48 protein-coding genes (1 of these 48 cut by a window edge) are annotated in these 56,896 nt (G+C 64.0%); 29 read left to right on the top strand and 19 right to left on the bottom strand.

Translation table 11 applies throughout. From position 1 onward, the window contains the following. The 8 genes from ftsZ to NKI69_RS21230 all read left to right on the top strand — a co-directional run. Positions 1-1,561: the 3' portion of a cell division protein FtsZ gene (gene ftsZ, locus NKI69_RS21265; RefSeq protein WP_023813135.1), read on the top strand. Its footprint begins 119 nt before the window's first position; only the last 1,561 of its 1,680 coding nucleotides appear in the window; its start codon lies beyond the left edge, outside the window; the stop codon is at positions 1,559-1,561. A gap of 281 nt (positions 1,562-1,842) precedes the next feature. Next, positions 1,843-2,793 carry a UDP-3-O-acyl-N-acetylglucosamine deacetylase gene (gene lpxC / locus NKI69_RS21260; RefSeq protein WP_023813134.1) on the top strand — a complete coding sequence of 317 codons (951 nt, stop codon included), beginning with the start codon at positions 1,843-1,845 and terminating at the stop codon, positions 2,791-2,793. 263 nt (positions 2,794-3,056) lie between these two features. After that, positions 3,057-3,926: an outer membrane protein assembly factor BamD gene (locus NKI69_RS21255; protein ID WP_023813133.1), complete on the top strand. Its 870-nt coding sequence runs from the start codon at positions 3,057-3,059 to the stop codon at positions 3,924-3,926. A gap of 218 nt (positions 3,927-4,144) precedes the next feature. Beyond that, complete coding sequence (recN, locus tag NKI69_RS21250) at positions 4,145-5,818, top strand: DNA repair protein RecN (RefSeq protein ID WP_352722487.1); 1,674 nt, start codon at positions 4,145-4,147, stop codon at positions 5,816-5,818. Positions 5,819-5,987: 169 nt separating this feature from the next. Next, the gene (gene ligA, locus NKI69_RS21245; protein WP_352722486.1) at positions 5,988-8,192 is read left to right on the top strand and encodes an NAD-dependent DNA ligase LigA; all 2,205 of its coding nucleotides are present in this window, start codon (positions 5,988-5,990) and stop codon (positions 8,190-8,192) included. Further along, positions 8,192-8,884 (top strand): DUF2461 domain-containing protein, encoded by a 693-nt coding sequence (locus NKI69_RS21240; protein WP_352722525.1) that lies wholly within the window; start codon positions 8,192-8,194, stop codon positions 8,882-8,884. The genes ligA and NKI69_RS21240 overlap by 1 nt, the downstream gene beginning before the upstream one ends. Before the next feature lie 267 nt (positions 8,885-9,151). Then, positions 9,152-9,880, top strand: coding sequence for an AzlC family ABC transporter permease (locus tag NKI69_RS21235; protein WP_128303502.1), 729 nt, complete (start codon positions 9,152-9,154; stop codon positions 9,878-9,880). Next, the gene (locus NKI69_RS21230; protein WP_352442244.1) at positions 9,877-10,173 is read left to right on the top strand and encodes an AzlD family protein; all 297 of its coding nucleotides are present in this window, start codon (positions 9,877-9,879) and stop codon (positions 10,171-10,173) included. The genes NKI69_RS21235 and NKI69_RS21230 overlap by 4 nt, the downstream gene beginning before the upstream one ends. Positions 10,174-10,331: 158 nt before the next feature. Here NKI69_RS21230 and NKI69_RS21225 read toward each other — a convergent pair whose 3' ends face one another. The 3 genes from NKI69_RS21225 to NKI69_RS21215 form a co-directional block, all read right to left on the bottom strand. Next, a complete protein-coding gene (locus NKI69_RS21225) occupies positions 10,332-12,176 on the bottom strand; it encodes an aminopeptidase P family protein (protein ID WP_352630873.1) in 1,845 nt (614 codons plus the stop codon). Between the two features lie 139 nt (positions 12,177-12,315). Beyond that, positions 12,316-13,188, bottom strand: coding sequence for a 50S ribosomal protein L11 methyltransferase (locus NKI69_RS21220; RefSeq protein ID WP_352551809.1), 873 nt, complete (start codon positions 13,186-13,188; stop codon positions 12,316-12,318). Between the two features lie 10 nt (positions 13,189-13,198). Further along, a complete protein-coding gene (locus NKI69_RS21215) occupies positions 13,199-13,777 on the bottom strand; it encodes an SCO family protein (RefSeq protein ID WP_128303538.1) in 579 nt (192 codons plus the stop codon). 228 nt (positions 13,778-14,005) lie between these two features. Here NKI69_RS21215 and NKI69_RS21210 point away from each other — a divergent pair, with 228 nt between their 5' ends. The 3 genes from NKI69_RS21210 to NKI69_RS21200 all read left to right on the top strand — a co-directional run bounded on the left by NKI69_RS21210 (position 14,006) and on the right by NKI69_RS21200 (position 15,936). Then, positions 14,006-14,497, top strand: coding sequence for a CreA family protein (locus NKI69_RS21210; protein ID WP_352551976.1), 492 nt, complete (start codon positions 14,006-14,008; stop codon positions 14,495-14,497). A 68-nt stretch (positions 14,498-14,565) separates the two neighbouring features. Next, positions 14,566-15,207, top strand: a complete 642-nt coding sequence (locus NKI69_RS21205) for a DapH/DapD/GlmU-related protein (protein WP_128303506.1) — start codon at positions 14,566-14,568, stop codon at positions 15,205-15,207. Positions 15,208-15,510: 303 nt separating this feature from the next. Continuing rightward, positions 15,511-15,936, top strand: a complete 426-nt coding sequence (locus tag NKI69_RS21200) for a low affinity iron permease family protein (RefSeq protein ID WP_352722485.1) — start codon at positions 15,511-15,513, stop codon at positions 15,934-15,936. A 3-nt stretch (positions 15,937-15,939) separates the two neighbouring features. On the opposite strand, the gene NKI69_RS21195 is transcribed toward NKI69_RS21200, so the two are convergent. Continuing rightward, positions 15,940-16,806 carry an SDR family NAD(P)-dependent oxidoreductase gene (locus NKI69_RS21195; protein ID WP_352722484.1) on the bottom strand — a complete coding sequence of 289 codons (867 nt, stop codon included), beginning with the start codon at positions 16,804-16,806 and terminating at the stop codon, positions 15,940-15,942. 163 nt (positions 16,807-16,969) lie between these two features. Between NKI69_RS21195 and NKI69_RS21190 the strand changes: the two genes are divergently transcribed. Then, positions 16,970-17,251: a hypothetical protein gene (locus NKI69_RS21190; RefSeq protein WP_023813121.1), complete on the top strand. Its 282-nt coding sequence runs from the start codon at positions 16,970-16,972 to the stop codon at positions 17,249-17,251. Positions 17,252-17,304: 53 nt separating this feature from the next. On the opposite strand, the gene NKI69_RS21185 is transcribed toward NKI69_RS21190, so the two are convergent. Next, positions 17,305-17,880 carry a TMEM175 family protein gene (locus tag NKI69_RS21185; RefSeq protein WP_128303509.1) on the bottom strand — a complete coding sequence of 192 codons (576 nt, stop codon included), beginning with the start codon at positions 17,878-17,880 and terminating at the stop codon, positions 17,305-17,307. Positions 17,881-18,120: 240 nt separating this feature from the next. Between NKI69_RS21185 and NKI69_RS21180 the strand changes: the two genes are divergently transcribed. Continuing rightward, positions 18,121-18,522: an SH3 domain-containing protein gene (locus NKI69_RS21180; protein ID WP_023813119.1), complete on the top strand. Its 402-nt coding sequence runs from the start codon at positions 18,121-18,123 to the stop codon at positions 18,520-18,522. A gap of 184 nt (positions 18,523-18,706) precedes the next feature. Further along, a complete protein-coding gene (locus tag NKI69_RS21175; protein ID WP_128303510.1) occupies positions 18,707-19,918 on the top strand; it encodes an MFS transporter in 1,212 nt (403 codons plus the stop codon). Between the two features lie 33 nt (positions 19,919-19,951). On the opposite strand, the gene NKI69_RS21170 is transcribed toward NKI69_RS21175, so the two are convergent. Both NKI69_RS21170 and NKI69_RS21165 read right to left on the bottom strand, forming a co-directional pair. Then, the gene (locus NKI69_RS21170; protein WP_502900186.1) at positions 19,952-21,424 is read right to left on the bottom strand and encodes an MATE family efflux transporter; all 1,473 of its coding nucleotides are present in this window, start codon (positions 21,422-21,424) and stop codon (positions 19,952-19,954) included. A 170-nt stretch (positions 21,425-21,594) separates the two neighbouring features. Beyond that, entirely contained in the window at positions 21,595-23,079 is a 1,485-nt protein-coding gene (locus NKI69_RS21165) for an esterase-like activity of phytase family protein (protein WP_352722482.1), read from the bottom strand. A gap of 243 nt (positions 23,080-23,322) precedes the next feature. Here NKI69_RS21165 and NKI69_RS21160 point away from each other — a divergent pair, with 243 nt between their 5' ends. Beyond that, positions 23,323-25,734, top strand: coding sequence for a GcvT family protein (locus tag NKI69_RS21160; RefSeq protein ID WP_352722481.1), 2,412 nt, complete (start codon positions 23,323-23,325; stop codon positions 25,732-25,734). Positions 25,735-25,746: 12 nt separating this feature from the next. Then, positions 25,747-27,300, top strand: a complete 1,554-nt coding sequence (locus NKI69_RS21155; RefSeq protein ID WP_352722480.1) for a trimethylamine methyltransferase family protein — start codon at positions 25,747-25,749, stop codon at positions 27,298-27,300. Between the two features lie 142 nt (positions 27,301-27,442). Here NKI69_RS21155 and NKI69_RS21150 read toward each other — a convergent pair whose 3' ends face one another. Continuing rightward, a complete protein-coding gene (locus tag NKI69_RS21150) occupies positions 27,443-28,468 on the bottom strand; it encodes a LacI family DNA-binding transcriptional regulator (RefSeq protein WP_352722479.1) in 1,026 nt (341 codons plus the stop codon). A 197-nt stretch (positions 28,469-28,665) separates the two neighbouring features. Between NKI69_RS21150 and NKI69_RS21145 the strand changes: the two genes are divergently transcribed. From NKI69_RS21145 to NKI69_RS21125, 5 genes are all read left to right on the top strand, one after another. Beyond that, entirely contained in the window at positions 28,666-29,697 is a 1,032-nt protein-coding gene (locus tag NKI69_RS21145) for a Gfo/Idh/MocA family protein (protein ID WP_352722478.1), read from the top strand. Further along, positions 29,694-30,602 carry a sugar phosphate isomerase/epimerase family protein gene (locus tag NKI69_RS21140; RefSeq protein ID WP_352722477.1) on the top strand — a complete coding sequence of 303 codons (909 nt, stop codon included), beginning with the start codon at positions 29,694-29,696 and terminating at the stop codon, positions 30,600-30,602. The genes NKI69_RS21145 and NKI69_RS21140 overlap by 4 nt, the downstream gene beginning before the upstream one ends. Before the next feature lie 103 nt (positions 30,603-30,705). Continuing rightward, positions 30,706-31,719: a substrate-binding domain-containing protein gene (locus NKI69_RS21135; protein ID WP_023813111.1), complete on the top strand. Its 1,014-nt coding sequence runs from the start codon at positions 30,706-30,708 to the stop codon at positions 31,717-31,719. 89 nt (positions 31,720-31,808) lie between these two features. Next, positions 31,809-32,606, top strand: coding sequence for an ATP-binding cassette domain-containing protein (locus NKI69_RS21130; protein ID WP_023813110.1), 798 nt, complete (start codon positions 31,809-31,811; stop codon positions 32,604-32,606). Continuing rightward, a complete protein-coding gene (locus NKI69_RS21125; RefSeq protein ID WP_023813109.1) occupies positions 32,603-33,652 on the top strand; it encodes an ABC transporter permease in 1,050 nt (349 codons plus the stop codon). The genes NKI69_RS21130 and NKI69_RS21125 overlap by 4 nt, the downstream gene beginning before the upstream one ends. Before the next feature lie 283 nt (positions 33,653-33,935). Here NKI69_RS21125 and NKI69_RS21120 read toward each other — a convergent pair whose 3' ends face one another. After that, the gene (locus NKI69_RS21120; RefSeq protein ID WP_023813108.1) at positions 33,936-36,605 is read right to left on the bottom strand and encodes an ATP-dependent helicase; all 2,670 of its coding nucleotides are present in this window, start codon (positions 36,603-36,605) and stop codon (positions 33,936-33,938) included. A 252-nt stretch (positions 36,606-36,857) separates the two neighbouring features. On the opposite strand from NKI69_RS21120, the gene NKI69_RS21115 reads away from it, so the two are divergent. Continuing rightward, positions 36,858-39,173, top strand: coding sequence for a glucose/quinate/shikimate family membrane-bound PQQ-dependent dehydrogenase (locus NKI69_RS21115; protein ID WP_023813107.1), 2,316 nt, complete (start codon positions 36,858-36,860; stop codon positions 39,171-39,173). A 137-nt stretch (positions 39,174-39,310) separates the two neighbouring features. Here the strand turns inward: NKI69_RS21115 and NKI69_RS21110 are convergent, their stop codons facing one another. Beyond that, positions 39,311-39,745: a hypothetical protein gene (locus NKI69_RS21110; protein ID WP_023813106.1), complete on the bottom strand. Its 435-nt coding sequence runs from the start codon at positions 39,743-39,745 to the stop codon at positions 39,311-39,313. A gap of 434 nt (positions 39,746-40,179) precedes the next feature. Here NKI69_RS21110 and NKI69_RS21105 point away from each other — a divergent pair, with 434 nt between their 5' ends. Continuing rightward, the gene (locus NKI69_RS21105; protein ID WP_023813104.1) at positions 40,180-41,067 is read left to right on the top strand and encodes a dienelactone hydrolase family protein; all 888 of its coding nucleotides are present in this window, start codon (positions 40,180-40,182) and stop codon (positions 41,065-41,067) included. 10 nt (positions 41,068-41,077) lie between these two features. Here NKI69_RS21105 and NKI69_RS21100 read toward each other — a convergent pair whose 3' ends face one another. Continuing rightward, positions 41,078-41,986: an EamA family transporter gene (locus NKI69_RS21100; RefSeq protein ID WP_023813103.1), complete on the bottom strand. Its 909-nt coding sequence runs from the start codon at positions 41,984-41,986 to the stop codon at positions 41,078-41,080. Between the two features lie 89 nt (positions 41,987-42,075). Here NKI69_RS21100 and NKI69_RS21095 point away from each other — a divergent pair, with 89 nt between their 5' ends. Beyond that, positions 42,076-42,555 carry an Lrp/AsnC family transcriptional regulator gene (locus NKI69_RS21095; RefSeq protein ID WP_023813102.1) on the top strand — a complete coding sequence of 160 codons (480 nt, stop codon included), beginning with the start codon at positions 42,076-42,078 and terminating at the stop codon, positions 42,553-42,555. 16 nt (positions 42,556-42,571) lie between these two features. Here the strand turns inward: NKI69_RS21095 and NKI69_RS21090 are convergent, their stop codons facing one another. Further along, on the bottom strand, positions 42,572-42,769 hold the full coding sequence (locus tag NKI69_RS21090; RefSeq protein ID WP_013531006.1) for a hypothetical protein: 198 nt from the start codon (positions 42,767-42,769) through the stop codon (positions 42,572-42,574). 235 nt (positions 42,770-43,004) lie between these two features. Further along, positions 43,005-43,484, bottom strand: a complete 480-nt coding sequence (locus NKI69_RS21085; protein ID WP_023813101.1) for a thioesterase family protein — start codon at positions 43,482-43,484, stop codon at positions 43,005-43,007. Positions 43,485-43,586: 102 nt separating this feature from the next. Here NKI69_RS21085 and NKI69_RS21080 point away from each other — a divergent pair, with 102 nt between their 5' ends. Further along, positions 43,587-45,005 carry an FAD-binding oxidoreductase gene (locus tag NKI69_RS21080; RefSeq protein ID WP_023813100.1) on the top strand — a complete coding sequence of 473 codons (1,419 nt, stop codon included), beginning with the start codon at positions 43,587-43,589 and terminating at the stop codon, positions 45,003-45,005. Positions 45,006-45,160: 155 nt separating this feature from the next. Continuing rightward, complete coding sequence (locus NKI69_RS21075) at positions 45,161-46,096, top strand: hypothetical protein (protein ID WP_023813099.1); 936 nt, start codon at positions 45,161-45,163, stop codon at positions 46,094-46,096. 70 nt (positions 46,097-46,166) lie between these two features. Here NKI69_RS21075 and NKI69_RS21070 read toward each other — a convergent pair whose 3' ends face one another. Continuing rightward, positions 46,167-47,150: a Dyp-type peroxidase gene (locus NKI69_RS21070; protein ID WP_023813098.1), complete on the bottom strand. Its 984-nt coding sequence runs from the start codon at positions 47,148-47,150 to the stop codon at positions 46,167-46,169. A 153-nt stretch (positions 47,151-47,303) separates the two neighbouring features. Here NKI69_RS21070 and NKI69_RS21065 point away from each other — a divergent pair, with 153 nt between their 5' ends. Further along, complete coding sequence (locus NKI69_RS21065) at positions 47,304-51,203, top strand: AsmA family protein (RefSeq protein WP_023813097.1); 3,900 nt, start codon at positions 47,304-47,306, stop codon at positions 51,201-51,203. 13 nt (positions 51,204-51,216) lie between these two features. Here NKI69_RS21065 and NKI69_RS21060 read toward each other — a convergent pair whose 3' ends face one another. Then, positions 51,217-51,654 carry a MarR family winged helix-turn-helix transcriptional regulator gene (locus NKI69_RS21060; RefSeq protein ID WP_023813096.1) on the bottom strand — a complete coding sequence of 146 codons (438 nt, stop codon included), beginning with the start codon at positions 51,652-51,654 and terminating at the stop codon, positions 51,217-51,219. A gap of 156 nt (positions 51,655-51,810) precedes the next feature. Between NKI69_RS21060 and NKI69_RS21055 the strand changes: the two genes are divergently transcribed. Continuing rightward, positions 51,811-53,613, top strand: coding sequence for a chloride channel protein (locus tag NKI69_RS21055; protein ID WP_023813095.1), 1,803 nt, complete (start codon positions 51,811-51,813; stop codon positions 53,611-53,613). On the opposite strand, the gene NKI69_RS21050 is transcribed toward NKI69_RS21055, so the two are convergent. The 4 genes from NKI69_RS21050 to NKI69_RS21035 all read right to left on the bottom strand — a co-directional run bounded on the left by NKI69_RS21050 (position 53,610) and on the right by NKI69_RS21035 (position 55,382). After that, a complete protein-coding gene (locus tag NKI69_RS21050) occupies positions 53,610-53,834 on the bottom strand; it encodes a ribbon-helix-helix domain-containing protein (protein WP_023813094.1) in 225 nt (74 codons plus the stop codon). The two genes, NKI69_RS21055 and NKI69_RS21050, sit on opposite strands and share 4 nt — an antisense overlap. Next, on the bottom strand, positions 53,831-54,028 hold the full coding sequence (locus NKI69_RS21045) for a DUF4169 family protein (protein ID WP_023813093.1): 198 nt from the start codon (positions 54,026-54,028) through the stop codon (positions 53,831-53,833). The genes NKI69_RS21050 and NKI69_RS21045 overlap by 4 nt, the downstream gene beginning before the upstream one ends. Positions 54,029-54,037: 9 nt before the next feature. Then, on the bottom strand, positions 54,038-54,574 hold the full coding sequence (locus NKI69_RS21040; RefSeq protein ID WP_023813092.1) for an SspB family protein: 537 nt from the start codon (positions 54,572-54,574) through the stop codon (positions 54,038-54,040). 118 nt (positions 54,575-54,692) lie between these two features. Then, positions 54,693-55,382 (bottom strand): TetR/AcrR family transcriptional regulator, encoded by a 690-nt coding sequence (locus tag NKI69_RS21035; RefSeq protein WP_023813091.1) that lies wholly within the window; start codon positions 55,380-55,382, stop codon positions 54,693-54,695. Positions 55,383-55,570: 188 nt separating this feature from the next. Here NKI69_RS21035 and NKI69_RS21030 point away from each other — a divergent pair, with 188 nt between their 5' ends. After that, positions 55,571-56,776, top strand: a complete 1,206-nt coding sequence (locus NKI69_RS21030) for a multidrug effflux MFS transporter (protein ID WP_023813090.1) — start codon at positions 55,571-55,573, stop codon at positions 56,774-56,776. The last annotated feature ends 120 nt before the right edge of the window (positions 56,777-56,896 follow it).

Here is a 56,896-nt window from a genome sequence, read left to right as displayed (position 1 = left end):
TGTCGAGTTCGTGGTGGCCAACACCGACGCGCAGGCGCTGACCATGTCGAAGGCGGGCCGCCTGATCCAGCTCGGCGCGCATGTCACCGAAGGCCTTGGCGCCGGCTCGCAGCCGGAAGTCGGCCGTGCGGCGGCGGAAGAGTGCATCGATGAAATCCTCGATCACCTGACCAACACCCATATGTGCTTCGTCACCGCCGGCATGGGCGGCGGCACCGGCACCGGTGCTGCTCCCGTCGTTGCCCGCGCGGCGCGCGAAAAGGGCATCCTCACCGTCGGCGTCGTCACCAAGCCGTTCCACTTCGAAGGCCAGCGCCGCATGAAGACCGCGGATTTCGGCATCGAGGAATTGCAGAAATGCGTCGATACGCTGATCGTCATCCCCAACCAGAACCTGTTCCGGCTGGCCAATGACAAGACCACCTTCGCCGATGCCTTCGCCATGGCCGACCAGGTGCTCTATTCCGGTGTCGCCTGCATCACCGACCTGATGGTCAAGGAAGGCCTGATCAATCTCGACTTCGCCGACGTCCGTTCCGTCATGCGCGAGATGGGCAAAGCGATGATGGGCACCGGCGAGGCTTCCGGCGAGGGCCGCGCGATGGCCGCCGCCGAAGCGGCGATCGCCAACCCGCTGCTCGACGAGACCTCGATGAAGGGGGCCAAGGGCCTGCTGATCTCGATCACCGGCGGCCGCGACCTGACGCTGTTCGAAGTCGACGAAGCCGCGACCCGTATCCGCGAGGAAGTCGACCAGGACGCCAACATCATCCTGGGCGCCACCTTCGACGAGGAACTCGAAGGCGTCATTCGCGTCTCGGTAGTTGCCACCGGCATCGACAAGTCGGCGGCTGAAATCGCCGCCGCGCCGATCTCGATCCGCACGGCGCCTCCGAAGCCGGCCAACCGCCCGGCGGCTCAGATCGCGGAGGTTCGTCCGGCGCCTGTCCAGCAGGCGGCATACGAGCCACGCGCTGTCGACCCGGTCGCGGAAGCCATCCATCTGGCCGAAGCTAATGCCGCGGCCATGGCGCAGGCGCGCCCAGCCCCGGTCGCCCACGCTGAAGATTTCCGCCCGCAGAGCAAGATCTTCCAGGCACCGCCCGCCCAGCCGATGCCGCAGCCGGTGGTCCAGCAGATGCAGCCGGCCCCGCAGCCGCGCGAGATGCTGCGCGAAGCCCCGCAGCCGGTTGCGATGGCGCCGCAGCGTATGCCGCGCGTCGAGGACTTTCCGCCGGTCGTCAAGGCCGAGGTGGATGCCAAGAGCCGCCCGGTCGATCACGAGAACAACAGCGGACCGATGGGCCTGCTGAAGCGCCTGACCAATGGCCTGACCCGCCGCGAGGAGGAACCCGCAAGGCTGCAGCCGGCGCAGCCGCGCGAGCCCAAGCTGCGCCAGGCAGCGCCCGAAGTACGCCGTCTCGCCAGTCAGGATGCGCAGCTGTATGCGCCGCGCCGTGGCCAGCTCGATGATCAGGGCCGCCTGACGCCGCAGGTGAGGACGACTCAGGAAGAAGATCAGCTGGAGATTCCGGCGTTCCTGCGCCGCCAGGCCAACTGATTGGTAAACGGACTGTAACATTTGTTAACAGGCAAGCGAGGAATCGCTTGCCTGTTAACGTTTTAAATGATGGGATTTCAACGACTTACCAATTCGTACTCATTCCATTTCGCGGTTACACAGAGTAAGAAACCGTGATTTGGAGTCTCCCTGACGGGACATTATCTTCGCTGCCTACCATCATCGGTTTGCCGGGATTTCGGGGGAAGTCGCCCTGCCAGCCGATTCACACAAGAGCCGCGCCCTCGGGCTGGAGAAGCGGACCTAGGCATTACGGGCTTATGGGGATTGTCTTGCACGACTATCAGACGACATTGAAGACGCGCGCGTCGCTTACCGGCACCGGCGTCCACAGCGGCAAGGAAGTGTCCATCAGCTTCGTGCCCGCGGATGCCGACACCGGCATCGTTTTCCAGCTTTTCAACGGTGCGGAGCAGGGCCGCGAGTTTCGTGCCCTGGTTTCGGAAGTCGGCGCTACCGACCTGTGCACCATGCTTGGTGATCCCGCCGGCGAGCATATCGCCACGGTCGAGCACATCATGGCGGCGCTGTTTGGGCTCGGCATCGATAATGTCGCTGTCGAGATCGATGGTTCCGAGGTTCCTATCTTCGATGGCAGCGCCATGGCGTTCGTCGAAGCCATCGACCAGGCGGGTATCGAGACGCTCTCGGTCAAGCGGCGCTATATCAGGGTCATCAAGCCCGTCCGCATCGAGAACGGCGCCTCGTGGGCGGAGTTTCGCCCCTATGACGGGACCCGTTTCGAGATCGAGATCGACTTCGAAAGTCCGGCGATCGGTCGTCAGCTGTTCGCCTCCGACCTCAATGCCGATATTTTCCGTCGCGACATCGCGCGCGCCCGCACCTTCGGCTTCATGAAGGATGTCGAGCGGCTGTGGGCTGCAGGCTATGCGCTCGGCTCCTCGCTGGAGAACTCGCTGGTCATCGGCGACGACAACCGCGTCATCAATATGGGCGGCCTGCGCTATCCCAACGAATTCGTGCGCCATAAAACGCTGGACGCCATGGGCGACCTGGCGCTGGCCGGTGCCCGCTTCATCGGCTGCTTCCGCTCCTATCGCGGCGGTCACAGGATGAATGCCGCGGCCCTGCGCCGTCTGCTCTCGGACCGCACGGCATTCGAAATCGTCGAGACGACACGCCGCGAGCGTGGCCGCAGCGCCGAGATGAACGCCGTCAATGCGCCACTCTACGCGCCCTGGATGATCTGATTTCCCGGGGTTTTTCGGGTTCCATGGGCGGTATCGCGTGTGGCAGGAATGCACCACTCGCCAGTGAAATTGCATTGACGTCCAAGCTGCGTCCGGCCGCCACAAAAATGTGCGATTGGCCGGAGATAGCGTTGTCGGGCAAGGCGGTTATGGTTTATGGCTGCTGCCGTCGATTAATGCATGTCGTTCAAAAGTGGGGACCAGTTTTGAAACAATGGCATGCAACTGGCATTGAAATAGCGCCGAAAGGGCGAGATCCAATCATGTTCTTCAAGCGAGTTGGTCAATTGAAAGCACCGCAGAGGGCTGTTTTCCTGGCGCTTTCAGTAGTTGTTCCATCGCTCTTTCTGTCGGCCTGCATGTCGTCGGAGAAAGATATCGACCTGTCGACCTATGTCGACCAGACCGAGCCGGCCGATGTTCTCTACAATCAGGGCCTTGCCAATCTCAATGCCGGGCGCCTGCAGGAGGCGAGCAAGAAGTTCGACGCCGTCGACCGCCAGCATCCCTATTCAGAATGGGCCCGCAAATCGATGGTGATGGGCGCTTTCGCCGACTATCGCCAGGGCAATTACGATGAGGCGATCGGCTCGGCCAAGCGCTATCTCACGCTTTACCCGTCGACCGATGACGCCGCCTATGCGCAGTACATCATCGGCTTGAGCTACTACCGTCAGATCAAGGACGTGACGCAGGACCAGAAGGAAGCGCGTCAGACCGTCCAGACGATGCAGGATCTGGTCACGCGCTGGCCGACATCGGAATATGTCGACGACGCCAAGGAAAAGATCCGCTTCGCCAACGATCAGCTGGCCGGCAAGGAAATGCAGATCGGCCGCTACTATCTCGAGCGGCGTGAATACATCGCCGCCGTCAAGCGCTTCCGCACCGTGGTCGAGAACTATTCTAACACCCGCCATGTCGAGGAGGCGCTCGCCCGCCTGACCGAAAGCTATTACGCGATGGGTCTGACCTCGGAGGCGCAGACCGCCGCCGCCGTGCTCGGCACCAATTACCCTGACAGTTCATGGTACAAGGATTCATACAAGCTCTTGCAGAGCAATGGGCTTGCACCGCGCGAAAATGCCGGGTCGTGGATATCCAAGGCCGGAAAGATGATCACCGGCGCCTGATCCCAAGCAGACGTTGCAGGCTTCACCAACGCGCCGTCTGCCTGGTTTTGTTGCTTGTCGCGGGTTTAGCCGCAAAACCGCACGACACTTTTGCGGAACCTGCCTGGAGCACTCGGATCGAAGCGTGCGCTTTTTCGGATTGATCCGGTGCTCAAACAAAAAGATAGTGCGGCGCTGCGACTCCAAACCGTCGCGTGCCGTTCTAGATTTGGGTTCTGATGCTTTCCAGACTGTCGATCCGCGATATCGTCCTGATCGAGAAGCTGGATATCGACTTCCAGCCGGGTCTTTCGGTGCTGACCGGCGAAACCGGTGCCGGAAAATCCATCCTGCTCGATGCCTTGTCGCTGGCGCTCGGAGCGCGCGGCGATGCTTCGCTGGTGCGCCATGGCGCGGCGCAGGGGCAGGTCATCGCCGTCTTCGACGTGCCGCGTAACCATCCGGCGCGTACGCTGCTTGCCGACAATGCGATCGAGGATGACGGCGACATCATCCTGCGCCGCCTGCAGACGGCGGACGGCCGCACCCGCGTCTTCGTCAACGATCAGCCTTCAAGCGTCACCCTGATGCGCGATGTCGGGCGCGCGCTGGTCGAGATCCACGGCCAGCATGACGAGCGCGCGCTGGTCGATCCCGGAGCGCACCGCGAGGTGCTCGACGCTTTCGGTGGCCATCTCGGCGCCGTCCGCTCGACCGGCGAGGCATGGCGGCACTGGCGCGCCTGCGAGCAGGAGCTGTCGCGACACCGCGCCAAGGTGGCGGCGGCGGCGCGCGAGGCTGATTATTTGCGCGCGGCGGTGGCGGAACTGACGAAGCTCGATCCGCAGCCGGGTGAGGAGACTGATCTCGCCGAACTGCGGGCGTCGATGATGCGAGCGGAGAAGATCGCTTCCGAAATCCATGATGCGCAGGATGTGCTGTCCGGCCCGTCCTCGCCCTTGCCGCAACTGGCCAGCCTGCTGCGGCGGCTGCAGCGCAAGGTGACGGAGGCGCCCGGCCTGCTCGACGATGTCGTCAAATCGCTCGATGAGGCGATGCTGTCGCTCGACGCGGCGCAATCGGGCGTCGAGGCAGCATTGCGCGCCACCGAATATGATCCGCAGCGGCTGGAGAAAGCGGAGGAGCGGCTGTTTTCGCTGCGCGCGGCCTCGCGCAAGCACAGCATCGCCGTCGACGATTTGGCGCAGCTGCGCGACACGATGTCGGCCGATCTCGCCGATCTCGATGCCGGCGAGGAGCGCCTGCACGGGTTGGAAAAGCAGGCCACCGCCGCGCGCGAGACCTATGACATTGCCGCCGCGCAGCTGTCCTCGCTTCGCCATGCGGCGGCGGTCGGCCTGACCAAGGCGGTGATGGCGGAATTGCCGGCTCTGAAGCTCGAACGCGCCGCCTTTATCGTGGAAATGAAGAGCGAGGTCGAAAGCCGCATGGAAGAGGGGATCGATCAGATCGAATTCTGGGTGCGGACCAATCCAGGCACGCGGCCCGGGCCGATGATGAAAGTGGCCTCCGGCGGGGAGCTTTCGCGCTTCCTTCTGGCGCTGAAGGTGGCGCTGGCTGATCGCGGCTCGGCGCCGACGCTGGTGTTCGACGAAATCGACACCGGTGTGGGCGGCGCTGTCGCCGACGCTATCGGCCAGCGGCTGGCGCGGCTGTCGAAGCGGGTCCAGGTGCTGTCGGTGACGCATGCGCCACAGGTGGCGGCGCGCGCGGCGACGCATTTCCTGATCTCCAAATCCGGCACCACCGACCGTGTCGCCACAGGCATTGCCGAAATGGATCGGCCGGCGCGGCAGGAAGAGATCGCGCGCATGCTGGCCGGCGCCACCATCACCGACGAGGCGCGCGCCGCCGCCGAGCGATTGCTGCGCGAGAATACCGCCGTTTCCTGATGGCGCTGCTTCCCGATCGGGGGTGCCTCTAACTGGTGAATTCGACGCACGAACAGAGTCAGCATATGGCTCCATCCTGCTGTTTCGGCGTGGTTTTGTCAGAATTCAGCTCCCTTCCATCCGAATCCTGATCTATTGTCCCGGGCCAACTGTAGCCAGGTGCAAAACCATGTCCGAAAAACCAGTCGATGCCCTGACCGAAAGCGAGGCCGAAGCTGAGCTGAAGCGCCTCGCGGAAGAGATCGCCGAGCACGATCGGCGCTACCATACCGAAGACGCGCCAGTTATCACCGATGCGGAATATGATGCGCTGGCACGGCGCAACCTTGCCATCGAGGAGCGCTTTCCTGCGCTGGTTCGCGAGGACTCGCCGTCGCTGAGGGTTGGTGCAGCACCCGCGGAAGGCTTTACCAAGGTGCGCCACGCCGTGCCGATGCTCAGCCTTGCCAAGGCCTATACCGACGATGACGTCACGGATTTCATCGAACGCGGGCGGCGATTCTTCGATCGCGACAAGGAGCTCGATATCGCCTTCACCGCCGAACCGAAGATCGACGGGCTGTCGGCTTCGCTGCGTTACGAAAACGGTGTGTTCGTGCAGGGCGCGACGCGTGGCAACGGCGCCGTCGGCGAGGACATCACCGCCAATTTGAAGACTATCGCCGACATCCCTGCGAAGTTGAAAGGCTCGGGCTGGCCCGAAACCATCGAGATCCGCGGCGAGGTTTATATGACCTATGCGGAATTCGAGGCGCTGAAGCAACGCTCGGCAGCGGCCGGCGGCCAGGACTATGTCAATCCGCGCAATACGGCGGCCGGGTCGCTGCGCCAGAAGGATCCGTCCGTCACCGCCAGCCGCAACCTCAAATTCTTCGCCTATGCCTGGGGCTACACCTCGGCGGATCCCGCTCCGACCCAATATGATTCGGTACAGAAATTCGCCGAGTGGGGGTTCAAGATCAGTCCGCTGATGGTGCGGGCGAAATCGGCCGAGGAGTTGATCGCGCATTATCATCGGATCGAGGAGCAGCGCTCGGCGCTCGGCTACGATATCGACGGTGTCGTCTACAAGGTCGACCAGCTGGAATTGCAACGCCGATGGGGCTTCGTCACCGGCGAACCGCGCTGGGCGGTCGCGCATAAATTTCCGGCCGAACAGGCGATGACGACCGTGCAGAAGATCGACATCCAGGTCGGCCGTACCGGTACGCTGGCGCCGGTTGCGCGGCTGGCGCCGGTCACTGTCGGCGGCGTCGTGGTCGAGAACGTCACGCTGCACAATGAGGACTACATCAAGGGCCTGGACAGCACCGGCGAGCCGATCCGAGATGGCATCGATGTGCGCATCGGCGATACGGTCGTGATCCAGCGGGCAGGCGATGTCATTCCGCAGATCGTCAGCGTCGTCATCGACAAGCGGCCTGCTGATGCGGTGCCTTACGAGTTCCCTCACACTTGCCCGATCTGCGGCTCGCCGGCGACGCGCGAGATCAACGAAAAGACCGGCAAGGAAGATTCCCGCCGGCGCTGCACCGGCGAACTGATCTGCCCGGCGCAGGCGGTGGAGGGATTGCGCCACTTCGTGTCACGCGGTGCCCTGGACATCGAAGGGCTCGGCGCGGAAAACATAGACACGTTCTTCAATGCGGGATTGATCAAGACCGCCGCCGATATCTTCACGCTCAGGGACCGCCGTCCGGCTGTCACCAGGGCGCTGGCCGAGCGCCGTGAGGAGCAGGCGAGGCAGCGCGAGGCCGCATCGGGCAAGACACGCAAGAATGTGCGCAGCGTCGAGGATCGCAACTATGAGGGCCTCGACAAGCTGTTCGCCGCCATCGATTCGCGCCGCGAGCCGGAGCTGGACCGCTTCATCTTCGCGCTCGGCATCCGCCATATCGGTGAAACGACGGCCGCCGTGCTTGCCCGCACCTTCTCGACCATCGAGGAGCTGATGCGCGTCGGCAAGGAGACAGCCGCAGCGGAGAATCCACATACGGTTTTCCCCTCGGTCAACGGCATCGGCGATACCGTGATCGATGCTTTGCGCGACTTCTTCGGCAATGAGCGCAATGACGACGTGCTTGACGCGTTGCTCCGCCAAGTCAAGCCGAAGCCGTATATCGTCAACGTCTCGGCCGACAGCGAGGTCGCCGGCAAGACGGTCGTGTTCACGGGCTCGCTGGAGAAGATGACACGCTCCGAAGCCAAGGCGATGGCGGAGCGCCTCGGCGCCAAGGTCGCGGGCTCGGTTTCGGCGAAGACCGATCTTGTCGTGGCCGGGCCAGGTGCCGGCTCCAAGCTGAAGCTCGCCAGCGAACTCGGCATCGAGGTGATCGACGAGGATGCCTGGCTGGTGCGGATCGGCAAGGCATGATGGAAGGCGCATTCAAGGGTTTCGGCCCGAAAGCCATTCCGTTCCTGAAGGCGCTGGACTTCCATCAGAGCCGCGAATGGTTCCTGGAAAACCGCGACCTGTTCGAACAGGAATTGCGCGATCCGCTCAGTGATCTGGTCGACACGCTGACCGAGCGTTTCGCGGAGGCAGGTCTCGGCCTGCGCGGCGACCGCAAGAAGTCGCTGTTCCGGATCAATCGCGACGTGCGTTTCGCTAGGGATAAGCGGCCCTACAACAGGCATTTGTCGGCCATCCTGTCGCCCGACGGCACCAAGATGGAGCAGGGCGTGTTCTACGTGCATATCGGGCTTGAGCGCTGCTTTGCCGACATCGCCTGGTGGCAGCCGGAGCCTGCGCTGCTGCTGGCGATGCGCAAAGCCGTCGCGACGAAGCCGGACAAGTTTCGCGCCCTGGTGGCGGCGTTGAAGAAGAACCGGCTTGAACTCGAGACCGAAGGCCGTATGAAGCGTACGCCACGCGGCTTCGAGGAAATCAGCGATCCCGATCTGGTCGCCGCCATCCGCCACCGGCATTTCTATGTCCAGCATGTCATCGATCCGGCCGGAATCCATACGGCTGATCTGGTCGATGAACTCGTCGATTTCACCTTGCGCGCCAAGCCGCTGCTCGACTGGGGCAGGGCGATTGAGGGCAATATCCCGAAGGAATAAGCGCATAGAGCAGTTCACCGTTTCACGGAAACGGCAAACCGCTCTAACTCTTTGTTTTGGCGCAATCCCGGACGGAAAACCGTTTCACACTTTTCCTGGAATTGCTCTAACTCAGCCGATCCAGCGATCATTTCCGCTGATCGTTTGGCTCAAGCGAATTCGTGTGACACGGCAAGCCGCGCCACCTACATACCGCGCTTCCCTTGTTGTTGTGCATGTCGTTATCCCTGCTACGCACTTTTGGGCGACATGCATCAGGAGTGGTTGATGGCGACGGACGCAATTTCGGAGAGCAGCGAAAGAAGCGATTTCTGGCAGGGCGTGCGGCTGTCGATGCCTGTCGTGGTGGCGTCTGCGCCGTTTGCGGTGCTGTTCGGTGCGCTCGCCGTCGACAATGGTTTCTCGGTCCTGGAAGCCTTCCTGATGAGCGCGCTGGTCTATGGCGGCGCCAGCCAGATGGTCGGCATCCAGCTGTTCGGCCAGCATGTGGCGCCGTGGCTGATCGTGCTGTCGATCTTCGCCGTCAATTTCCGCCACGTGCTCTATTCCGCAGGCATCGGCCGGCGCATCGCGCACTGGCCTGTCACCCAGCAGGCACTTGGTTATTTCATCCTCACCGATCCGCAATTCGCGGTAGCCGAAGCGCGGGCGCAATCGGGCCAGACGGTCGGCTTTGCCTGGTATCTGGGGCTTGGCTTGCCGGTCTATCTGTTCTGGATCGTCGAAAGCGCGCTTGGCGCACTGTTCGGCAAGCTGATCCCCGACACGCATGCGCTCGGCATCGATTTCCTGCTGCCGATCTATTTCCTCGGTCTCGTGCTGGGCTTTCGCAAGCGGCCGCTGTGGCTGCCGGTGGTCGTCGCCAGCGCCGCCGCCTCGATCATCGCCTACAAGACGGTCGGCTCGCCTTGGCATGTCTCGATTGGCGCTGTTGCCGGTGTGCTGCTGGCGGTCATCCTGCCTCCCCATCACAGCGGCGTAAAGGCACGGCCATGAGCACGACCTTCTGGATCATCATCGCCGGCGCAATCGCGACCTATCTGACGCGCATCGGCGGGCATCTGGTCATCTCCCGCTTCGAAACCATCCATCCGCGCGTCGAGGCCGGTCTCAACGCCGTGCCGGCGGCGGTGCTGACGACGCTGGTGGCGCCGGAACTGTTGAATGCCGGGCCGGCGGAATGGGCCGCACTGGTGGTCACCGCGGTCGTCTCGCTGCGCGGTGGGTTGATGGCGATGTTTCTGGCGGGTGCGGCGATGTTGATCGTGGCGCGGCAGTTCGTCGGGTAGGGCGTATCGATATTCAGGTGATGACGGCCTGCAAACGGCGGCTTCCTGCGCTTCCGGTGCTCACGTACCCAAAAGTACGCTCCGCTCCGGTTCTCGGAACCCATCGTTTTCGGCTCGTCCTGACCTGAATCTCGACACGCCCTCGGCGCCTCAGAAAATCAAATCTTCGCGTCGTGCGGCAGCGGCGCTGTCGCCTTCTCCAGCCAGGCCAGCGTTTCGCCGTCGAGCATCGGGCCGATCTCGGTCAGCACGCGCGCATGGTACGTGTCCAGCCAGTGCAACTCGTCGCGCGTCAGGAGGTCCGACTGCACCAGTCTTGTGTCGATCGGCGCCAGCGTCAGCGTCTCGAAGCCGTGCATGGCGATATCGCCGCCCTCGATCTCTTGCGCCGGCGTCACCAGGATCAGGTTCTCGATGCGGATGCCGTAGGCGCCTTCCTTGTAGTAGCCCGGCTCGTTGGACAGCATCATGCCTTCGAGCAGCTTTTCGGTGCCGGTGCGGGCGATACGCTGCGGCCCTTCATGCACGGCCAGATACGAGCCGACGCCATGGCCGGTGCCGTGGGCGAAGTCGCAACCGTGCTTCCACAGCGCCATGCGCGCGACGGCATCGATCTCGGAGCCGCGCGTGCCGGCGGGAAAGCGCAAGGTGGAAATGCCGATCATGCCTTTCAGCACCAGGGTGAAGCGTTCGCGCATCTCCTGCGTCGGCTGGCCGATCGGCACGGTGCGCGTGATGTCGGTGGTGCCGTCCTGATACTGCGCACCGGAATCGAGCAGGAACAGCTCGCCGGCCTGCAGCTTACGGCTGGTGGCGCGCGACACGCGGTAATGCATGATGGCACCGTTCGGGCCGGCGCCCGAAATGGTGTCGAAGGAGACATCGCGCAACGGCATCTGGGTCTCTTCGCCGGTCTGCCGGCGCTGTTCCTCCAGCCGGGTGACCACCGATATCTCGTCGAGCGATCCGGGTTTTTGCCGCTCCAGCCAGCACAGAAGCTTCGCCACGGCGGCACCGTCACGCCGATGCGCGGCGCGCGAGCCGTTGATTTCGGCCTGGTTCTTGGTGGCGCGCGGGATGCGGGCGGGGTCGGCTGCGGCGATCACGGTGCCGCCATTGGCCTCGACCAGCATGCGCAGCCTGTCGGCCGCCAGCACCGGATCGAGCGCGATTTTCGCGCCACTCTTGGCAAGTGCCGCAATCGCCGCTTCGAATTCGCCGGGCTCATGCGGCTCGGCGAGCTGGGTGAGGTAGGCCGCGACCTGGCGCGAGAACTTGCGCTTATCCATGAAAAGCTGGTGCGACCCATCGGCGGCGAGGATGGCGAAGCCGAGCGCCAGCGGCGTGTGCGGCACGTCGCCGCCACGGATGTTGAAGGCCCAGGCGATGGAGGAGGGGTCGGTCAGCACCGCATGGGTGGCACCATCCTTGGCGATCGCCGCCGCCAGCCGCGCCAGCTTGTCCTTGGCAAGCTCGCCGGCAAAGCCGATCGGGTGAAGCTCGACGGGAGCCACCGGCGCCTCGGGCTGATCCTTCCAGATAATGTCGATCGGGTTCTTGTCGAGCGGCACCAGCACAGCGCCCGATCTGTCGGCCGAAGCCTGCAGCGCCTTGACCTCGCTGATCGTGTGCAGCCATGGATCAAAGCCGAGCCGTGCGCCCTTGCCAAGATTGTCTTTCAGCCAGACGGCCGGGGGATTGTCGACCAGGCTTTCGATCGAAAAGACGTCGAGATCGACCTCGCTGCGCACCTGCAGCGTGTAGCGCCCGTCGACAAAGACGAAGGCGCGGTCGCGCAGGACGATGGCGACACCGGCCGAGCCGCTGAAGCCGGTCAGCCATTTCAGCCGCGCCGAGCGGTCGGCGACATATTCGCCCTGATGCTCGTCGGCACGCGGCACGATGAAGCCGTCCAGCCCGTTGGCTTCAAGCCATTGGCGCAGCAACGCCACACGCGGTTTGCCGACGGCCGGGTCGCCGGCGGAATCGAAGGTCTGGAACATTGTGGGCCTCCTGCGGTCAGCGCAACCGTAGCGTACGGTCGCGGAAATCGGAATCGATTTCCGGCTGCGCGCAACCTGCTACAGCATCGCTTGGCTGACAATCGGCGGAACTTGGTCCAAGCTCGGTCGGTGCCCGGGCTCAATGCTTGAGGTGGATCGTCACCCAGCCCTCGCGGTGCAAGGTTCTGACGTGGCGAAAATTCTGGCCGACATAGGCCGAGATGACGGCGTCCCGCTGGCGCTCGAGGATACCCGACAGCACGATCGAGCCGCCAAGTGCGATGTGATCGGCCATTTGCGGCGCCAGCCGCATCAGCGGCCGCGCCAATATGTTGGCGACGATCAGATCGAAGGGCGCGCGCTTGCCGAAGATCGGATGGTGAAAGCCTGGTGCTGTTGCTGTTTCCACCAGTGCCTTGACGTGGTTGAGCCGCGCATTGGCGGCAGCCACCCGCACCGCCACCGGATCGATGTCGGTGGCCAGCACAGGAATATGCGCCAGCTTGGCGACGGCGATCGCCAGCACCGCGCTGCCGGTGCCGAGGTCGAGCGCATTGCGCGGATGCTCGCGCCGCACCACTTTCTCCAGCATTTCCAGGCAGCCGGCTGTGGTGCCGTGGTGACCGGTGCCGAAGGCGAGGCCGGCCTCGATCTCGATGGCCAGTTCACCGCTGTGGCGCTTGCGGCGGTCATGCGCGCCGTGGACGAAGAAACGGCCGGCACGCACCGGCTTCAGCTCTTCCAGCGAATGCGCCACCCAGTCGATGTCGGGCAGGGCCTCGCGCTTGATCGGCTTCGATAGGGAAAGGCCGGCAAGGATCTCGTTCAAGCGGGTCTCGACCGCATCGACGTCGCCATCGGCATAGAGCGACACTTCGTGGATGTCCTTGTCCTCGTCGACCTCCAGGACGGCGATCGGCAGCCCCTCTTCCTCGAAGGCTGCCTCAAGCGCCGCGAAAATGCTGACGGACTCGATCTTTCCGGTGGTGAAGTAAAGGCGCGTCTGGGTCATGAAAAGGTAATCAGCCTTTCGCCGCCAGCCGCTTCAGCTTGGCGATGGCCGTATCGGCGCTTTCGCCGTAGGCGATGGTGCCGGCAAAGTCGCCATTGGCGTTGAGCAGCAGCACCGAGGCGGTGTGGTCCATCGTGTAGTCGCCGTCGCCGGTGTCGACCTTCTTCCAGTAGATGCCGAACGACTTGGCCATGGCATGGACCTTGTCCGGAGCGCCCGTGATGCCGACGATACGGTCGGAGAAATTGCTGACATAGGCGTTCATCACTTCCGGCGTGTCGCGCTCGGGATCGACCGAGACGAAATAGGCGTGCAGGTTCTTGCCGTCGTCGCCGAGCGTCTTCAGCCAGCCGGCCAGTTCGAACAGCGTGGTCGGGCAGACCTCGGGGCAATGGGTGAAGCCGAAGAAGACGACGCTGGGCTGCCCCCTGAAGGCGGCTTCGGTGATCGGCGTGCCTTTCTGGTCGACCAGGGTGAAGGCGGCCCCGAACGGTTCGCCGCCATAGTGGCCGCGGTACCAGTCGAAGGTCAGCCAGCCGATGCCGGCCGCCATCAGGACGAGAATGCCGACCAGGATAGAACGCATCATCATCAAAAGTCCGTCTGCAGAAATCGCCGCGCCGGCTCAATGCCGCGCCTGTGCGACAGTCTTAGCGGTTCGGCCTCGCACAGGCAAAGTGCCGCGTTGCCGCAACCGCGGCGGTGTCGACCTATCTGCTTGCAAAGCCGGGCTGCTCGCCCCACCTGTGACCGGCAACTCGAACCGCAGGAGGCTAGTTTGCGACGACTGGTTGGGCGACGGCTGCTTGGGCACGGACTGATTGGGCGGAAACTGATCGGCGGCGCCTTGGCCGCCTGCGTTGTCCTTGGCGCCGGTGCCGCGGTCGCCGAGGAAGTCGGCAAGGTCGGCGTCGACTGGCTCGGCAATGACATCATCGTCGAAGCGATCAAGGATCCGAAAGTGGAAGGCGTGACCTGCCACGTCTCCTATTTCGATCGCGGCATCATCGATCGCCTGCACAAGGGCAACTGGTTCGAGGATCCGTCCGATTCCTCGATCTCCTGCCGCCAGACCGGTCCGATCACCATCGGTGACATCGACATGAGTGAGGGCGGCGAGGAAGTGTTCAAGCAAGGCATCAGCCTGATCTGGAAGAAGCAGGTGGTGAACCGCATCTACGACAAGGCCAACGAGACGCTGATCTATCTCTCGCATTCGCGCCAGGTGCAGAACGGCTCGGCCAAAATGTCGGTCACCACCGTGCCGCTCTACGGTCAGAACGTGGTGTGGAGCAAAGGCAAGCCGTAACAGGCTGCCGACCTTCGGACGATTGGTCCCGCTTGCGGGACCAATCGCTCGGGGGTAAAGCCGCCGGCATGGACCGTTCCGAAAACCTCGTCCCGAAAGACCCCGAGCCACGCATCCATCCGACCGCGGAGCTGAAGGCGTGCAAGCTCGGCCGCTATGCCTCGATCGGCGAGCGAGTGGTGCTGCGCGAGGTGAATGTCGGCGACTTCTCTTATTTTGAACGCCATTCGGAAGCGATCTACACGACGATCGGCAAATTCTGCTCGATCGCCGCCAACAGCCGCATCAATGCGCTGGAGCATCCCATAGAGCGGCTGACCCAGCACAAGCTCAGCTACCGGCCGAACGAGTATTTTCGTTGGCTGGGCGTCGATGCCGCCTTCCGCGAGCGGCGGCAAGCGAAAGCGGTGACCATCGGCCATGATGTCTGGATCGGCCACGGCGCGGTGATCATGCCCGGGGTCGCCGTCGGCAACGGTGCCGTCATCGGCGCCAACGCCGTGGTGACGCGTGACGTGCCGTCCTATGCGATCGTCGCCGGCGTGCCGGCGAAGGCTCTCCGGCCACGCTTCGCTCCGGATATCGCGGCGCGGATCGAAGCTCTCGCCTGGTGGGACTGGCCGGTCGAAAAGCTGGCCAGAGCGGTTCCCGACATGCAGGCCATGCCGATCGAAGCGTTCCTCGATCGCTGGGAAAACGACGCCGTCTGACCAGTTCAAGTGCGTAGCGTTGAGACGGAGTCGGGCGACGCGCTTCAAGGCCCGCCGGACTGAAACCCCTTCCGCCATGCGGGGGTGGCGCAGCGGAAGGGGCTGGAGTTAAACCGCTGTGAAGCGGAAGGAACAGGCACTCTCGCCTGCAGGGTCATTGTGACATTGAACCCATAAGGCGTGTTTTCCAGGCTATTCTCCCTATGCGTGTAGGCAATTGTACCTGAGGTATTTGTTTGCGTCGGGAACCTGAAACGGTCGCTGATTGTTTCTCATCGCGCCGCAGCGTCGAGGATACGATAGATGGAAAAGCATTTCACCAAGGTCGCCAACTGGGTCGCCCGCATAGCCGGCCTGCCGCCTACATTCGCCGTCTGTTGCCTGATCGTCATCGTCTGGGCGGTGAGCGGTCCGTTCTTCGGCTTTTCGGACACCTGGCAACTCGTCATCAACACGGGCACGACCATCATCACCTTCCTGATGGTCTTCCTGATCCAGAACACTCAGAACCGCGACGGCGCGGCGATCCAGGCCAAGCTCGACGAACTGATCCGGGTCGGCAAGGGCCACAACCACTTCATAGGCATCGAGCATCTGACCGAATCCGAAGTCGAGGAAATCCGCGCCAAATGCGAGCGTGCGGCAAAGCGGCATGACGAACAGATCGCCGACATGGCAGCGAAGAAGGTTGTGACGAGGAAGCGCGGGTCGAAAAAGCAGGCGGCCTGAAGATCAGTCCTTCATGAACGCCGCGAAACTGTCCTTGTGGTCCGGATGCCAGCGCGACAGGGCTGGGCGGTTTTCGATGATGTCGCCGATCGCCCAGGCCATGCGCTTTTCATCCAGCGGGCGGGCCGCCTCATTGTCCGGGCACAGCATGTAGAAATCGCCTCTGGTCAGGGATTCCAGCATGAAATCCACAACCTGTTCGCCGGTCCAGGCGCCGGCCGGTTTTTCCGTCGCGCCCTCGGTCAGGCCGGTAAAGGTGAAGCCGGGGATCAGCAGATGGGCAGCGACATGGGCGCCGGGTTCGTTGCGCAACGCATGCGCCAGGCCCTCGGTGAAGGTTTTCACCCCAGCCTTGGAGACATTGTAGGCAAGGTTGCCGGGCGGCGTGGTGATGCCTTGCTTGGAGCCGGTGTTGACGATCAAACCCGGCCCGGCCGAGGCCAGCATTCGCGGCGCGAAGGCCTCCACGCCATGCACGACGCCCCAGAAATTGATGTCCAGCAGCCGTTTCCAGGCGTCGCGGTTTTCCCATGGCTTTCCGGGATTGTCGCCGACGCCGGCATTGTTCATCAGCAGCGACACGCCGTCGAAGGCGCCGAACGCCCTCTCGGCGAGGCGGTCCACCTCATCCGCCTTCGAAACGTCGGCGGCGACGGCAAGCACGGCATCGTCGCCGGCAATCGCAGAAACGGCGCGCGAGGCGTCGTCAAGCCGCGCGCCGCCAATGTCGGCCAGCACGATCTTCATGCCCATCAGTGCAAGCCGCTTGGCGGCCGCCAGACCGATGCCGCTGGCGGCGCCGGTGATCACGGCGGCATTGCCTGGGGCAAGCGCGGGCAGGGCGGTCTGGATCTCGGCGTCGGTGATCATGGGCGATGGGTTCCTTGTTCGATGCGCCGAACTTAGCGCCGGAACCGATCGGTGCAAGCCTCTGCTCGCCTTGTCGGGTTGACCAGTTCGGTCGAGGCTGCGCATGTTGCCCTTTGCCTCCGCAAAAGAGATTTTGCCCTGGGGACAAACGGAGATTTCCTGATTGACGGACTGGGTTGCAATCCTGAAAGAACAGACCGCCATTGGCGACCAGATGGGCCGCGAGGTGCCGCAGATGCTGGCCAACCCCGACATCAGCGAAACGCAGGTGAAGACGCTCTTTTCCGCCCTGGAGAAACAAGCCGAGTTCGTCGAGAAGCTGCGCATGGCGCTGGAAAAGTTCGGCCATGATTTCTCGATCATCAAGGCCGCGGAACGGCTGGAGGAGCGCTATGCCGACCTTGCCGCATCGGTGGCGGAAAAACTGAAAGCGATGCGCAAGTAGCGCAACTCTGGGAAAGACGTGCAACGCTTTGCCTTGAAAATGCGTGAAGACAGCTACTTTTCAATCACCCGCGCAAAGCGCGTATCCGGTACGAGCCATATCATCGCGACCAGCACATAGAGTGCGACGCCGATCCACTGGCTGACGAAGGTCAGCACGACGGCTGCGATGTAGACAGTCAGCGAGAGCTTCCCCTTGCGGTCAGTACCCAGCGCCTTGGCAAAGGCGGTATCATTGCCGTGCAGCCGATGCAGCGCGGCGGCGAGTATGGTGTAGGCGATGGCGCATAGCGCGAGGTCGGTGCCATAGACGGCGACCGGCACCGGCGCAAAGTGGTTCTCGCCCATGAAGGCTGTGGTCACCGGCATCAGCGACAGCCAGAACAGCAGATTGAGGTTGGCCCACAGCACGCGCCCGTCGACCCGCTGCACGGCGTGGAACATGTTGTGCAAATTGTTCCAGTAGATGCCGACATTGATGAAGGACAGCACGTAGCAGAAGAAGATCGGCCACAACGGCACCAGGACGGAGAAATCCTCGCCATGCGGCACTTTCAACTCAAGCACCATGATGGTGATGATGATAGCCACGACGCCGTCGGTGAATGCCTCGACCCTGCCTTTGCCCATGGATCCCACCTTTGCCCGCGATGAATTGTCGAAAGAGAGTAAACGCTAGCGGATGTTGGGGAGCCAATAAATGGCAACCGGGAAATTCCTCAACCATGTCCAAGGAAAATCCGGCATCAGTCCCGCTGGTCAGGACGATTACGGCCGCCCACCGTTGACTTTTCTTGGCTTGGCCGCTCCTCTTGCAGGGCAGTCTTGGCCGAAGCAGATGTACGGCCGGGATTCTAATGGAGGGGACTGATGAGATTTCGTTTTCTGCTTGTGGTCGCGACCATCCTGGCTGCGGTCTTCGGGACGTCGGCCGCGGCCTTCGCCTATAGCGCCCACACCTCGACCAACCTCAACGTCCGTAGCGGGCCGGGAGCGGGATACGCCAGAGTGGGAACGCTGCCCGCCGGCTTCAGGGTCAATGTCACCGGCTGCCAGCCGGGCTGGTGTAGAATCCACGGCGGCGGCGTGAGCGGCTGGGCCAGCGCCGGTTATCTCGAACGCTCCCAAATCGTTCGCCCGCCGATCATCATCGTGCGCCCGCCGCATCGGCCGCACTGGCAGCACAGGCCGCACCGTCCTCCGCACCATCGCCCGCCGCACAAGCCGCGCCCCGGCAAGTGCAAGATCGCGCCCGGCTTCCCCTGCAGGTGAGGCCGACCGGTTGAGCGATAGATGACGGATCGGAGCCGCTGGCCCCGATCCGAGCCTGTTCAGCCGGCGGATATCCCGCTCAAGCAATGTCCACGGTGCTGTCAGGAGCCTCCCTGTCGGCTGGAACGTCGTGGATGAAACCGCGTTAAATCCTCGATCCCCGAAATTGGTGACGAGGTTGGCCATGGCCATTCGCAATTTTGCGCATACGCACGAAGGAGCAGGTGGCGACGCTCTTGCAATCCCCACCGTCGCCGCGATGATTGCGGTGCTGTTTGCCGGCAGCACGGTGCTGACGCCGCTCTATATCGTGTACAAGCAGCAATTCGGCTTTTCACAAATCACCCTGACGCTGATCTACGCCGTGTATGTCGTCGGCAATCTGGCGGCATTGGTGATGTTCGGCGGGGTGTCCGATGTCGTCGGGCGCCGGCCCGCGAGCCTGGCGGCGATGCTTGTCGCCATCGTCAGTGCGCTTGTCTTCCTGTTTGCCGGAAACGTCGTCTCGCTCGACGTCGCCCGCATCCTGAGCGGGCTTGGCATCGGCGTCGGCGCGGGGACCGGAACTGCGTGGATTGCCGAGCTTCTTCCCGGCGCGGACAAGTCGCGCGCCAGTGTGATCGCCACCAGCACCAATTTCCTCGGCCTCGGCTTCGGCGCACTGATTTCGGGACTTCTGGCTGAATATGAGCCATGGCCGTTGCGGCTGATCTTCATCGTCTATCTGGCAGCACTTTTGGTGGTAACGATCCTGGTCTGGCGCACTCGCGAAACGGTGGCGAAGCCGGGCGGCCTGCGGCGGCTTTCCTTGCGGCCGCAACTTTCCGTCCCGGAGGAAATCCGTGCGCGCTTCGTCGCGCCGGCGGTGACCGGCTTCGGCGCGATGGCGCTGGTCGGGTTCTACGCCGCGTTGGCGCCGAGCATCCTGGCGCAGCAGCTGCATGTGACCAACCACGCCGTCGCCGGCGCGCTGTTCTTCGAACTGGCGATCGTCACCGCGATCAGCATTGTCGTTCTGATGCACATGAAGAGCAACAAAGCGATGCTGGCTGCGCTGGCATTGATGATCCCAAGCGTCTCGTTGGTGGTGGCGGCGCAGACACTGGCCTCGATGGCACTGATGGTTGCTGCGACGGCCTGTTGCGGCGTTGCGGCGGCGCTTGGTTACCGTGGCGGGCTGCAAGTGGTGAACGAGATCGCGCCAAAGGCTCGTCGCGCCGAAGTGGTGTCCAGCTTCTTCATCTGCTGCTTTGTCGGCAACGCCTTGCCCGTCATCGGCATCGGCATCGTTTCGACCTATGCCAGTCCTATCACTGCCAGCCTGGCATTCGCCGGCGTGATCGTGGCGTTTGCGTTGGTGGCACCGGCTTTTGAGCTGAAACAACACGGGCGTTGAGCCCTGGAGCTGTCCAGCGGAACCGGGTTGGCTTCAGCCGTTCGGTGTTTCAGGCGAAAGATGCGCGCGTCCGCGCGGCACGCCAAGACCGGTGTCCGGCGGCTCGCCGGCGGCCGGCCTGTTCTCGATCATGTGCGTGGTGCGCCAGCGGCCGAAACGGTAGTAGGCAGCGGCCAGTACAAGCGAGCTGATCGAACCCACCGGGAAACTCCACCACAGCGCTTCCTCGCCGATCACGCCACGCATGAAATAGGCAAAGCCGGTGCGCACGATCAGCACCGAAATGACCAGGATGATCAGCGGCGGCATCACGGCACCCGTGGCTCGTACGGTGGCAAACAGCACGATGGTTATGCCGAACAGGATGAACGACCACGAGGCGACATTGTTGATGTGGACGGCGATGTCGATCGCAGCACTATCGCTGCTCAGGAACAGGCTCAGCACCGAACGGTCGAAAACCGACAGCACGGCAACCAGCGCGCCGGTCAGGACCAGGTTGAAGCCGACGCCGGAGGCGGCGATGCGGCCGATCCGGTCCCAGCGCCCGGCGCCGACATTTTGTGCCGCCATCGAGGACACCGCGGCGCCGATGGCGAGCGCCGGCATCTGGATGTAGGTCCACAGTTGGGCGGCGATGCCGTAAGCGGCCGCGACCTGCGAGCCGTTGGAGTTGACCATGCCCATCACTGTCAATGCAGCCGCGGAGATGACGATCATCTGCAGACCCATCGGCACGCCCTTGAAGACGACGATGCGCAGCAAGGTGGGATCGGGCCGCAGCAGAGCGAGGTTGGCGCCGGCCAGCCGCAGCGGATGCTTGCGCACATAGAGCACGATCAGGATGGCGATCACGCTTACCGTCTGGCCGATCAGCGTCGACGTGGCGGAGCCGGCGATACCGAGTTCGGGAAACGGCCCGATGCCGGCGATGAGCAATGGGTTGAGCACGATGTCGAGGACGACGGCCAGAGCCATGAAGAAGAAGGGCGTGCGTGAATCGCCGGCACCGCGCAGCACGGTCATGACGAAGGACAGAAGGTTCATCATCGGCACGGCGACGAAGATGATGCGCAGATAGGACCGGGCCAGCGGCAAGGCATCGGCCGGTGTGCCGAGCGTGTTGAGAATGGCGTCGACCCAGATCCAGCCGCAGACCGCGAAGATAACCGAGACGAGGAAGAAGAACGTCGCGCTGGTGCCGACGATGCGGCGCGCCTCGGGCAGGTCGCGGGCACCGACCGACTGGGCCACCAGAATGGTGGCCGCCATGCCGATGCCAAACACAGTGCCGAGGATCAGGAACAGGACGAGGTTGGCGTTGGAGGTGGCGGTCAGCGCCGATTCGCCGAGGAAACGGCCGACCCAGACGGCGTTGATCGATCCGTTGAGCGACTGCAGCACGTTGGAGCCGAGCACCGGCAAGGCGAACAGCAGAAGCGTGCGCGGGATCGGGCCGCTGGTCAGGTCGCCGGTGCGCCGGCGCGCGGGCATTTTTTCGTCCATGGCGGGCAGCTCGGCAGATGGTGATTTGGGATCCAGTCCACGATGATATCGCAGGCGGGACCGAGATGCACCCTTGCGAACGCGCCGCACGGCTGAAAGCCGCTGCCCCCCGTTCATATCAGCCGCTGCCCCAGCGGACGCGCCAAGCGCGCCCGTCCGTGCAGTGGTCGTTACTTCTTGGCCAGACCCGGCAGCGTGACCTGATAGACCAGGAACATGGTGTCGACATTGGCGCCGTCTTCCGCCTTGTAGGGCGCGGCAACCTGGAAACCGTCCTGGGCAAGGAAGTCGTTGTCGTTGGCGACGAACAGGAAGTAGTCGTCGGGCAGCTTCGCATCGATCACGCTAACCACCGACATCGCCTCCCACTTCTCCGACAGGTTGTTCTTGTCGTTCGGCGCGCCATTGTGCAGGCCGAAGCGGCCGAGCTCGGCACTGTCGTTGATGTCGATGAATGGCGTCAGCTTGGCCGGTGTCACCGATGGGTCGACGACGCCCTTGGGGGCGACCGGCTTGTCAGCGGCATCGAAGGCGCTGTCGGCGATGTCGGTCGCGGTGGATAGGTCGACGACGTTGACCTGGCGATAGAGCGAGGCATCGCCCTTCAGGCCCTGGCCGTTGCCGCTGTCGCGCGCCAGCATCAGGAAGGTCTGATCCGACAGTGCCACGATCTCGCTCTGCGCGGCGACCTTGGTCTTGCCCTTGGCATCCTTGAACACCGGCAGCGGCACGACATACTCATGCGCCAGCTTGAGATGGCCGAGGTCGGATGCGTCGTAGACCAGGGCGCGGGTGTTCTGGCGCGTGGCGGGCGAATCGCCGCCGTCCTGCCGGGGCGCCGACTGCAGCACGGCGATCAGGAACTTGCCGTCTGGCGTCATTGCCATGCCTTCGAGGCCTTGGTTGTTCTGGCGGCCGGTTTCGGGATCCTTCGGATCGGGCTCGGCGGCACCGGGTCCCGGATTGTCCGAGGCGAAGTTCGGCGTGCCGTGGCGCATCGGCACGAGGGCGGCCGGGGGCTGGGTTGCCGACAGCAGATGCCCGTCGGCGGAAAACCGATAGATGTTCGGGCCGTATTCGTCGGAGATGAACATCGAACCATCGGGCAGCCGCACGATCGCCTCGTTGTCGAGCGCCAGCTTGCCATTGTCGGCTTGCGGCAGGATCGGCATGTCGCCGCTTGCCGCGCGCACGCCGTTGAGCGGATCGAGGCCTGTGGCATCAGCGCCCTTGTCGTCGGTGAGCAGCATAGTGTCGGCAAGCGTCGCCTTGACGCCCGTCTGCTCCTGGCCGGCAGCAGGTGCCGCACCCAATGCAGTCGGCGTGAATTCGATGCCGATCGTGTTGAGGCGCGGCCGGTAGTCGGTCGTGCCGACCACATTGTAGCCGCGGTCCGGCAGCAGCCAGAGCGAGCCTTTGTAGCCGCCAGCATCATGCGTCCAGCCTGATGTGTCGATCGCCATGCCGGAGCCCGAACCAAACGTCTCGCCGAACTTGTCGCGCTGAGCGGCCGCGATGCGACCGACGCCGACCAGCCCTTTGTTGACAAAGCTCGTGCCGCCGACGGTCGCGGTGCTGTCGGCGAGGGCCGGCGTCAAGGCGGTGAACAAGGCCAGCGCGACGCCGAGCGACGCGGTTCGGTACAGGTGTTTCATGGATAATCCTCTTTGTGATGGATGTGCCGGAGCGGCCGCGGGATGAAAAACTGAAAGAGGTGCGACACCGATGGTGCCGCGCGCGCCTCCCCGAAACGCGGTCTACGGCGCGAACATGATGCTTGCGTGACAGCACGCAGTGCATGCCGGCGGTCGACGAAAAACGATGCGCGCGCGCGGAACTAGACACTTATGTCCAGTGCGTATATGGTCCAGCCTTCGGACTAACCGTGGAGGGAAGCCTTGAAGTCGCACTACCGCGCAGTCGTCATTGGGGGTGGCGTGGTCGGGGCCTCGGTCCTCTACCACCTGACGCGTTTCGGCTGGAGCGATGTGGCGCTGATCGAGCGTGCCGAACTGACGGCCGGCTCGACCTGGCACGCGGCGGCCGGGTTCCACGCGCTCAACGCCGACCCCAACGTCGCGGCGCTGCAGGACTACACCATCAATCTCTACCGCGAGATCGAGGCCGAATCCGGCTGGGATATCGGCCTGCATATGACCGGCGGCGTCAACATCGCCAGCGATCCCGCGCGCTGGGAGTGGCTGAAATCGGCCTGGGCGGTGTTCCAGTCGGTCGGCATCGAGACCGCTAGGTTGGTAACGCCCGATGAGATCAAGACGATCTGCCCGATCGTCGACGTCACCGGTGTGCTTGGCGGGCTGCATGATTCCAACGAAGGCCATCTCGACCCGTACGGCACGACGCATGCCTATGCCGGCGCTGCAAAAAAGCGCGGCGCCGACATCATCCTGCGCAACCGGGTCGTCGAGCTGATGGCGCGCGCCGACGGTCGCTGGGATGTCGTCACGGAGCAGGGCACCATCATCGCCGAGCACGTCGTCAACGCCGGCGGGCTGTGGGCAAAGCAGCTCGGCCGCATGGCCGGCGTCGACCTGCCGGTGACGCCGATGGAGCACCATTATTTCATCACTGAGGACATTCCCGAGATCGCGGCGCTGGACAGGGAAATCGGCATCGCCGTCGATCTCGATGGCTTTTCGTATCTCCGGCAGGAGCGCAAGGGCGTGCTGCTGGGCGTTTACGAGCAGAATCCGAAGCACTGGAACATGGATGGTGCGCCATGGGACTACGGCATCGAGCTGATCCCGGAAGACATCGATCGCATCAGCCCGGAACTCGCCAAGGCGCATGAGCGCTTCCCCTGCCTGGCGACTGCCGGCATCCGCAAATGGGTCAACGGTGCCTTCACCTTCACCCCGGACGGCAATCCGATTGTCGGGCCGGTGCGGGGGCTGAAGAATTACTGGGTCGCCTGCGGCGTCATGGCCGGTTTCAGCCAGGGCGGCGGCGTCGGCAAGTCGCTGGCCGAATGGATGATTTACGGCGAACCGCAGGCCGACATTTTTGGCATGGACATCGCCCGCTACGGCGCCTTCGCCGCCAACCGGGAATATCTCAAGCAGACGACACGCCAGTTCTATTCGCGCCGCTTCGTCATGACCTTTCCCAATGAGCGGCTGCCCGCCGGCCGGCCGCTGAAACGCCCCGGCGCCTATGACGGCATGACGGCCGCGGGATGCGAATGGACAGCGTCGTGGGGGCTGGAAATCCCGGCCTATTTCGCGCCGATGGGATTTGCCGAGAACACGACGCTGCGGCGCTCCAACGCCTTCGACATCGTCGGCGACGAGGCGCTGCAGGTGCGGCGCGCCGCCGGTCTCGTCGATATCTCGGCCTATTCGCGCTATGCGGTGGCGGGGCCAGGTGCGGAAGCCTGGCTCGACCGGCTGCTCGCCTGCAAGCTGCCGAAACCCGGACGGGCCGGCCTGGCGCCAATGCTCGGTCTTGACGGACGGCTGAAGGGCGATCTCACCGTCTTCAACTGGGGCGGCGGCAGCTATTGGCTGATGGGCTCCTACTATCTCCGGGAATTCCACATGCGCTGGTTCGAGAGCCATGCGGCTGAAGGCGTCACCGTCGCCGACCTGTCCGACACGATGAGCGGCTTTCTGCTGACCGGGCCGAACGCGCGCAAAATACTGGAGCGAACGACGCATCAGGATGTTTCCGGCGCAGCGCTGCCGTTCATGGCCTGCGGCGCATTTGATATCGGCATGGTGCAGGCACGTGTTGCGCGGCTGTCGATATCAGGCGAACTCGGCTTCGAAATCAGTTGCCCCGTGACCATGCATGCCACTCTGCGCGACACGCTGCTGGGCGCTGGCGAGGATCTGGGCCTTGCCGAAATCGGCTACTATGCGCTCAATGCGCTGCGGCTGGAGAAGAGCTTTGGCATCTGGTCGCGCGAATTCACGCAAGGCTACACGCCGGGCCAGACCGGTCTCGACCGGTTCATCGCTTTCGGCAAGAGCGACTTCATCGGCCGCGAAGCTGCCTTGAAACAGCGCGAGGCCGGTAGCGGCCAAAGCCTTGTGACCCTGGAAATCGATGCGTTCGACGCCGACGCCAGCGGCTTCGAGCCGGTCTGGTATCAGGGCCGACGCGTCGGCTTCGTCACGTCGGGCGGCTATGGCTATACGGTCGGCAAGAGCCTGGCGCTGGCGCTGGTCGACCGCGATGTTGCAGGCGAGGGCACCGCGCTCTCCGTACATGTCGTGGGTGAGGAACGGCCGGCGCATGTCGTCGCGGCCTCGCCCTACGATCCCGAGGGCAAGGCAATGCGGCAATGAGGAGGATTTCCGATGGTCGATGACGCGGCACGGGATGGCAGGCGCGAACGCCGGCGTGGACGCACGGGCGAGGCCGGCAGCGAAAGCAGCCGCCGGCCGAATTACCATTCGCTGAAGAACCCGTTCCTGCCGCAGCCGATCTTCTCGGATGATCAGGTCGTCGCCATCCATGACACGGCGTTGCGCGTGCTGGAAGAGCTCGGCATCAAGGTGCTGCTGCCGCAGGCGCGTGAGCTTTTCGCCAATGCCGGCGCCCTGGTCGATCCGGACACCGACATGGTGCGCATCGGGCGCGACATGGTGACGGCGGCACTCGCCTCGGCGCCGAGATCGATCCACGCTCATGCCGGTTCGCGCGCCCGCGATCTGACGCTGGAGCTCGGCTCGATGACCTTCCTGGCCGGATGCGGGGCACCGAACGTCACCGATCTCGAGCGCGGCCGGCGGCCGGGAACACTGGCGGATTTCGAGGATCTCATGCGGCTGGTGCAGCATTTCGACGTGCTGCATATGCTGGGGCCCTGCATCGAACCGCAGGATGTCGACAACCGCTTTCGGCACTATGCCGTCAACCGCGCGCAGCTGACGCTGTCGGACAAGTTTCCATTCGTCTTCGCGCGCGGTACGCCGCAGGTCGAGGACGGGTTCGAGATGCTGCGGCTGGCGCGCGGCCTGTCGCAGGACGAGTTTCTGGCAAATGCATATTGCTACACCGTCATCAACACCAACTCGCCGCGCCAGCTCGACATCCCGATGGCGCAAGGCATCATCGATTTCGCCCGCGCGGGCCAAATCTCCGTCATCACGCCGTTCTGCCTGGCAGGCGCCATGGCGCCGATCACGGTGGCCGGCGCGTTGACGCTGCAGCACGCCGAAGCGCTGGCCGGGCTGACGCTGGCGCAGATCGTGCGGCCGGGTGCGCCGGTCGTCTATGGCTCGTTCTCCTCCAATGTCGACATGAAATCCGGCGCGCCAGCCTTCGGTACGCCCGAGCATGTCAAGGCGACGCTGGGTGCCGGTCAGCTGGCGCGCTTCACCGGGCTGCCGTGGCGGTCCGGCGGCGGCAGTGCCGCAAACATCTCGGATGCGCAGGCCGCGCACGAAACGCAGTTCGCGCTGTGGGGTTCGGTGCTGGCTGGGGCGACGATGTGCATCCATGCCGCCGGCTGGCTGGAGGGCGGCCTCAGTGTCTCCTTCGAGAAGCTGATCACCGACATCGAGGCGCTGCAGACGGTGGCTGAACTTTGTGCCGCGACGCCCGGCGACACCGATACGATCGGCTTCGAGGCGATCGCCGAGGTGCAGCCGGGCGGCCACTTCTTCTCGGCCGGCCACACCATGGCGCGCTACCGCACCGCCTTCTACGAACCGCTGGTGGCCGACTGGTCGAATTTCGGCAACTGGACGCAGAGCGGCTCGAAGACGGCGAGCGAGCGCGCCACCGGTGTCTGGAGACGGGTGCTTTCCGATTTCGCGCCGCCGGCAACGGCTGCCGCCACCGCCGGCGTGCTGGATGAGTTTATCGCGCGGCGCACGGCAGAGGGCGGAGCGGCGCCGGTGTCTTAAGGCCGGCTCTCGCTGATCGCCCTGGTTGTGGCGCGATCCGGAGCCTACAGCGCCTCCCGCGCATTCAAGGTTGCGGCCGGTGCACTGCGGCACCGGTGTGCTGTTTGAGGGGAGGACGACATCGGCGGTCCTGCTGCCACCATCAATCGCTGTCGCGCGCGACCAGCTCCAGCGGCCAGACCTCGCGGATGATCCGTGCACCCTCGGGGCCGGCGAAGGCCGGGATCGAGGCCAGCAGCATTTCCGCGAGGCGTTGTCCCATTGGCTCCAGCGCCGGGCGGAAGGCGGTCAGCGCCGGGGAAAAATAGCGGCAGAGCGGCGTGTCGACGATGACGGTCACCGCGATGTCGTGGCCCGGCCGGATGCCCATCTCGGCCAGCGCCTTGCAGCCGCCCAGCGCCATTGCGTCATTGTTGAAGATGATGGCGCTCGGCGGGGCCTTGGAGCGCATCACCTGAGGCGTCACCTCGTAGCCGCCGGCCTCGTTGATGAAGCCGGAGGCGATCAGCTCGGGGTCGATCTCGATGCCGTGCCGCTTCAGGGCCTTGCGGTAGCCGGCCAGGAACAAATAGCCGAAGTTGAGGTCGAGCGACGGACGGACGGCGGCGATGCGGCGGTGGCCGCGCGCCACCAGGCGGTCGACGGCGTCGGCGCCGGCCTTCTCGAAATCGAGGTCGAGGGAAGGATAGGACTTGGCCCCGGAGCGACTGCGGCCGAGCGTGGCGAAGGGAAAGCCGGCTTGCGTGAGATAGTCGATGCGCTCGTCCTCGCGCCGCGTCCAGGCCAGCAGCACCGCGTCGGCGCGGCGCGTTTCGACGACACGGCGCAGGCGCTCCTGCTGGTAGTCGCCCGGCGCCCCCATGACCACGGTCAGGTCGAGCCCGCTTTCGGCAAGCCTGGCCTGCAGCCCGATCAGGAATGGAATGAAGAACGGCTCGCCATATTGCTGGTCACCGGGATGCGGCTGCAGCATGAACGCGATCGAATGGGTGGCGCCTTGCCTCAGGCTGCGGCCGGACTGGTTCGGCGAATAGTTGAGCGTCCTGGCCGCCTCGAGCACGCGCTGGCGCGTGTCGGCATTTACATCGGCGCGGCCGTTCAGCGCTCGCGACACCGTGCCGATCGATATGTTCAAGTGACGGGCAAGGTCGTGAATGCTGGACGCCAAGAGACTGTTCTCCCCCTTGCTTGGCTAGCACCGGTAGCCGCTCAGGCCAAGGCGGTAAGACGAATTTCGCCAAGGGCCAATTGACATTCTACGCCTCCGGGTGTGTTCTCGTAAACGTTTACGGAAAAACGTTTACGGTCCTGCCGTGGATGCCGTGACGATCGGCCTGGAGGGACCGAGCGGAGGAGGAGCGCTGGATGATCGATGTCGTCCTGGTCGGCTGCGGAGCGATGAGCAAGGCCTGGCTCGATGCCATCAGGCAGATCCACGGGCTCACCCTTGTCGGCCTCGTGGATCTCGATGCCGACAGGGCACGGGCGAGGGCGCGCGAATACGACCTCACCAATGCTGTCATCGGCAGCAATCTCGACGCCGTGCTCGACCAGACCAAACCGCAAGCGGTGTTCGACGTGGTGGTTCCAGCCGCCCGGCGCGAAGTCGCTTTTTCCGCTTTTGCCCACAATTGCCATCTGCTGACGGAAAAGCCGCTCGCCGACAGTCCGGAAAATGCGCGCGCCATCGTCGAGGCCGCGCGCCGCGCCGGGCGCATTCACGCCGTCGTGCAGAACCGCCGCTATGTCGCCAATGTCAGGCGCATCCGCAGATTCCTGGATTCCGGCGCCATTGGTACGCCGACCAGCATCCACGCCGACTTCTTCGTCGCGCCGCATTTCGGCGGCTTTCGCGAGGAGATGGCGCATGTGCTGCTGCTCGACATGGCGATCCACACCTTCGACGCCGCCCGCTACATGGTCGCCGGCGAGCCGGCCAATGTCTATTGCCAGGAATGGGAGCCGGCCAATTCCTGGTACCGGCAGGGATCGTCGGCCAGCGCCGTCTTCGATCTCGGCCGCGGCAAAAACTTCACCTATGCCGGCAGCTGGTGCGCCGCCGGCTTCCGCACCAGTTGGGAAAGTACATGGCGCATCGTCGCCGAGCGCGGCAGCCTCATCTGGGACGGTCATGACGACCTGAGGGCAGAAGCAGTGATGCCGGGCCGCGACGGAATGTTCGACAAAACCCAGCCGATCGCGGTGCCGCCGCTCGATGCGTCCGATCGCGTCGGCGGCCATCTCGGCATTCTCCAGGATTTCGTGGACGCCATCGAGACCGGCACCGAGCCGGAAACGCGCGGCGCCGACAACATCAAGAGCCTGGCCATGGTTTTCGGCGCCATCGAAAGCGCCGAGACCGGCCGCCGCGTGACAATCGCAGAGGACGCACAATGACGCCGAACCCGCTTCTCGACATCCGGATCGGCACCATGGTGCGGGCCAATCTCGACGACCCGGCGGCTTACGTCAAACAGATCCTGCCGCTCGGCTTCGAGAGCATCCAACCCTTCTTCTGGCAGACGCTTGGCGGCAAGGACCTGCCGCTTCTCGCCGGCCAGATCCGCGAGGCGATCGGCGATGCCGACGTCACCGTGTCCTCGCTCGGCGTGTTCGGCAATCCGCTGGAAGACGGCGAGGTCGACCGCGGCGTGCTCAAGGCCTGGGAGACGGTGATCGACAACGCGCATCTGTTCGGCACCTCGATGGTCAGCGGCTTCACCGGCCGTCTGCGCGGCAAGCCTCTGCCGGACAGCCTGCCGCGCTTCAAGGAGGTCTGGGGACCGCTGGCCAAGCGCGCCGCCGACAAGGGCGTCCGCATCGCCTTCGAGAACTGCGCCATGGACGGCAACTGGGCCGCCGGCGACTGGAATATCGCCCACAATCCGGACGCCTGGGAGATGATGTTCAACGAAGTGCCGGACGACAATCTGGGCCTCGAATGGGAGCCCTGCCACCAGCTCGTCTATCTGATCGATCCGATGCCGCAGATCCGCAAATGGGCGCCGCGCATCTTCCATGTGCACGGCAAGGACGCGACGGTGCGTTGGGACGTGATCCGCGAGCATGGCGTGTTCGGCCGACTGCCCTTCGTGCAGATGCGCACGCCCGGTTTCGGCGACAGCGACTGGACCCGGGTGATCAGCGAATTGCGACTGGCCGACTACAAGGGGGCCATCGATATCGAAGGCTGGCACGACCCGGTCTATCGCGGCGACCTCGAGATCACCGGCCAGGTGCGGGCGCTGGAATATCTCAAGCAATGCCGGGGAGGGGCCAGCTACCTGCCGAACCCGATGTGAGGATCGGCCGGCGGGAGGAGCCGGCCGGGATGTCTGTAGCGCGCATTGCCGAAGCGAATGTCGAAACCCCTCGCTTGCGAGGACAAAAAGGGAGGATAAGTGCATGAGCATGACGATGAGAAGGACCGTTCTGCGCTCGACCGTCGTGGCCGCCGCCACGGTGCTTGCCGCTGCGATCTCCACCTTGCCCGCGCAGGCGCTCGACGCCAAATGGTGCAAGGATGTCCACATCCGCTTCTTCGTCGGCGGCGCCGAGGGCGACGCTTTCGGCACCATCGTCTATAATGGCGCCAAGCAGGCAGAGACCGATCTCGGGCCGAAGGTCGACTACATCTTCTCCCAGTGGGACATCGAAAAGATGGTGCAGCAACTGCGCGAGGCCATTGCGGTCAAGCCCAACGGCATCGCCATGATGGGCCACCCCGGCGACGCGTCGATCATGCCGCTCGCCAAACAGGCGCACAAGGACGGCATCAAGATGATGTACCAGAACGTGCCGGTGCCAACGGTGACGGCGGCGTTCGGCGGCGGCTATGTCGGCGCCCAGCAGGAGCAACAGGGCCGCGCGCTCGGCGCCGAGGCATTCAAGCTCGGCAAGCTGAAGGCCGGCGACAAGGCGATCATGATCGGCCCGTTCGAGAATGAGGCCCGCGGCGCGCGTGAGCGCGGCACGGTGGCGGCGCTCAAGGAGGCCGGCGTCGAGGTCATCCAGCTGTCCTCGCCGCCGAGCGGCGAATGGGCGTCCGATCCCAATCTGGCCATTCCGGTGATCACCGCGGCGCTGCTCAACAATCCCGACGTCAAGGCGGTCGGCTATCCCGGCGGGCAGATGCTCGGCAATGTCTCGACCTACATGCAGGCGGCGGGACGCAAGGCGGGCGAGATCTTCAATTTCGGCTTTGACACCAGTCCGCAGATCGTCGAGGGCTTCAAGGGCGGCTGGGTGCAATTGACCGCCGACCAGCAACCGTTCCTGCAGGGCTATCTGCCGATCCTCAGCCTCTGCCAGCAGGTGGTGCTGGGGCTGGCGCCGATGAATGTCGACACCGGCGCCGGCTTCGTCACGCCCGAAAATTACGAGATCGTCGCCGAGCTCGCCAAGCAGGCGCTGCGCTGACCTCCCAAGCCGCCGGCCGGGATCTCAGGCCCCGGCCGGTGGGACCGCTGGCGACGAAGCCGGCAAGCGACAATCAAAGCGAGGATCCGATGGCAGAACGCCTCATCGAACTGCGCGACATCAGCAAATCCTATGGCCAGGTCTATGCACTGGGCGGGGTCAATCTCAGCGTCGACCGCGGCGAGGTCGTCGGCCTGCTCGGCGACAATGGCGCCGGCAAGTCGACGCTGATCAAGATCCTCTCCGGCGTGGTCAAGCCGACCAGTGGCGAAATCCTCGTGCGCGGCAAGCCGGTGACCGGGTGGAGCGCCGCGCGTTCGCGCGAGGCCGGCATCGAGACGGTGTTCCAGGACCGGGCGCTGGCCGTGCAGCAGACCATCGTTCGCAACATCTTCATGGGCCGCGAGCTGACCGGATTCCTGGGCTTTCTCAGGGTCAACAAGGAGATCGAGGAGGCAAGCCGGCTGATGCGCGAGATCGGCTTCACCTCGAAAGTGTTCACGCCGCAGTCGATCGTCGGCCAGCTTTCGGGTGGCGAGCGCCAGGGCGTGGCGATCGCCCGCGCCATCTACAAGCAGGCGGAGTTGATCGTCCTCGACGAGCCGACGACGGCGTTGTCGCTGACCGAAACCGCCAAGGTGTTCCATTTCGTGCGCCAGGTGCGGGCGAGCGGCCGCTCGATCCTGTTCATCGGCCACAACATCCATCATGTCTTCGACATCGCCGACCGCTTCGTCGTGCTCGACCGCGGCAAGGTCGCACTGACGACCGACCGCAGCGAGGTCAAGTCGGCCGAAGATCTCATCAACTTCATGGAAGAGGTCGCGCATCCCGGCGGATTGGCCGGGCTGCACGATGCCGGCGACGCGGAGCAGAGAGCACGATGAGCAAGACCATGGAGCCCGACCTGCACGAGCCGTCCGCCGGCATTCCCCGCCCCAGTGCCCAGAAAGAGTGGAAACACCCATCCGATCACTGGATGCGCGGCTTCATCCTCGACAACCGTGCCGCGCTCGGCACGCTCGCCGTGTTCATCGTCATGATGGCGGTGTTCATGATCGCCAACCCGACCGTCTTCACCACCTGGTATCTCTACCGCTCGGTGCTGACGACGCTGCCGGTGGCGCTGTTCGTGGTGGTGCCGCTGGTGTTCGTCGTCACCTGCGGCGAGATCGACCTGTCGTTTCCGGCAACGATGGGCTTCGCCTCATGGGTCTTCGCGCTGGTCGTGCAGGCCGGCTACGATCCGTTTCTCGGCATCGCCGCGGCGCTCGTCACCGGCATGCTGCTCGGCTTCCTGGTAGGCTCGCTGGTGGTCTATGGCGGGCTGTCTTCACTGATCGCCACGCTCGGCATGAATTTCCTGCTGCGCGGCCTGATCCAGATCATCAACGAAGGCAAGTCGATGGCGCTGACCAGCCTCAGCGACAGCTGGGCCTACACGATCTTCTCAAGCCAGCTGCTGGGCATTCCGGTGCAGATCTTCTGGGCCATCGGTTTCGTCGTGCTGTCGGCGATGCTCTATAACCGCCATCGCTTCGGCGCGCAGGTGAGGGTGGTCGGCGACAACCCCGACAGCGCCCAGCAGATGGGCATCGACGTCAAGCGCGTGCGGGTGAAAGTGTTCGTCTTCGTCGGCATTGGTGCTGCGATCGCCGGCACCTTCTCGGTGATGATCAATTTCACCTGGTGGCCGACCGCCGGCGACGGCTATCTCCTGCCGGTGCTGGCCTCGGTGTTCGTCGGCGGCACGCCGACCTGGGGCGGCATCGGCACCGTGGTCGGCGGCGCCATCGGCGCCGTCACCGTGTCGTTCATCCAGACCGGTGTCGTGGCGGCAGGCCTGAGCGGCTTTTACGTCCAGTTCTTCAACGGCCTGATCATCATCCTGTCACTGCTGGGGCATAAGTGGAACCAGGCGCGGTATCGGTGAGGGGCTGTTTCGTTGGCGGACCGCATGCCTTGCGCGGACGCCCATCATTTCGTCATCCACGGGCGAAGCAAGGAGCGTAGCGACGCGGCGCAGACCCGAGGATCCATGCCGCGACTTAAAAGTACCGCTCCGGTTGTGGAATTCTGCTCCGCTGCATTTCTGGGCGAAGGTCGCGGCATGGATCCTCGGGTCTCCGCGACGTCGCTTCGCTCCTGCTCCGCCCGTGGATGACGAAGGTGGGGGCTTCCGCCAGAGAATGGTCGCTTGTAGGGCAAGCAACCGCTCACACCGCCGCGACGAACCCGTCCAGCACGCGCTTCTGGCCGGCCTTGTCGAAGTCGATGGTCAGCTTGTTGCCTTCGATGGCCGAGATGTTGCCGTTGCCGAATTTCTGGTGGAAGACGCGGTCGCCGACGTTGAAGGCGGATGGCGTGTCGGAGACGGATTTGGCGACCAGTTCGCCGTCGATGGTGCGGCCTTTGACCGAGGTGCGGCCGGCGCCGTAGCCGGAGTCGGTTTCGCCATAGCCGATGCGCTCGACCTGGTGGCCGGAGCGCGAGCCCCAGTTGCGGTCGGTCGCCTCGGTGCGGTTGGCCTGGGCGCGCTGCCAGCCCGGCGTCGCATAGGTGTTGGAGAAGGCGCCGGATTTTTCGGTGTCGGCGCCGACATTGTCGAAGCGCGAGGCGCCATAGGGGTTCTGCCGTCCTGCCCCCTGGCCGCCACGGCCGGAGGCAAAAGAACCGCCGCCGTAGGAATTGCCGTAGCCGCCGTAGCTGTTGCCGCTTTCGGCGACCTCGACATGGGCTTCCGGCAGTTCGTCGAGAAAGCGCGACGGGATGGTCGACTGCCACAGGCCGTGGATGCGGCGGTTGGAGACGAACCACAGATGCAGGTTCTTCTTGGCGCGGGTCAGGCCGACATAGGCGAGCCGGCGCTCTTCCTCCAGTCCGGAGCGGCCGCCTTCGTCCAGCGCGCGCTGATGCGGGAACAGGCCTTCTTCCCAGCCGGGCAGGAAGACGGTCTCGAATTCGAGGCCCTTGGCCGAATGCAGCGTCATGATCGAGACGGCGTCGAGCCCGGCGTTCTGCTCAGCGTCCATGACCAATGCGACATGCTCGAGGAAGGAGCGCAGCGATTCATACTCCTCCATCGAGCGGATCAGCTCTTTCAGGTTCTCCAGCCGGCCGGGCGCTTCGACCGAGCGGTCGTTCTTCCACATGTCGGTGTAGCCGCTCTCTTCGAGAATGGTCTCGGCGAGTTCGGTGTGCGGCGTGGTTTCCAGCGCCTTCTGCCAGCGTTCGAAATTGGCCGCGACTTCGCGCAAGGCGGCGCGGGGCTTCGGCTTCAACTCGTCGCTTTCGGCCAGCTTGGCGGCGGCTTCCAGCATTGGGATGCGCAGCGCGCGGGCCGTGTCGTGGATCTGGCGGATGGTGGCTTCACCAAGGCCGCGCTTGGGCACATTGACGATGCGCTCGAAGGCGAGGTCGTCGGCGCCTTGCGCCACCACGCGGAAGAAGGCCAGCGCATCGCGGATCTCCATGCGTTCATAGAAGCGCGGACCGCCGATGACGCGGTAGTTGAGGCCGAGCGTGACGAAGCGGTCCTCAAACTCGCGCATCTGGAAGGAGGCGCGGACCAGGATCGCCATGTCGTTGAGATTGTGCTTTTGCCGCTGGTAGGTCTCGATCGTCTCGCCGACGGCGCGGGCTTCCTCCTCGGAATCCCAGGCGGCGTGGACATGCACCTTGCCGTCCTCGGGATCGTTGCGGTCGGTGAACAGCGTCTTGCCGAAGCGGCCCTCATTGTGGGCTATGAGGTGGGAGGCGGCCCCCAGTATGTGCGCGGTCGAGCGGTAGTTGCGCTCCAGCCGGATGATGGTGGCGCCGGGAAAATCCTTGTCGAAGCGCAGGATGTTGTCGACCTCGGCGCCGCGCCAGCCATAGATGGATTGGTCGTCGTCGCCGACGCAGCAGATGTTGACTTTGTTGTCGCTCACGGCCGCGCGCTCGCTTCGTTCGCTGGCCTCCGCGGGGGCGGCCTGGCCGGCCGACGCCCGGTCGGGCTTGCGGCCTTCGGCCGATCGCAGGTCCGTCGATGTCGACGCGCGCCCGGAATCGGGCCTCTGCGCCAAAAGCCGCAGCCACATGTACTGCGCGGTGTTGGTGTCCTGGTACTCGTCGACGAGGATGTATTTGAAGCGCTTGTGGTATTCCTTCAGCACGTCCGGATTGGCGCGGAAGATGCGGATCGGGTGGCAGAGCAGGTCGCCGAAATCGCAGGCGTTCAGCGTCTTCAGCCTCTCCTGATAGGCCTTGTAGAGCTCGCGGCCCTTGCCGTTGGCGAAGGCGCGGGCGTCGCCCTCGGCGATGTCGGCCGGGCCTTGCCCCTTGTTCTTCCAGCCGTCGATCATCTGGGCGAACTGCTTGGCCGGCCAGCGCTTGTCGTCCAGACCTTCGGCCTGGATCAGCTGCTTGATCAGCCGCACGACGTCGTCGGTGTCGAGGATGGTGAAGTCGGAGCGCAAACCGGCGAGTTCGGCATGGCGGCGAAGCAGCTTGACGCCAATCGAGTGGAAGGTGCCGAGCCATGGCATACCCTCGACATCGCCTTCGCCGATCAGCACGCCGATGCGGATCTTCATCTCGCGCGCGGCTTTGTTGGTGAAGGTTACCGCGAGGATCTGCGACGGGAACGCCTTGCCGGTGGCGAGGATGTGGGCGATGCGCGTGGTGAGCACGCGGGTCTTGCCGGTACCGGCACCGGCCAGCACCAGAACCGGCCCCTCCGTTGTTTCAACAGCTAGCCGCTGCTCCGGGTTGAGGCCCTTCAGATAGTCGGGTGCGTTGTTGTGTCCGCTGCGGGCAGCCATGGCGCGCGCGGCGATGCCCGACGGGGCCGTGGGCCGCGCATTGGGTTCGTCGAAAAAGGGCATGTCTTCGGAAAAGCCGGACATTGCCCCGAATGTAGTGATTCGGTGGGGAAAGACCAGAACTGTCTACGTTTTGTTCCGCTAAAGTGCCCGATTGCTGCCCCGCGCTCCCACTGCGGTCGATGTTATCCCAATTGCGATGGACCATTGCGGCTTGCGCTTGAGGCCCGTGCTTGACAGGCGGGACCGTCAGGAGAAAGTTGTGCTTCGGGCAGCGACGCAATGCCGGGTTGCCATGGCCGCGCCGCGAAGCGCAACAGTCGAAGGAGTATCATCTTGGCTGTCACCATCACCTCCCTCATTCTTTTCCTCATCGGCCTGGCACTCGGCGGCGGCGGCATCCGCCTGGCGATGCTGGGCGGCAGCTGGTACTATGTCATTGCCGGCCTTGCCTTCCTGATCGCCGCCTGGCTGCTCTACCGGCGCAGGTCCACCGCACTGTGGCTCTACGCGGTGATCGTGCTCGGCACGCTGGCCTGGGCGGTCTGGGAAACCGGCTTCGACTGGTGGGAACTCGGACCGCGCGGCGGCATCATCGTGCTTCTCGCTTTGTGGCTGCTGACGCCATGGGCGAGGCGGGGTCTTGCCGGCCCTGACGGGCGCGCACCGCTGATCCTTGCCGTGCTGGCATCACTGGCCGTCGCCGGTTATTCGATGACCTCAGATCCGAAGGACATTGCCGGCGAACTCGGCACCGACAAGGTGGTCGCCAACGCCAATCTCGGCAATGATGTGCCGGCCGGCGAGTGGCACTATTACGGCCGCACGCAGTTCGGCCAGCGCTATTCGCCGCTCGACCAGATCACACCGGACAATGTCGCCAAGCTGCAGCCTGCCTGGACCTACCAGACCGGCGATGTGAAGGGTCCCGACGATGTCGGCGAGACCACCTATCAGGTGACGCCGCTGAAGATCGGCGACACGCTCTACATCTGCACGCCGCATAATTTCGCCATCGCCATCGATGCCGCGAGCGGCAAGGAGAAATGGCGCTTCGATCCCAAGGTCAAGCTCGACAAGGACCGCCAGCACCAGACCTGCCGCGGCGTGGCCTATTACGCCGATGCCGCCGGCGCCGCCGGGCAGCCCTGTGCGACCCGCGTCTACCTGCCGACCTCGGATGCGCGGCTGATCGCGCTCGACGCCGCCAACGGGCAGGTCTGCCCGGCTTTTGCCGAGGGCGGCACGCTGAACCTTCTGACCAACATGCCCTATCCGAAGTCGGGCTATTACTACTCGACCTCGGCCCCGCTGATATCAGGCGGCAAGATCATCGTCGGCGGCGCGGTCAACGACAATTATTCGACGCAGGAGCCGTCCGGCGTCATCCGCGCCTACGACGCTGCCACCGGCGCGCTGGTGTGGAACTGGGATTCCGGCAATCCGGACCAGACGACGCCGCTGCCGGCCGGCCAGACCTATACCGCCAACTCGCCCAACATGTGGTCGACGCCGAGCGCCGACGAGAAGCTCGGCCTGCTCTACGTGCCGCTCGGCAACCAGACGCCGGACCAGCTCGGCGCCGGGCGCAGCGCCAATGTCGAGAAGTTCTCGTCGTCGATCACCGCGCTCGACCTCAACACCGGGCAGGTGCGCTGGGTGCGGCAGACCGTGCACCACGATCTCTGGGACATGGACGTACCGGCACAGCCGAGCCTGATCGACATCAGCAAACCCGACGGCACGGTGGTGCCGGCGCTGGTCGGGCCGACCAAGCAGGGCGACCTCTATGTGCTCGACCGCCGCACCGGCGAGCCGGTCATTGCGGTCAACGAAGTGCCGGCGCCCGGCGGCGCGATCGAAGGCGACCACACATCGCCGACGCAGCCGGTCTCCGATCTCACCTTCATGCCGAAGCCGCTCACCGGCGCCGACATGTGGGGCCTAACCATGTTCGACCAGTTGGCCTGCCGGATCGAATTCCAGGGCCTGCGCTATGAGGGGCGCTATACGCCGCCTTCCGTCCAGGGCTCGCTGATCTATCCCGGCAATTTCGGCACCTTCAACTGGGGTGGCGTCGCCGTCGATCCGGTCCGGCAGGTGCTGTTCGGCATGCCGACCTACCTGGCGTTCAAGTCGCAGTTGATCCCGCGCGATCAGGTGCCGCCGCCGGACGAAGGGCGCGGCAGCGAGCAGGGGCTGAACCGCAACGAGGGCGCGCCCTATGCGGTGGTGATGGGGCCGTTCCTGTCGCCGCTTGGCATCCCTTGCCAGGCGCCGCCCTGGGGCTATGTCGCCGGCGCCGATCTCAGGACCGGCAAGATCGCCTACAAGCACCGCAACGGCACCGTCTACGACATGACGCCGCTGCCGCTGCCGCTGAAAGTCGGGGTGCCGGGCATCGGCGGGCCGATGATCACCGCTGGTGGCGTCGCCTTCCTGGGGGCCGCGGTCGACGACTATCTGCGCGCCTACGACCTGACATCGGGCAAGCAGCTGTGGCAGGCGCGGCTGCCGGCCGGCGGGCAATCGACGCCGATGACCTATACGGTCGCCGACGGCCGCCAGTTCGTGGTCATCGTCGCCGGCGGCCACGGTTCAGTCGGCACCAAGCCTGGGGACTATGTGATGGCCTACGCGCTGCCGAAGTAGGGGCGACAGGGTAACGCGATCTTTCAGAGGTCGCGCCGCCCCTCATCTGTGCCGGTGTCTTTTCCCGTATAGTGACGGGGAAAAGTGCCCGACTGGGCGATGAGGGGCGGGAAATCTTCCGATCGGCCCGTTCTCGATCAGCCGATCCCCAGATGACCCTTCAGGCTGGGCACCGAGCCGAGCACCGTGTTGGTCAGGTCGGGGCCGGCGGCGGCTTCGGCCTGCTGGATCAGCGTCGCGCCGGCCTTCTGGATCTGCGCCATGTCGAGCCCGGATGCCTTGAGCGCGGCGACGCCGTTGATCAGCGCGCCGGCCTTCTCGCCGAGAACGCCGCCAAGCGCCCCCTGCAACGACGACAGAAAACCGCCACCGCCGGCCGGAGCGGCAGCCATGACGTCATATTGATGGGCGAGGTCGTCGGCGCCGGGGATCTTGGCGAAGAACGCCGAGACGCTTGTGCCTTCCGCCTCGTGTTCGAGCACCGAGAAAATGGTGCCGACGACTTTCTCCGTCGTCGTCTGGTCGAGGCCGGCCTTCTGCGAAACGGTGTTGACGATGTCCTGGACGTTCATAGCGTCACCTCAACCCTGGGTTTTCGCGTTGCGGTTCCGCTCAGTGCGGACCCTGATCAACGATGGTCTGCCTGCACTCGCAACCATCGAGCGCAGGGCCAAAGCGGCACTCGCCGCAAGGACGAGCGCGCTGGCGAGGATCGGGGAAGGCATGGTCATGGTCATCGCTTCCTTCTGGGTTTGACGTGTAGGCACGCGGTCAAGATACCGTCGATAGCCACCTTCCCTCACGATTGTGGCAGCGCCAGCAGGATTTATCGCCAATGACCAAAAAGTGATGACACGGCCGTGCATGGCACCGGCTTTACTGCCGGGACGCGGCCAGCGGCCTACGCCCTGAGGCAATCGGCGGCCGCGATGAGTGCTCGACTGGACCATGCCGGCTTGGTCCCTATGTAGCTGGCAATTAAAGCCCGAAGCAGAGGACCCGATCCATGACGAAACCCGACGCCAAGCCCGCCATCACCCAGGCGATGATCGACGCCTATGACGAATATACGCATCTGACGCTCGATCGCCGCCGGTTCATGGAGCAGTTGACCCGGCTTGCCGGATCGGGTGCGGCGGCCGCCGCGATCGCCCCGCTTCTGGCGGCAAATTCGGCGCAAGCGGCTGTTGTCGCCGACAACGATCCGCGGGTGAAGGGCGAGGACATCAGCTATCCCGGCGGCAGCGGCGAAATGAAGGGCTATCTGGTCAAGCCGGTGGACAAGGCGGGCAAGCTCGGCACGGTGATCGTCGTGCATGAGAACAGGGGGCTCAACCCGCATATCCGCGATGTGACGCGACGCGTGGCGCTGGAGGGGTTCGTGGCGCTGGCGCCGGATTTTCTGTCGCCGCTCGGCGGAACGCCAACCGATGAAGACAAGGCGCGCGACATGTTCGCCAAGCTCGATCCGGCGCAGACCATCGCCGACGGTGTTGCGACCGTCGCTTTCCTCAAGAGCGACAAGGACGGCAACGGCAAGGTCGGCGCCATCGGCTTCTGCTGGGGTGGCGGCACGGTCAACATGCTGGCCATCAACGCCCCCGATCTCAGTGCCGGCGTTGCCTATTACGGCATGCAGCCGAAGGCCGCCGATATGTCCAAGATCAAGGCGGCCTTGCTGCTGCACTATGGCGGACTGGACGAGCGCATCAATGCCGGCATCGACGCCTTCAAGAAGGAACTCGACGCGGCGCATGTCGAATACACGGTCTATGTCTATGAAGGCGCCAACCATGCCTTCAACAACGACACGTCGGCAGCGCGCTACGACAAGAAGGCGGCCGACCTGGCCTGGGGCAGAACGATCGCCTTCCTCAAGCAGAAACTGGCATAGGGGCGTCCGTCTAATCCGTGTTCGCCGGCTTGTGGAAGGCGACGCCGGCGGCCACAAGCGCAATGCCGAGGCAATCGGTAAAGCTTGGAATCTGGCGCAGCACGACGACGCCGATCAGCGTCGCGGTGACGGGCAGCAGCGACAGCATCAGCGCGAAGCTCGCGCGTGGCAGCCGCGACATGGCGAGCTGGTCGCAGATGTAGGGGATAACCGACGAGCAGATGCCGACGCCGATGGCGGCGAGCAGCAGCGGCGGCGAGAAAAAGGCCGGCAGCGCATCGGTGAAGCCGATCGGCAGCACGACCACGAAAGCGATCGCCATGGCGGCACCCAGGCCGGCAATGCCGCTGCCTGCGCCTGACGCGGCGACGCGGTGGCCGAGCACGATGTAGCCGACAAACAGCGCGCCGTTGAGGAAGGCCCAGAACAGCCCGATGGGATCATCGGACCATTTGACGTCGATGAGCAGCAAGGTGCCGGTCACCGCGACGGCAAGGGCGGCAAGATTGCGCGGGCTCCTGAGGCCGACCACCGCGACGCCGATGGTGCCGACGAATTCGATCGCCGCCACCAGCGAGATCGGTAGGCGGTCGAGCGCCAGGTAGAACGAACAGTTCATCACCGCCAGACAGGCGCCGAAGGCCAGCAACAGCAGCCTTGTCGAGAGATCGGCGCGGGCGAGGCTTCGCCATGGGCGGGTCAGGGGTGCGAAGATGAGTGCTGCCGTGGCGATACGCAGCCACGCCATGCCGAGCACGCCGACATGCGGGAAAAGCAGGACGGCGAATGCCGGCCCGAGATAGTGGAAGACGGCGCTGACGCCGAACCAGACATGCGGCGGCAGTTTTTCCGTCAGCCTGGCGAGGGTGGAGCTGGCAGGGACAGGGTCTGCCGCGAGAGCTTGCGTTTGATCGACCATCGGATCAGTATCGCAGGCGGATTTGCCCATTTATATGGGAGATGATTGGTTCTTCCGGCTATCTTTCTCCCGGAAGCAAGGAGTTTTCCATGAAACGCCTTCGAACTGAAAGTGCCGATCTCGATGTCGCGGATATGAAGATCCTGCGTCTGCTGGAGAAGGACGCGCGCACCAGCACGGCGGAGCTGGCACGCTCGGTTGGCCTGTCGGCGCCGAGCGTGGCAGAGCGCATCAAGCGGCTGCAGGAAAGCGGCGTCATCGAGGCCTATTCGGTCAGGATCAACCCGGCGGCACTCGGCCTGCCGATGTCGGCATGGCTGCGCATCCGTCCGGTGCCGGGACAACTGGCCGTTGTGGCCGAAATCATCCGCGAACTGCCGGAGATCGTGCAGTGCGACCGCGTAACCGGAGAGGATTGTTTCGTCGCGCTGGCGCATGTCGGCTCGGTGGCCGACCTCGAGCGGGTGATCGACCGCATCATTCCTTATGCGATGACCAATACGGCGATCATCCAGTCGTCGCCGGTGGTGGCGCGCTCGGCCCTGGCGGCGTTGAGGCGCCAGGCTTGACGTACAGGGAGAGGACCTATGCGTGGCCGCGCTTCATGCGCGCCTGCTTCAGGATGGCGCGCCAGCGGATCATGTCGAACGGGATCGGCTCGTTGTTGTTGGCGATGTGGAAGATCTCGTTGTTGACGTTCTTGAGCGAGCGCCAGAAATCATAGTCGGTGATGCGCGGATCGGCAGCCAGCCTGTCCACCTCGACCTTGATGTCGGTTTTCATGCACTTTCCTCGAACCGGCGCCGCGCCGCCCGTGTCGCTACCTCGATGCGGATCGTTTTCGACCGACCCGCTGAGTCGCGCAACGGCTCAAATGGCTTGTTCCCGTTAAAACCTTGGTAAGGTTAACGTGGGCGCCGCGCTGCTTCAAGCACTGCTGCCGGCCGATGGGAGGGTTCTGCGATTTTAGATTGCCGGTGTGGCTTTGAAGCCGGAAACGAGAAGTATCGGCTTCGCCCTATTTGCGTTTGATGCCGATCGAGCGGCCGGCCCGTTCCGGCATCGGCAGTGCCGAATGGGCGGCGCGCATGGCTTCGACCCTGGCCAGCACATCGGCGGGGAAGGGCGCCACCTTCGGCCCGGACATGTCGACATGCAGCGACAGCGATTCGGACGTCGCGGCCAGCCAGCCGTCGACATGGCGGATTTCCTGATAGGCCCGCAGCCGCTTGTCGTCGTGGTCGATGAGCTGGAATGAGACCGTGACCTTATGCTCGAGGTGCAGCTCCTGCACGTAGCAGACATGGACTTCGGCCGTGTAGATGGTGAGGCGACGATCCCTGGCATAGTTCGGTCCCATGCCCATTGCCTCGAAGGCATCGTCCGAGCAGCGGTCGAACAGCACGTTGTAATAGGCCATGTTGAGATGGCCGTTGTAGTCGATCCAGTCCTTCTCGATGTCCATGGGTTTTGAGACGAAGGGAGTGGGGATGGGCATCGAAACTTCCTTGTTCTGGTGCTGGACAGAGCGTGGCTCCGGAGACTACGCATCCATAGACGCATAACAAGCGTGGACGCTGGTCCATTCGCGGAGGAATTCATGGCTCTGAGCGACCTCAACCCGGTCGAACGCAACGAGGAGGGCATCGCCGCTGTGCTCGGCATCCTCAAGCAGCAGCTTGGCGAGCGATTCCAGACCGGCCAAGCCATCCGCTCGCAGCACGCGCACACCACCACCTATATTCCGACGCAGGCGCCGGACGGCGTCGCGTTTCCCGAGACGGCCGCCGAGGTGCAGGAGATCGTGCGGGCCTGTGCCGCGCACCGCGTGCCGGTGATCGCCTTCGGCGTCGGCTCCTCGCTGGAGGGTCACACCAACGCACCGGGCGGCGGCATATCGGTCGACACGTCGCGCATGAACCGCATCCTGGCGGTCAATCCGCAGGACCTCGACTGTACGGTCGAACCCGGCGTCACCCGCGAGGACCTTAATCGGCATCTGCGCGACACCGGCCTGTTCTTTCCGATCGATCCGGGCGCCAATGCCTCGCTCGGCGGCATGGCGGCGACGCGGGCGTCCGGCACCAATGCCGTGCGCTACGGCACGATGCGCGAGAACGTGCTGTCGCTGACCGCCGTGATGGCCGACGGCGAGACGGTGACGACCGGCAAGCGCGCGAAAAAGAGCTCGGCCGGCTATGATCTGACGCGGCTGCTGGTCGGCTCGGAAGGCACGCTCGGCATCATCACCTCGCTGACCTTGAAGCTGCAAGGCATCCCGCAGGCGATCTCTGGCGGCGTCTGCCCGTTTCCGAGCGTCGAGGCGGCCTGCAACGCGGTCATCGCGACGATCCAGATGGGCATCCCGGTGGCGCGCATCGAACTGGTCAACGCGCTGCAGATGCGGGCGATGAAGAACTATTCGAAGCTCGACTATCCCGAAAGCCCCTGCCTGTTCGTCGAGTTTCACGGCAGCGATGCCGGCGTTGCCGAACAGGCCGAGACCTTTGGCATGATCGCGGAAGAGAATGGCGGCGGGCCGTTCCTGTGGACCAGCGTCGCCGAGGAGCGCACCAAACTGTGGAAGGCCAGGCATGACGCCTACTGGTCGTCGCTGACGCTACGGCCAGGCGCCAAGGGGCTGTCGACCGATGTCTGCGTGCCGATCTCGCGCTTTGCCGAATGCGTCATGGAGACCGAAGCCGACATTGTCGAGATGGGCCTGATCGCGCCGATCGTCGGTCATGCGGGCGACGGCAATTTTCACGTTCTGGTGCTGATGGATGTGAATGATCCGAAGGAGATCGCACTGTCGGAAAAGTTCGTCGCGCGGCTCAACATGCGGGCGATCGCCATGGACGGCACCTGCACCGGCGAGCACGGCATCGGCCAGGGCAAGATCGGCTTCCTGCGCCATGAACTCGGCCACGGCGTCGACATCATGCGCACGATCAAGCAGGCGCTGGATCCGCTCGATATCATGAACCCGGGCAAGATATTGCCGGGCGCCGGGAAATAGAGGAATAGCCTCAAGCAGACACTGCTGCCGATCGACGTAGCCACTATGGCCCGCTGGCGCGCCGCGAAGCATCAGGCGGCCAAGGCCTCTTTCGAGGATTGGCAACATCTAAAAGATAACGGTGATCTAGGTAATAATCACACGAGGTGGCCGAGATGCAAAAAGAAACGCGAAAACGGAAGAAGCCAAAGACCACAACGGAGTCCGATGACTGCGTTGTTCATGATCATCCGGTTCCGCCGGAGGAAATCAGGCGATATAGCCCAGTTCGTGACGCGGATGCCGAACAAGATATCGCAAACTACGTCGCGGGTCAGGCGCAAGATGAAGCAGTGAAGCATGTTGAACGTGTGAAAAAGGAATATGTGCTGGGGGAAGCGTATGAAATTTGGGATGTCACCACAGATAAAAATCGTTGGTGGGTGATCACGAATCTGACGAATTTGTATTCGCAACGATATTTTCCAAGTCTCGACTACACACTTTCATTTCATATCGGATTGATGACGCGCCTTCGGAGCCGCGAGGGAAGGCCGGACCCCGATCATCCTAACCCGTTCGACGAAGTGCTACGCAGACAGGAGCAGGCATTCAGCCGCTTGGAAAGTGCCGTAGAGGCAGAGGATCTGCAAGCTGTAGGCATGCAATTGCGGGAATGCCTTCTCGCCCTCATTACCGCGGTGAAACGACGAGTTGATCTCACGGGCGTCGCGGAGCAACCTCAAGCGGCCAATTTCAAAGCCTGGAGTGAAGTGCTGGTGGGGCTCTTGTGTCCTGGCGGCAGCAACAAAGAGTTGAGAAGCTATTTGAAGGCTATGGCGGATGACACATGGACACTCGTGAATTGGCTGACCCATCACACGAACGCCACTGAAATGGCCGCATCAATCGCGGTACACGCCACCGATACTCTCGTTGGGCATTTCGTGCAGGTGGCCATGCGAGTTGGGGCAGGCGCAATCAGTCAGTGTCCGCAATGTTCCTCGCGAAATATCCGTTCCCATTTCGACATCCGGATCGAGCCGGATGGGGATTATTACAGTACATGCGGTTCTTGCGGTTGGAGCAACCATCCCGGAGGGCGAGAATAGCGCGCCCATGCCGCAGCCGAAACGGCGTTAAGAAAGATTGATGGGAAGGCGCCGCCCAAATTTAATTGATCTAGCGCGAGGCCTGCCTCTCCCGTGGACCCTCGACAAGAGCCTGCAGGATCGGGCGGGTTGGCGCGAAGAACGTTGTGCCGGTCTGCGGCGTCGAGAAATCGAGCAGGCGGTCGTAGGCGCCCGGCGGGTCGCCGATATACATGCGCTGCAGCATTTTTTCGATGACCCAAAGATATCTGGAATAGCCGATGAAGTAGGTCCCGAACTCGTTTTGTCCGGGCCTGCCGAACGGCATGTTGTCGCGCAATATGTCGTACTCGTTGCCATCGGCATCCTCGATGGTGGCCAGCGACTTGTGTGATTTGCGCGGCGCGTCGTCATCGTCGATTTCGATGTTGTCGATCTTGGTGCGGCCGATGATCGCTTCCTGCTCGGGCGTCGGAATGCGCGCCCAGGCCTGCATGTCGTGCAGATATTTCTGGACGACGACATAGCTGCCGCCAGCGAAGTCGGCGTCTTCATCGCCGACGAGCGCAGAGGCGGGCAAATCGAGGCCGGTCGGGTTGGCGGTGCCGTCGATGAAGCCGAGCAGGTCGCGCGCATCGAAATAGCGAAAGCCGGAAACCTCGTCGACGACGCTCACGCCGTCGCCGAGATTGTCGAGCAGAATGCGCTCGAACTCGAAGCACATGTCGGGGCGTTCGGAGCGGATGTGGAAGAGAAGATCGCCAGCGGTCGAGGGCGCCGAATGAACGGATCCCTTGATCGGCGCAAACGGTTTCAGTTCCAGCGGCCGCCGATCTGGAGAAAGACGATCCCAGAGATCGCGGCCGATGCCGGCAATGCACGAAAGCCGCCCGGAAAGATCGCGGAACCCGACGGTTTTGACGAGATCGTCGAGCCCACCAAGCACGGAGGCCACCTTGGCGAGCGCGGTCTGCTCGCCGGCGACGGTGACGACAAGAAAGACCGCCGAAAGCGACAGCGGAGCGTCGACGCTTTGCGCGTCGATCGGCACGCGATCCCAGTTCTTCCCAGACATCCGAATTCTCCGCTTCGCCGGGATTTGTTTCAGATCGCCCGAGATCACGCAACTGCGGATGAGACATCGCGCAACACTGGATGAATTGCCTCTTTATCGACACGCGGATGCGGGTAGAGTGCGGCAGAATTTCAATCAACCCATTCGGAGCTGATGCTCGCACGCCTGTTCGTGATCTTTGGTGGCCTGTTCGTGCTGGTGCTATGTGCGGCGCTGGTGGTGCCGTATTTTGTCGACTGGACAGGCTACCGCGCCCAATTCGAGCGCGAGGCGAGCGCCATTCTCGGCCGCAAGGTGACCGTGCAGGGCGACGCCACGGCAAGGTTGTTGCCGTTCCCCTCGGTGACCTTCTCGAATGTCGCTGTCGCCGGCGGCCCCAATGGCCAGCCGGCCATGACCGTCGAGACGTTTTCGATGGATGCGGAACTGGCGCCCTTCCTGCGTGGCGAAGTGCTGATCTTCGACATGCGGCTGGTGCGGCCGAAAGCGACCATCGACATCGCCAACAATGGCACGGTCGACTGGGCGATGCGGCCGTCCTCGCCCTTCGACCTCAACCAGATCTCGATCGAGAAGCTGACGGTGACGGAAGGGCAGATCGAACTGCGCCATGCCGCCGGCGGGCGCAGCCATCTGTTTTCCGAGATCAATTCAACTATCTCGGCCAAATCGCTGGCCGGGCCATGGCGCATGGACGGCACGCTGCGGCTGGACGGGTTGCGCACCGCGGTCACCGCGTCCACCGGCAAGGCTGAAGGCAACGGGCAGATGCGGCTGCGGCTGAAGGCCGATCCGGACGCCTATCCGCTGGTCATCGAAGCCGACGGCAATGCTGGCATTGTCAATGGCGCTGCCGTCTATTCCGGCCAATTCAAAATCTCCGGTGCGGACAAGAACAGCGCCGAGCTGCGCAGCACCGACGGTGAGACGGTGAAGGTTTCCGCCGGCAAGCCCGATCCGGGCTTTCGGCTGAACGGCAAGTTTTCGCTCGACCACCAGAAGTTGGGCGTCGACGAATTCCGCTTCGAGACCGGGCCGCTCGACAACCCCTACACCGCCGATGGCAAGGCTTCTGTCGATCTCGGGCTGAAACCGAGTTTCGCCATCGAGGCCAATGGCGCGCAGGTGCAGTTCGACGAGGCGGTGGGCGCCGAGGCCGGCGCCGGCCTGACGCTGGACCAGCGCATCGCGGCGTTTGAGCAGGCGCTGCTCGACATGCCGAAGCCGACTATCCCCGGCACCGTCGAGGTCAAGCTGCCGGCGGTGGTGGCCGGCGACACCACGGTGCGCGACGTGCATCTTTCCGCCGAGCCGGTCGATGGCGGCTGGTCGGTGAAATCGCTTGCCGCGACCTTGCCCGGCCGCACCACGCTGGAAGCCGATGGCATGCTCGTGCTCAATTTGGAGGGTCATTTCGGCTTCAACGGCTCGCTGCTGCTGGCCGTGGCGCAACCCTCCGGCTTTGCCGCCTGGCTGTCGAAGGATGTCGACGAGGCGATCCGCCGTCTGCCTGCCGCCGGCTTCAAGGCCAAGGTCGACCTCTCGCAGAAGCGCCAGGCCTTCAGCGATCTCGAATTGATCCTGGGTAAGGCGAGGTTTTCCGGCCGCATCGATTCCAGCCAGCCCGACGATGCCAAGCCCTCAGTGCTGATGCGTCTCGAAGGGGGCGACCTCGATGTCGACGGGCTGGCGGCCTTCGCCTCGATCTTCGTCAGCGACAAGGGCGCCAATCGCTTTGCCGACCGCGACCTCGATTTCCAGATCAAGGCAGGGCCGGTCAACGCTGGCGGATTGACCGCGGATACCGTCGACACGGCGCTCAGGCTGCGCGACGGGCTGCTCGAAATCGACCGGCTGTCGGTGGGCGGGCTGGCCGGCGCCTCGATCAGCGCCACCGGCAGGATCAAGGATTTCCCGGCGAGCCCGACCGGCAAGCTCGATGCGTCGGTGGTTGCCGTCGACCTGAAGCCGCTGGTCGACGTCGCCGCCCGGCACTATCCCGACAGTGCCGTGCTGAAAGGGCTGGCGAGCCGCGCCGCTGCCTATCCCGAGCTGTTCCAGGATGCGCGTGTCGACCTGGTGGCGAGTGCGGCCGACAATGGCGACGGCACCACCGGCCTGGCGGTGAGCGGACAAGGCAAGGCCGGCGGCTCGGCCTTTTCCGCATCGCTGTCGGGGAAGGGGGTGGTGGACAAGCTTCTCGAAGCGCCGGTGGCGCTTACCTTCAACGCCAAGAACCCTGACGCCACCACGCTGCTGGCCCTTTACGGCCTGCCGGCGCTGCCGCTCGGCATGCTGGGCGAGGCAAGCACCGACATTCAGGCCAAGGGAACGCTGGGTGGCGGCCTGGCGACGAATTTCAGCCTTGCCGGCAACGACTTCAAGGCTGGTTTCGAAGGCACGATCGCCGATACGCCGCAAGGCTTCGCCGCCAAGGGCAAGCTCAGCCTCGATGCCGCCGACATCGAGCCATGGCTGATGACGTCAGGCATCGGCCTGCCCGGCATGGGGGCGGGCATGTCGACGTCGCTCGCCGCGCAGGGCGACTATGGCAACGGTCTGCTGGTGCTGGACGAACTCAGCGGCGCCATCAACGAAGCGGCGGTGTCCGGCGACGTCAATATCGATGTAAAGAACGGCGTGCCGCATCTGGCTGGGGCGCTGGCGCTCGACGAACTCGACCTCGATCCCATGGCGGTGGCGCTGTTCGGCGATTCCGCCTTTCTTGCCGACAAGGAAGAAACCAACAAGGGTCGCGCGTGGCCGGCCACACCGTTCAGCCAGAAATCCAGCCTGCCTTTCACCGCCGACCTCGACCTGACCACGGCAGCACTTGCCGCCGGGCGGTTCGCCACCGCGTACGATGCCGCCTTTTCGCTCAAGCTCGACCAGGAAGGCATCCGCGTTTCGGATCTCAAGGCGAAATTGCTTGGCGGGGCGCTCAGCGGCCTGTTCGAGCTGAAGAACAATGACGGCACCGGGCTGTTCACTGGTCAGATGAAACTGGCGGGCGCCGATCTGGCGACCGTGCTGCCGGATGCCGGCATCAGCGGCATCGGCGACTTCTCGACAGCGCTGTCAAGCAGCGGCAAATCGGTCGAAGGGATGGTGGCCGCCTTATCAGGCTCCGGCACTGCGGCGTTGAAGGGCGTGAAAGTTGCTGGCGTCAATCCAGATGCGTTCAGTGCGTTCCTCGTCAAGGCGGATGCGATCGGGCGTGACATCGATGCGGCCAAGACTGCCGGCTTCGCGCCTGACATCGCCGCTGATGGCAGTCTAGCCGCCAAGGACACCGACATAGCCTTCACGGTTGCCGGCGGCACGCTGCGGGCGCCGCCGGTCAGCCTGGAAAATCCGGCGGCGACCTTGTCCGCCGACGTCACGGCGGATCTCAACGCGGTCACGGTGTCGGCCAAGGGTGCGATCACCTATCGGCCGGGCGACGAGGCGCTGGTCGGCTCCGAGCCGGTCTTGAATTTCACCGCCGAGGGGCCGTTCGGCGCGGTAAAACGAGCATTCGACAGTGAGCCGCTGGCGCAGTTCCTGACCCAACGCGCGCTGGAAAAGGAACAGCAGCGCGTCGAGGCGATGCAGGCCGCGCTGCTCGAAAAGCAGCGGCTTCGGCGCGAGGTCCGCTACTACGCGGCGCTGCAGGATGCTCGCGACAAGGCGGCCGAAGAACTGCGCAAGCAGCAGGAAGCGGCGCGGCTGAAAGCCGAGGCGGACGCCAAGGCAAAGGCGGAAGCGGATGCCCAGGCCAAGGCTGAGGCGGACGCAAAGGCCAAGGCCGATGCCGATGCGAAGGCGGCTGCCGAAAAGCAGGCCGCCGACGAGGCGGCCAAAGCGCAGGCCGAGCAGGAGCGGCAGAAGGCGGAAGAGGCGGTGCGCATCGCGGCGCAGGAAAAGGCAAGGCTCGAGGCCGAGCGCAAGGCCGCGCAGCAGGCTCCCAAGGTGGAGCGTGCCCCGCTGCCGCAGGCCAATGACAATCCGCCGCCGGCCAAGCCGAAGTCCAATCCGTTCACGATCGACAATCTGCTGAAGTCGCTGCAGTAGTAGTTGACGGCGGTTACCCACGGTCCCGATCGAGCAGACGTCGCAGCATAGGTTCGATGCGTGACAGCTCGTCGAGATGCGCCGCCGACAGCTCGGCCAGACAATCGTCGGCGCGCTCGGTCAGTTGCAGTAGCACGCGACGGTGGTCGTCCTTGTCCTGATCCCTTGTGACCAGCCCCGCCTCGCCGAGGCGGTTGACCAGTTCGACGGCGCTGTGGTGGCGGATACGCAGGCGTTCCGCGAGATCGCCAACCGTCACCGGGCCGCCGCCGGGGAATCCCTTGATCGCCAGCAGCGCCTGATGCTGGCGCGGGGTCAGGCCGGCGTCTTCCGCCTGGACCTGGCTGAATTCGAGGAAGCGGCGGATCAGGTAGCGAAACTCCGATAGCCGCTGGTAATCGGCTTGGCTGATGGCGGGGCGTGATTTTTGTGGCTGCGACATATCAGACATGTGTTCGTTTTCCGGCGAAAGCTCAAACGGATTTCGGGCGAAACCGGCTTGAATATTTATATCGTGTTACGATACATAACCACCAACAAGCCCGGCTGGCCGCTTCGACCGTGCCGCATCTCAGACATACGGCGCGCCGCCAGGAAGCAAACTGCCATGAAGACCCCTCACTCGAACCCGGAACATCTGCGCGATTTCACTACGGATGCCAGGGTGCTGTTCGTCGCCGCCATTGCCGTGGTGGTGGCGACAGCTGGACTGGTTGCCGGCATCGCGCTTTTGAAGCTGATCCGGCTGGCCACCAACATCGCCTATTTTGGCCAGTTCACGCTCGCCGATCTGAAGCTCGAGGACACGCCGCTTGGCTATGCCTCCGTCATCGTCCCGGTGATCGGCGCGCTGATCATCGGCCTGATGGCGCGCTTCGGCAGCGAGAAGATCCGCGGTCACGGCATTCCCGAAGCCATAGAGGCGATCCTGCTCGGGCGTTCCAGACTCGACGCCAAGGTGGCGATCCTGAAGCCGCTGTCGTCGGCGATCTCGATCGGCTCCGGCGGACCGTTCGGCGCCGAGGGCCCGATCATCATGACCGGCGGCGCGATCGGTTCGCTGATCGCGCAGATGCTGCCGGTCAGCGACAACGAACGCAAGACGCTGCTGGTGGCCGGTGCTGCGGCGGGCATGACCACGGTGTTCGGAACCCCGATCGCCGCCATCATGCTTGCGGTCGAACTGCTGCTTTTCGAATGGACCCCGCGCAGCTTCATTCCGGTGGCGGTCGCGGCTGTTATCGCCGAGGTGGAGCGCACCATGCTGCATCTGCCCGGACCGATCTTTCCGTTTCAGGGCGGCATGGAGGTGTCCTTTGTCGGCCTTGCCGGCTGGGTGGCGATCGGCGTTTGTGCAGGACTTTTGTCGGGGCTGCTGACGCAGATGGTCTATGCCTGCGAGGACGGTTTTCAGAAGCTGCCGATCCACTGGATGTGGTGGCCGATGCTTGGCGGACTGGTGGTCGGCATCGGCGGGCTGATCGAGCCGCACGCGCTCGGCGTCGGCTATGACAACATCACTGACATGCTGGACGGCCGCACCGTCGCGACGGCAGCACTCCTCCTGCTGGTGGTGAAGGCGATCATCTGGTCGGTAGCGCTCGGCTCGGGAACGTCGGGAGGTGTGCTGGCGCCGCTGTTGATCATGGGCGGGGCCATGGGCGCTGTGCTCGCCGGCGTTCTGCCTGCCGCGGATCCGGGTTTCTGGGCGCTGCTGGCGATGGCCGCCACGATGGGCGGCACGATGCGTGCGCCGCTGACCGCCACGTTCTTCGCCGTCGAACTGACCGGCAACACGCATATGCTGGTGCCGCTGATTGCTGCCTGCGCTGCGGCGCACGCCGTCACCGTGCTTCTGATGAAGCGATCGATCCTGACCGAAAAGATCGCCAGAAGGGGACATCATCTGGTTCGCGAATACCGCGTCGACCCTTTCGCCCTGACCAGGGTGCGCGAGGTGATGACGTCACAAGTCGAAAGCGTGCCGGCGACGATGACGCTGCATGGCGCGGCAGCGTTCCTGACAGCGCCGGAAACACGGCATCCGAGTTTCCCGGTGGTCGATGAGCGCGGCCATGTGCTGGGCCTCATCGATCCGCCGGCGATATTGCGCTGGAGACGCGCCGGCACGCACCGCACCACCACGCTTGGCGAACTGCTGGCCGGCAGCAAGGTGACGCTGGCCTATCCGGACGAATATCTCGAAGGCCTCTCCGACAAACTGCTGCTGGCCAACGTCTCTCATCTGCCCGTCGTCACTCGCGAAGGCTCGTTGCTGGTCGGCTATGTCGGCTGGAAGGATTTGATGCGCGTGCGGTCCAGGAAACAGGCCGAGGAGCGCGAGCGTTCGACCTTGCTTGGCTTCGGCACCAGACACACGAAAAAGAACGACGCCGTCGAAAGCCTTTAGATTCTCTCTGCGTGCTTCGCCCATTCCAGCACATAGAGTCTCAACGCCGAGGACAGGTTGGTGTCGCGGGGCCGCGTCTCGTCGACTTCGGCGACAAGAGCAGCGAGCGTCAGCTTTCTGGTCGCCGCGACCGCGACGAGGTCGTCATAGAAGGGCTTTTCAAGCGAGTAGCTGGTGCGGTGGCCGCGAATGGTCACCGAACGCTTTTCGACCGGGCTCATTGGCGGTCGGGGTCGCCGGGCTTTTCACGACGATGCCCGGCAACGAATTTTTCGCTCTTGTCGGCGACGATACGGTCGCGTTCTTTTTCGGCTTTTGAGCGGCCGTGCAGCGCGCGATTCTGTTCGGCGGCGCGCAGCTTTTCGTCCCGCGCCTTTTGCTTGCGGGCTTGGCGGAGATTGACGATTTCGGCCATGCCGCCGGTCTATTTCTTGCGGAAGGCGTCGAGCGAGACCACTTCGGCGCCCTTGGTGGCGGCGTCCGCGGCCGCGGGCTTCTTCTCCGCCTCGGCGGCGGCCTTCTTCTCGGCCTTCGGCTTTTTCTCGGAGACGATGGTCAACGGCTCCGGAGTTGGCGCAGCCGGTTCGTCGGTTGCCGCGCCATCCGTCTTGACGTCGAATTCGAGTTCGAAATTAACCGAGGGATCATAGAAGCCGCGCACGGCCGAGAACGGGATTTCGAGTTTTTCCGGAACATCGGAGAAGGACAGGCCGACCTCGAAGCCGGTATCGGTCACCTTCAGGTCCCAATACTGGAACTGAATGACGATGGTCATCTGCTCGGGATAGCGCTCGCGCAGCCGCGAAGACACGCGTACGCCCGGCGCGCCGGTCAGGAAGGTGATGAAGAAGTGGTGGTTGCCGGGGAGGCCGGTGCGCGCGACCTCGGCCAGGACCTTGCGCATGACGCCGCGCAACGCCTCCTGGGCCAGAATGTCGTAGCGGATGTGGTCGTCGGCCATGTGGCGGTCGGGTTCCGTTGAATCGTCCGCATAGCTGTAATCAAGCTTTAGGGCGGCGTAAACCGCATATAGATCACCCTTGCGCGGAAGCGAAGACTATTGCCAGCGATTTGATCGCTCAGGCGCTGGCGAGCGCGCTTTGCTTTTCGGACGATGCCGCGGACCGGCGCTTGCCGAAGGCGCGCAGGAATGTGCGCACGCCATTGGTCGCGGATTGCAGCACCTCGTCCTCGCGCGGCGAGCCGCCAAGCATGAAGGTGGTCTGCAGTTCGGCATTGACGAGGCCAAGGAACTGGCGTGCCGCCACATCCGGGTCCTCGATCGTGAGATAGCCGCCATAGGCGAGGCGGGCGAAGCGGGCGGCGATTGCCGGCCATGTTCTGCCCGGTCCCTGTTCGCGCCATTCGGCAAACAGTTCGGGATAGCGCTCGCCTTCGGTCTGGATCAGCTTGCGCAGGAATTTTCCGTCGCGGTTGCAGATGCAATTCTGGTTCAAGCGCACGGCAAAGCCGATCAGATCGGCTTCGAGATCCTTGGGCTGGTCGGGGAAGGTGGCAATGGTGGCGAAGATGCCGGCATTGCAGCGTTCGGTGAGGTCGCGGACCACGGCGACGAACAGTTTCTCCTTGTCGCCATGATGGTTGTAGATCGTCTGGCGCGAAACGCCGGCTTCGGCCGCGATCAGATCGATGTTGGCGCCGGCGAAACCTTCGCGGCAAAACACGGCAGCCGCGGAATCGACGATCGAGAGGCGCTTGGCCTCATGGCCGCGTGGCGGGAAAATGTCAGGAGAAACGTGCAGCTTCATAAAAAACTATATAGAGGTGATTGACGATTTAGACAAGAGTGTCTAAATTTGTGGACACAAGATAAAGAGATTTTCACTCGACGAGACGAATAGAATTCGCTCTTGGAGTGTCGGAATTTCATGGGATGGAACGTCCTAGGTTAGACGTCGCCCCGCGGCGGCAACCAGATTTGAAAGAAGCCTTTATCATGAGTCCCAAATTCCTCCGCATCGCGGTCGTGCTCGGCTTGTTGTCCGCCATCGGCCCGTTCGCCATCGACATGTATCTGCCCGCGCTGCCGTCGATCGGCGCCGATCTGCATGCGAGCACCGCTGCCGTGCAGATGAGCCTGTTGATCTTCTTCCTGTCGATGGGTTTTGGCCAGATCGTCGTCGGGCCGATCTCCGACATGGTCGGCCGCAAGCTGCCGCTCTATGGCGGCCTTGCGCTGTTCATGGTCGGCGGCATCGGTTCGGCAATGGCGCCGACCATCGAATGGCTGATCGCTTTCCGCTTCCTGCAAGGGCTTGGCGCCAGCGCCGGCATGGCTGTTCCGCGCGCCATCGTGCGCGACCTGCATACTGGCAATGAGGCCGCCAAGCTGATGTCCTTGCTGATGCTGGTGTTCTCGGTGTCGCCGATCCTGGCGCCGCTGACCGGCAGCGTGATCATCGAGAGTTTCGGCTGGCGCGCCGTGTTCTGGACAGTGACGGGCGCGGCTCTGCTGGCCACCATCCTTCTGGCGACTTCGCTCAAGGAGACGCGACCGGTGGAAGATCGCGCCGGGTCCTCGTTCGGCACCGCGCTGTCGGCCTACCGCTTCCTGATGGGTGATCGCAACTTCCTCGGTCTGACGGCGATCGCCGGCTTCGGCATTGCCAGCTTCTTCGTCTATCTGTCGAGTTCGTCGTTCATCCTGATCGACCATTACGGGCTGTCGCCTTCGGTCTACAGCGTGTTCTTCTCGATCAACGCGGTGGCCTTCATCGGCATGTCGCAGATGACGGGGCTGCTGGCCGAGCGCTTCGGCCTGAGGCGCGTGGTGCGCGTCGCGGTGACCGGCTATGCGACGACGATGGTGGTGCTGTTCGCGGTAATGGCGACAGGCATCGACCGGCTCGACGTGATGGCGGCGCTGCTGTTCGTCGGCTACGGCTTCCTCGGCCTGGTCATCCCGACCACCTCGGTGCTGGCCATGGAAGAACATGGCGAGATCGCCGGCACCGCTTCAGCGCTGATGGGCACGCTGCATTTCGCCATCGGCGCACTCGCCATGGGTGTTGCCGGCGTGTTCTTCGACGGTACGCCGCTGCCGATGGTGGCCGGCATCACGCTGTGTGCGGTGATTTCCTTCACGCTGGCCAAGATCACGCTCGGCCGCTCGCGCGAGGTTGCCGAGGCACCGGCGGAATAAGCAACCAAACAAATGAAAAAGGCCGGGTTCATCCCTAATGCAGTTCACTTAGGCACCTTCAGTGTTCTGACAGGATATTTGGCTGGTAGCTTTTTGACGACACGGGGGCATGATCGCCCC

Origin of the sequence: Mesorhizobium sp. M0491, from assembly GCF_040321265.1 — a bacterium.
Lineage (GTDB): Bacteria > Pseudomonadota > Alphaproteobacteria > Rhizobiales > Rhizobiaceae > Mesorhizobium.
Note: the sequence above shows the minus strand (reverse complement) of the source record. Positions and strands in the feature narration are given on the sequence as shown.

Excerpts from the sequence above, each read along its gene's own strand:
- lpxC (WP_023813134.1), top strand. The coding sequence starts at position 1,843 with ATGGGGATTGTCTTGCACGACTATCAGACGACATTGAAGACGCGCGCG.
- NKI69_RS21255 (WP_023813133.1), top strand. The coding sequence starts at position 3,057 with ATGTTCTTCAAGCGAGTTGGTCAATTGAAAGCACCGCAGAGGGCTGTT.
- recN (WP_352722487.1), top strand. The coding sequence starts at position 4,145 with ATGCTTTCCAGACTGTCGATCCGCGATATCGTCCTGATCGAGAAGCTG.
- ligA (WP_352722486.1), top strand. The coding sequence starts at position 5,988 with ATGTCCGAAAAACCAGTCGATGCCCTGACCGAAAGCGAGGCCGAAGCT.
- NKI69_RS21240 (WP_352722525.1), top strand. The coding sequence starts at position 8,192 with ATGGAAGGCGCATTCAAGGGTTTCGGCCCGAAAGCCATTCCGTTCCTG.
- NKI69_RS21235 (WP_128303502.1), top strand. The coding sequence starts at position 9,152 with ATGGCGACGGACGCAATTTCGGAGAGCAGCGAAAGAAGCGATTTCTGG.
- NKI69_RS21230 (WP_352442244.1), top strand. The coding sequence starts at position 9,877 with ATGAGCACGACCTTCTGGATCATCATCGCCGGCGCAATCGCGACCTAT.
- NKI69_RS21225 (WP_352630873.1), bottom strand. The coding sequence starts at position 12,176 with ATGTTCCAGACCTTCGATTCCGCCGGCGACCCGGCCGTCGGCAAACCG.
- NKI69_RS21220 (WP_352551809.1), bottom strand. The coding sequence starts at position 13,188 with ATGACCCAGACGCGCCTTTACTTCACCACCGGAAAGATCGAGTCCGTC.
- NKI69_RS21215 (WP_128303538.1), bottom strand. The coding sequence starts at position 13,777 with ATGATGCGTTCTATCCTGGTCGGCATTCTCGTCCTGATGGCGGCCGGC.
- NKI69_RS21205 (WP_128303506.1), top strand. The coding sequence starts at position 14,566 with ATGGACCGTTCCGAAAACCTCGTCCCGAAAGACCCCGAGCCACGCATC.
- NKI69_RS21200 (WP_352722485.1), top strand. The coding sequence starts at position 15,511 with ATGGAAAAGCATTTCACCAAGGTCGCCAACTGGGTCGCCCGCATAGCC.
- NKI69_RS21195 (WP_352722484.1), bottom strand. The coding sequence starts at position 16,806 with ATGATCACCGACGCCGAGATCCAGACCGCCCTGCCCGCGCTTGCCCCA.
- NKI69_RS21185 (WP_128303509.1), bottom strand. The coding sequence starts at position 17,880 with ATGGGCAAAGGCAGGGTCGAGGCATTCACCGACGGCGTCGTGGCTATC.
- NKI69_RS21180 (WP_023813119.1), top strand. The coding sequence starts at position 18,121 with ATGAGATTTCGTTTTCTGCTTGTGGTCGCGACCATCCTGGCTGCGGTC.
- NKI69_RS21175 (WP_128303510.1), top strand. The coding sequence starts at position 18,707 with ATGGCCATTCGCAATTTTGCGCATACGCACGAAGGAGCAGGTGGCGAC.
- NKI69_RS21170 (WP_502900186.1), bottom strand. The coding sequence starts at position 21,424 with ATGGACGAAAAAATGCCCGCGCGCCGGCGCACCGGCGACCTGACCAGC.
- NKI69_RS21165 (WP_352722482.1), bottom strand. The coding sequence starts at position 23,079 with ATGAAACACCTGTACCGAACCGCGTCGCTCGGCGTCGCGCTGGCCTTG.
- NKI69_RS21155 (WP_352722480.1), top strand. The coding sequence starts at position 25,747 with ATGGTCGATGACGCGGCACGGGATGGCAGGCGCGAACGCCGGCGTGGA.
- NKI69_RS21145 (WP_352722478.1), top strand. The coding sequence starts at position 28,666 with ATGATCGATGTCGTCCTGGTCGGCTGCGGAGCGATGAGCAAGGCCTGG.
- NKI69_RS21140 (WP_352722477.1), top strand. The coding sequence starts at position 29,694 with ATGACGCCGAACCCGCTTCTCGACATCCGGATCGGCACCATGGTGCGG.
- NKI69_RS21135 (WP_023813111.1), top strand. The coding sequence starts at position 30,706 with ATGAGCATGACGATGAGAAGGACCGTTCTGCGCTCGACCGTCGTGGCC.
- NKI69_RS21130 (WP_023813110.1), top strand. The coding sequence starts at position 31,809 with ATGGCAGAACGCCTCATCGAACTGCGCGACATCAGCAAATCCTATGGC.
- NKI69_RS21125 (WP_023813109.1), top strand. The coding sequence starts at position 32,603 with ATGAGCAAGACCATGGAGCCCGACCTGCACGAGCCGTCCGCCGGCATT.
- NKI69_RS21120 (WP_023813108.1), bottom strand. The coding sequence starts at position 36,605 with ATGTCCGGCTTTTCCGAAGACATGCCCTTTTTCGACGAACCCAATGCG.
- NKI69_RS21110 (WP_023813106.1), bottom strand. The coding sequence starts at position 39,745 with ATGAACGTCCAGGACATCGTCAACACCGTTTCGCAGAAGGCCGGCCTC.
- NKI69_RS21105 (WP_023813104.1), top strand. The coding sequence starts at position 40,180 with ATGACGAAACCCGACGCCAAGCCCGCCATCACCCAGGCGATGATCGAC.
- NKI69_RS21100 (WP_023813103.1), bottom strand. The coding sequence starts at position 41,986 with ATGGTCGATCAAACGCAAGCTCTCGCGGCAGACCCTGTCCCTGCCAGC.
- NKI69_RS21095 (WP_023813102.1), top strand. The coding sequence starts at position 42,076 with ATGAAACGCCTTCGAACTGAAAGTGCCGATCTCGATGTCGCGGATATG.
- NKI69_RS21090 (WP_013531006.1), bottom strand. The coding sequence starts at position 42,769 with ATGAAAACCGACATCAAGGTCGAGGTGGACAGGCTGGCTGCCGATCCG.
- NKI69_RS21085 (WP_023813101.1), bottom strand. The coding sequence starts at position 43,484 with ATGCCCATCCCCACTCCCTTCGTCTCAAAACCCATGGACATCGAGAAG.
- NKI69_RS21080 (WP_023813100.1), top strand. The coding sequence starts at position 43,587 with ATGGCTCTGAGCGACCTCAACCCGGTCGAACGCAACGAGGAGGGCATC.
- NKI69_RS21075 (WP_023813099.1), top strand. The coding sequence starts at position 45,161 with ATGCAAAAAGAAACGCGAAAACGGAAGAAGCCAAAGACCACAACGGAG.
- NKI69_RS21070 (WP_023813098.1), bottom strand. The coding sequence starts at position 47,150 with ATGTCTGGGAAGAACTGGGATCGCGTGCCGATCGACGCGCAAAGCGTC.
- NKI69_RS21065 (WP_023813097.1), top strand. The coding sequence starts at position 47,304 with ATGCTCGCACGCCTGTTCGTGATCTTTGGTGGCCTGTTCGTGCTGGTG.
- NKI69_RS21060 (WP_023813096.1), bottom strand. The coding sequence starts at position 51,654 with ATGTCTGATATGTCGCAGCCACAAAAATCACGCCCCGCCATCAGCCAA.
- NKI69_RS21055 (WP_023813095.1), top strand. The coding sequence starts at position 51,811 with ATGAAGACCCCTCACTCGAACCCGGAACATCTGCGCGATTTCACTACG.
- NKI69_RS21050 (WP_023813094.1), bottom strand. The coding sequence starts at position 53,834 with ATGAGCCCGGTCGAAAAGCGTTCGGTGACCATTCGCGGCCACCGCACC.
- NKI69_RS21045 (WP_023813093.1), bottom strand. The coding sequence starts at position 54,028 with ATGGCCGAAATCGTCAATCTCCGCCAAGCCCGCAAGCAAAAGGCGCGG.
- NKI69_RS21040 (WP_023813092.1), bottom strand. The coding sequence starts at position 54,574 with ATGGCCGACGACCACATCCGCTACGACATTCTGGCCCAGGAGGCGTTG.
- NKI69_RS21035 (WP_023813091.1), bottom strand. The coding sequence starts at position 55,382 with ATGAAGCTGCACGTTTCTCCTGACATTTTCCCGCCACGCGGCCATGAG.
- NKI69_RS21030 (WP_023813090.1), top strand. The coding sequence starts at position 55,571 with ATGAGTCCCAAATTCCTCCGCATCGCGGTCGTGCTCGGCTTGTTGTCC.